The organism is Arthrobacter sp. UYEF20 (assembly GCF_040546335.1).
Taxonomy (GTDB): domain Bacteria; phylum Actinomycetota; class Actinomycetes; order Actinomycetales; family Micrococcaceae; genus Arthrobacter.
The window spans coordinates 54,058-105,610 of the sequence record NZ_JBEPNP010000016.1; the positions used below are offsets into that span (position 1 = coordinate 54,058).

Here is a 51,553-nt window from a genome sequence, read left to right on the forward strand (position 1 = left end):
CGGACCCGGCGGCCGGGGGTACCACCTTCGAGGCGCCAGCGGGGAGCCTGGTCTGGGACCTGAGGGAAATCAGGTGTTCGGTCAGTGCTGTTTCCGGGTGCCCGGGATGGGCAGCAACGTGTTCGCGAAGCTGATCCCTGACATGGGTTTGTTCCGGCGCGGGGTCTGTGAGCACTGTGTCGATAATGGCCGAGGCCTGGCGGCGTATCCCCGAAGTGTCACTGCGGCAAGGGCCGCCGGGTGCCGGGTCTGCGGGAGGTTGGCTTTCGGAGCATGCTGGCAAGGACGACGGGTCCATAGACATGGGCTATTCCTTTGTTCCCCGTTCCGGCTGAGCCCGGAACCGGCCCGCCTCTCCCGGAATCCAGGATCCCGGAGGGCGGAAGGCCGTGAACGGATGATACCACGGTACCGACACGTGTGACCTCCATCATCGTTAGGCCATGGAGCCAGCCTGTGCGCCCGACTTCCACGCCCGCTGGGCATGGATCCCGGCAGGGAAGATCCGCAGCGTCCCAGACTCAGAGTGGGACATCGAAGTGTACAGACGCTGCCTGGAGAACCTGCGCGGCGTCCGATGGGGCTCACGACTGCCCCGTCGGCGTCGCCGGCTTCATCACCGCGATTCGTAAGAGCCTTCTGCCGATCGTCACCGAGCTCACCGCCAGTCATCCTCACGTGCAGGTCATCGTGAAAGAGCACGAGCCGGACGAAGCCTCGTGCTGCTTGCCGCGGGCGAGGTCGACCTGCACCTACGGCTACAACCTGGCACCGGCCGAATCTGACGCAGCACGCCCAGTGCACATGCCCCGCGCCCGGGACCGCCGCTGGACATGGTCCCAAAATGCCCACTGCACGCCGCGACGACTGGACATGTCCCACGGGAGGCGGCAGCCCCAGGAGCCGCATGCCCAGTTTTCGGAGCCAGCGCTGGACATGTCCCCCGGTAGGCACAAGGCAATATCTGTGTTCATGTTGTTTTCCATTGACAAAGCAACACGATCAAAGATAAAGTCAATCAATTCCACTTCATGTGATGGCTATCACGGAAGCGGCCGGAGGACCTGCAACGAGCATCCGCACTACTGACGCAAGGGAGGGCCAGTGTTCGCCGAAGAACGCCAACAGCTGATTGCGGGGCTCGTCTCCGCCAGCGGCCGGGCCAGCGTCACGGGCCTTGCCGAGCGCTTCAGCATCACCACCGAGACCATCCGCCGGGACCTTGCCGCCCTTGAAGCAGCCGGCAGCGTGCGCCGGGTCCATGGCGGCGCTGTTTCCCCGGACCGCTTCAGCACCACCGAGGAAAGCATCCTGGAGCGGACCGTCCTGCGGCAGCCGGAAAAGACCCGCATCGCAGAGGCCGCCCTGGCGCTGATCCCCCAGGACCACTCCGGCAGCGTCCTGATCGACGCCGGTTCCAGCACGGAGGCCCTCGCGGAGCTGCTGGCCGCACGCGCAGCAGCCGGCGCCGCCCAGGGTTCCCACACGGAGCTTGTCGTCATCACCCACGCACTGCCCATCGCAGTGAAGCTGTCCGGGGAACCCGGCATCGCCCTCCACCTGCTCGGCGGGAGGATCCGCGGACTCACCCAGGCCGCCGTCGGCCAGTCCACGGTGGAAGCGGCACGCCGGATCCGGCCGGACATCGCCTTCATCGGGACCAACGGCATCCACGCAGCCTTCGGGCTGAGCACCCCCGATCCGGAGGAAGCCGCCGTCAAGGCTGCCTTCGTCCAATCAGCGGGCCGCATTGTGGTGCTGGCTGATTCCTCCAAGCTGGACGCGGAAACGCTTGTCCAGTTCGCCTCGCTGAAAGATCTGGACACCTTGATCACTGACACGAAACCAGGCCGGGCCCTGGCCGCCGCGCTTGCCGATGCCGGCGTGGAGGTGGTGGTCGCGTGATCGTCACCCTGACCGCCAACCCGAGCCTGGACCGCACCGTCGCCCTGCCGGGCCCCCTGCTCCGAGGGGAGGTCCAGCGGGCCATCTCCGTCCGGCAGGAATCCGGCGGCAAGGGAGTGAACGTCTCCCGCGCCCTGGTCGCGTCCGGGCTGAAGACCCTCGCCGTACTGCCCGGGTCCGAGGCCGATCCTGTCCTCGCCGGGCTGCGCGACGGCGACGTGCCCTTCGCGGCCCTCCCGATCGGAGAGCCGCTGCGCAGCAACGTGGCGCTGACCGAGCCCGGCGGCGTCACGACGAAAATCAACGAGCCCGGCCCGGTGCTGAGTGAGGACCAGCAGGAGGCGCTGATCGGGCTGCTCCTGGACCACTCCCGCGGCGCCAGCTGGGTGGTTTTGGCCGGCTCGCTCCCACCAGGAGTGCCCGCCGATTTCTACGCCACCGTCACCCGGCGGCTGCGGTCCATCCATGACGGGACCGATGCGCCGCGCATCGCCGTCGACTCCTCCGGCGAACCGCTCGCCGCCGCAATTTCCGGCGACGCCGCGGGGAAACCGGACCTGTTGAAACCCAATGCCGAGGAACTGGCGGAACTGGCTGCCGCAGCCGGGTTCGCCACCCACAAGACCGCCGAGGAACTCGAAGCGGACCCGGAGGCTGCCGCTGACGCCGCCGCCGCCGTCGTGCGTTCCGGTGTGGGCGCCGTGCTGGCGACCCTCGGCTCCAAGGGTGCGGTGCTGGTGACGGCCGACGGCGCGTGGCTCGCCACGCATCCGCCGGTCAAGGCTGTCAGCACCGTCGGCGCAGGCGATTCCTCGCTGGCCGGCTACCTGCTCGCCTCCAGCGAGGGCGCCGCCCCGGCCGATTGCCTCCGACAGGCGGTGGCCCATGGTGCCGCCGCCGCCTCCCTGCCGGGCTCCACAGTCCCGGCAGTCCACCAAACCACCCCCGATGCCGTAACCATCACGGCCCTCCGGAAGGATCGAAAGTGACTCAGCTCATTACCACCGACCTGGTCGAGCTCGACCAGAACCTGGGCAATTCGCCCGAGGACGTCATCCGGCACCTGGCCGGCAAGGTTGCAGCCAACGGACGCGCCACCGAGGTGGAAGGCCTCTTCGCCGACGCCTTCGCCCGGGAACAGAAGACCGCCACCGGTGTCCCCGGCGGCATCGCGATCCCGCACTGCCGCTCGACGGCGGTCACCGAGCCCACCCTGGCCATGGCACGGCTCTCCCAGCCGGTCGACTTCGGCGCCAAGGACGGCCCCGCGGACCTGGTCTTCTTCATCGCGGCACCCGAAGGCGCGGACCAGGAGCACCTCAAGCTCCTGTCCAAGCTGGCCCGCTCCCTGATCAAGAAGGACTTCACCGCGGCCTTGCGCGCAGCCGGCTCACCGGCGGAAGTCGTGGAGCTGGTCGAGGGCGCGCTGGCGGACAAGCCCGCACCCCACGCCGCCGCGGCTCCCGCCGAAGCGGCAGCACCCGCCGCCGCCGCGGCTGCCGGCGCTGCCGGGGAGACTGGCGTCCGGGGGCCGAGGCGCCTCGTTGCCGTCACGGCGTGCCCCACCGGCATCGCGCACACCTACATGGCGGCCGATTCGCTCGTGGCCGCGGCCAAAGAAGCCGGCGTGGACCTGCAGGTCGAGACCCAGGGTTCCTCGGGCGCCAAAGCGCTGGACCCGGCGGTGATTGCCGCCGCCGACGCCGTCATCTTCGCCGTCGACGTCGACGTCCGCGGCAAGGAACGCTTCGCCGGCATGCCGGTCATCAACGCCCCGGTGAAACGCGGCATCGACGAGCCGGGCAAAATGGTCCAAGAAGCCCTCGCGGCGGCGGACAACCCGAACGCCCGCCGGGTGCCGCACTTCGGTGCCGAGGAGCAGGCCGAGCACGAGGCCCAGGAAAAGGGCGAGCACATCGGCCAAAAGCTCAAGAAGGCCCTGCTCACCGGTGTCAGCTACATGATCCCCTTCGTGGCCGGCGGCGGTCTGCTGATCGCCCTCGGTTTCCTGATGGGCGGCTACCTGATCACCAAGTTCGCGGACACCATCGTGGTGGAAAACAGCATCTTCAACCTGCCCACCCAGTTCCCGGACAATGCCTGGGGCCCGCTCGGCGCCTACCTCGGCGCGGTGCTGTTCAAGATCGGCGCCCTCTCGCTCGGTTTCCTCGTGCCGGCATTGGCCGGTTACATCGCCTACGCGATCGCCGACCGCCCGGGCATCGCCCCCGGCTTCGTGGCCGGTGCGGTGGCCGGATTCATGGGTGCTGGCTTCCTCGGCGGCATCGTCGGCGGCCTGCTCGCCGGTTACATCGCGCACGTTATCGGCCAGATCCAGGTCGCCCGCTGGCTGCGCGGACTGATGCCGGTGGTGATCATCCCGCTGCTTGCGTCCCTCGTGGCGTCCGGCCTGATGTTCGTGATCCTGGGTGGACCCATCACGGCGATCACGGTTGGGCTCAACAGCTGGCTGTCAGGCCTCACCGGGGCCAGCGCCATCGCCCTCGGCGTGATCCTGGGCCTGATGATGTGCTTCGACCTCGGCGGACCCGTCAACAAGGTTGCCTACTCCTTCGCCGTCGCCGGCCTCGGCGCAGCGACCATGACCAACCAGGCGCCGTGGCAGATCATGGCAGCCGTGATGGCCGCGGGAATGGTCCCGCCGCTGGCCATGGCACTCGCCTCGACGGTGCTGAACAGGAAGCTCTTCAGCCTGGCGGAACAGGAAAACGGCAAGGCTGCCTGGCTGCTGGGTGCCTCCTTCATCTCCGAAGGCGCCATCCCCTTCGCCGCTGCGGATCCGCTGCGCGTCATCCCGGCCAGCATGCTCGGCGGCGCCGTGACAGGGGCCATCTCGATGGCGGCCGGGGTGGGGTCGAAGGCCCCGCACGGCGGCATCTTCGTCTTCTTCGCCATCGACAACTTCCTGATGTTCGTCGTCGCCATCCTGGCCGGCACCGTCGTCACTGCGCTGGCCGTGATCGGCCTCAAGCGCTGGGCAGTCAAGAAGACGATTGATACGGTGGAACCGGTTCCCGTAACCGTCTGACCCGGTCCAAGACGACTTTTCCCCAGCTGAATTTCCCGGCTGACCTTCCTTTTTTGATATTCAAGGAGCAGAAATGACCGAACGTAACGCCACCATTGGCAGCCGCGTAGGGCTGCACGCCCGCCCGGCTGCCATCTTTGCCGAGGCTGCAGGCGAGTTCGATCTCGAAATCACCATCGCCCGGCTGGGCGAACCGGAAGACGAAGCCATGGACGCAGCCAGCATCCTGTCGCTGATGAGCCTGGGTGCATCACACGGCGAAGTTGTGGTGCTGCGTGCCGAGGGCGACGGCGCCGACGCCGCCCTCGAGCGGCTCGTGCAGATCCTCGAGACGGATCACGACGCCGAATAGCACTCCCGTAGGGCTTCTGCGGGGCCCGAACAACCGTTAACGAACACAGGATCCCGGCCACCACCGTTGCGGTGTGGCCGGGATCCTGCGTTAACGGTTGTTCCGGGTTGCGGGCGGCTGCGGGCCGGCGTGTCAGGCGGCGTAGGGACCGAACCGGCCCCACGCGACGACGGCGGCCAGGACCAGCAGGACCAGGTTGACCGCGATCATCGGCGTTTCCTTGCGGCGTGCGTGGGTGATCGCCGCGCCGGCCATGATGGCCATGAGACCGATGGCAGCCAGAGGAACCAGTACGGGCAGAACGCCCAGGGCTGCGGGCAGGATCAGGCCTACCGCGGCCAGGACCTCCAGGAGGCCGATGGTCTTGATCATGCCGGGCGAGAAGTCGTCCGTCCAGCCCATCCCCGAGGCGGCGAGCTTCTCCTGCGGCTGGGCGAGCTTCATGGCGCCGGCGGCCAGGAAAGCAGCGGCGAGCACGCCGGCGAGGATCCAAAGGGCGATGTCCATGGTCATTCCAATCCATTGAGGGTTACTTCAATCTTGAAGTTAAACTTACATGCACTTAGTTCACGGTGCAAGTGATTTTGGATCGCCGAAAGTTAAACCGTGAAGTTGTCTGGGCTATGCTTGTGCCATGGAATCTTCTGGGGAGCCCCAGTGGCTGAACAGCGAGGAACGCCAGGCTTGGCTCACCCTCGCGGGGTTGATGATCCGGCTGCCCTCGGCCCTGGACGCGCAGCTGCAGCGCGACGCCGGGCTCAGCCACTTCGAATACCAGGTGCTCGCCGGCCTCTCGGAATCCCCCGAACGCACCCTCCGGATGAGCGAGCTGGCCAACTTCGCCGAATCCGCACTCCCCCGCCTGTCCCAGGTTGTTGGGCGCCTCGAGAAGCGCGGCTGGGTGCGCCGTGCCCCCGATCCCTCAGACGGCCGCATCACCCTGGCCACCCTCACCGCGGACGGTTGGAACAAGGTGGTCCAGACTGCCCCCGGCCATGTCGAAACCGTCCGCGCGCTCGTCTTCGACCCCCTCACCAAGGCACAAACACGTCAGCTGACCGACATCGGCCGGCGCATCATGCGCGCCATCGACCCGGACGACCGCTGCCTGCGCGATATCGGCTAGCGCACGCCCTGGGCGGGGCACGTCACCGCCGGCCCGTCCGGCGATGCGGCGCGAATGACGCCGCCGGAAATGTCGGTAAGCAACCTTAGTAAGTGCTTGTCACAGCACTCCCGCGCCGATAGTTTGGAATTCGCGGCACTACCACCCTGGGGCGCCGCAGATTGAGTACTCGTCCGGAGGAGGCAACCCGTGGCAAGCGTGCAGGAAAGCGTTGAAGTGGAAGACGACACTGCCCGCAGCGCCGGACACCAGCTGCCGAGGTAGCCATGCCCACGAAGAAGAATGCCCCGCGCGGCACCGAGAACCCCAGCATCAAGGACCCGGAACTTTACGAAGCGCTGCTGGAGGACGGGGCATCGCAGCAGAAGGCCGCCCGCATCTCCAACGCCGCCGCGAAGAGGGGCCGCTCCGCCGTGGGCCGGAAAGGCGGCCAGGCGGGCGATTACGAGGACTGGACGGTCCCCCAGCTGAAGGCACGGGCCAAGGAAATCGGGCTCACGGGCTACTCGGCGAAGAAGAAAAGCGAGCTCATTTCCGCGCTCAGGAACTCCTGATCCCGATGGCCGCGGGCCGCACGCCGGGCTCAGGCCTCCTTGCGCGTGCTCTTTGCGGCGGCCTTGGGAGCGGCTTTCGCCACGGTCCTCTTAGCAGTGGCCGTGGCAGCCGTTTTGGCAGGTGTCTTGGCAGCCGCCCCGGCCGCGGCCTTGGCCGGCGCCGACTTGGCGACGGACTTGGCCGGCGCGGACTTGGCGACGGACTTGGCGACCGGCTTGGCGACCGGCTTCGTGACCGGCTCGTCCGCCGCCTTGCCTGCGGCGCCAGCCGGGCCGCCACCGCGCTTCTTCTCGAGGCTCCGCCTGAGCGCCTCCATCAGGTCGATCACTTCGCCGCTGCCGGCCTCGGCCGCCGGGGCGCCGAAGGTTTCCTCGGTGTCCAGGGACTCCCCCTTTTCCAGCTTCGCCTCGATGAGCTGGCGCAGCTGCAGCTGGTAGTCATCAGTGAACTGTTCCGGCTCGAAGTCGGCGGCCATCGAGTCCACCAGCGCGGCGGACATCTCCCGCTCCTGGGCGGAAATCCGGATGGAGGTCTCCAGCGCCGGGAAGCTGGCCTCGCGCACTTCGTCCGCCCACAGCAGGGCCTGCAGCATCAGCACCTCGCCGCGGATCCGCAGCGCCCCCAGCCTGGTCTTGTCGCGCAGCGCAAACTGGACGATCGCCACCCGGTCCGTGTCCTCAAGCGCCTTGCGCAGCAGCACGTAGGCCTTGGGCGATTTGGAGTCGGGCTCCAGGTAGTAGCTCTTCTCGAACATGATGGGATCGAGCTGATCGGCCGGGACGAACTGCACGACGTCGATCTCGTGGCTGCTCTCGGCGGGGATAGCTTTGAGCTCCTCGCGGCTGAGCACCACCGTTCGGCCGTCGTCCTCATAGGCCTTGTCGATGTCCTCGTAGTCCACGATGATGCTGCAGATCTCGCAGCGGCGCTGGTAGCGGATCCGGCCGCCGTCGGCGTTATGGACCTGATGCAGGCTGATGTCGTGGTCCTCGGTGGCCGTGTAGGCCTTGACCGGCACGTTGACCAGCCCGAACGCTATCGCGCCTTTCCAGATGGCTCTCATGGATCAAGTGAACATCACAGCTGCACGGAGGTGAAGCCCCATGCCGGAAAGAGCACCGGCCAGCAGACGGGAACGTGTCCGCGTTGACGGCCGCGAGCTCGTGGTGACCAACCTGGACAAGGTCATGTATCCGGAGACCGGCACCACCAAGGCCGACGTCCTGGCCTACTACGCGGCCGTGGCGCCCGTGCTGATCCCGGCGGCAGCCAACCGGCCCGCCACCCGGAAGCGCTGGGTCCACGGTGTGGGAACCGCCGAGGCGCCCGGCGAAGTGTTCTTCCAGAAAAACCTGGACCATTCGACGCCGGGCTGGGTGCCGCGCGCCTCGATCAAACACAAGGAGCGGACCAACCAGTACCCGCTGGTGAACGATCCCGCCACCCTCGCCTGGCTGGCCCAGACCGCCGCGCTCGAGATCCACGTGCCGCAGTGGCGCGTGGACTCGCATGGAAACGCCATGGCGCCGGACCGGCTGGTATTGGACCTCGACCCGGGCGAGGACGCCGGACTGGCGGAGTGCGCGGAAGTCGCCAAGCTGGCCCGGACCATCCTGCAGGATGTCGGCCTGGACCCGGTGCCGGTAACCAGCGGCAGCAAGGGCATCCATGTCTACGCGTCCCTCGACGGGACGCAGAGTTCGGAGCAGATCTCGGAGTTCGCCCATGAGCTGGCGCGGTCGCTGGAGGCTGACCATCCGGAGCTGGCGGTCAGCGACATGAAGAAGTCGCTCCGCACCGGCAAGGTCCTGGTGGACTGGAGCCAGAACAGTGCCGCAAAGACCACCATCGTCCCCTACTCCCTGCGCGGCCGGCTCCGGCCCATGGTGGCGGCGCCCCGGACCTGGCGCGAGCTCAGCTCCCCGTCCCTGCACCAGCTGGATTACCAGGAGGTCATGACGCGGGTGAAGGCCGGCAAGGATCCCTTCGCCGCCGTTTCGGGCGGAAAGGGAGCCGGAGACGCCGATCCCCGGCTGGCGAACTACCGCACGAAGCGGGACTCGACGGCCACCCCGGAGCCCTTCACAGCGGAGCCCTTCACCGCGGTGCGGCGCCGCGCAGAGACCGACGGCACCCTCCGGGAGACGTTCGTCATCCAGGAACACCACGCCAGCCGGCTGCACTTCGACTTCCGGCTTGAGCGCGACGGCGTCCTGGTGTCCTGGGCGCTGCCCAAAGGCGTCCCCACGTCCAAGACGAAGAACCACCTCGCCGTCCAGACCGAGGACCACCCGATGGACTACGCGGACTTCGAAGGCACCATCCCCAAAGGCCAGTACGGCGCCGGGACGGTCAGCATCTGGGACCGCGGGTATTACGAATGCGAGAAGTGGATCGCGGGCAAGGAGGTCATCGCCACCCTGACCGGACAGGACGACGGCGGTCTCGGCGGCACCCGCAGATTCGCCCTCATCCACACTGGCCAGGCCGACGACCAGTGGCTCATCCATCTGATGGACCCCCTGGGCCCGAAGACGCACCCGGCACCGGCGTCGAAGGACCGCCCCGGAAACGGCACGGCGCGGGAAGCGGCAAAGGGGGAGGAAGCGCAGGCGCAGGAGGGACCGGAGCCAGGTGGTGCCCGGGCCGCCCAGCCCGCCGCGGACTTCACCCCGATGCTGGCGAGCCCGGGAACCACGGCGGACCTGCCGGACAAGGACTGGCAGTTCGAACTCAAGTGGGACGGCGTGCGGTCCCTGGTGGTGGCGGACGCGAAGCAGATCCGCCTGATCAGCCGCAATGGCAACGACGTATCCGCGACGTACCCCGAGCTTACCGGTAGGTCCTGCTGGCCGGAACGGGACTTCATCGCCGACGGCGAGATCATCGCCGTCGGGCCGTCCGGGCGTCCCGACTTCGGGCTGCTCCAGGGGCGGATGAAGCTGACCAAACCCTCCGACGTCGCGAGGGCCCAGCCGTCCACGCCGGTGCGGCTGATGCTGTTCGATCTGCTGTCCGACGGCGGCGAGGACCTCCGGCGTCTGCCGTTGGCGGAGCGCCGCGGCCGGTTGGAGAAGTTCTTTCGGCCCTCCGGCTGCCCGGTGGAGCTCTCCGCGGTGATCGACGGCGACGTCACCCACATCCTGGAAAGCGCCCGGGAGCTGGGGCTTGAGGGTGTGATGGCCAAACGCACGGACGGCCGGTACGTCGGCCAGCGCAGCCGGTCCTGGCTCAAGCTCAAGTTTGAACGCACCCAGGAAGTAGTCGTCGGCGGCTGGCGTCCGGGGAAGGGCGGGCGCAGCCAATCCGTGGGCTCGCTGCTGCTGGGCATCCCGGAGGGGCCGAAACTCCGGTACGTGGGGCGGGTGGGCAGCGGCTTCAGCACGCGGGAACTTGAGGAGCTGAGGCAGCAGCTGGATGCCCTGCCCCGGAAGACCTCGCCCTTTGACGAGGTGCCTGCTGTTGACGCCTCGGACGCCCACTGGGTGAGTGCCACCCTCGTCGGAGAAGTCACCTACGGCGAATGGACCGGCAGCGGCAAACTCCGCCACCCCGTCTGGCGCGGCTGGCGGCTGGACAAGAAACCGGCGGACGTGGCGGTGGAACAGGGTTGAATAGATGCAGGGTTGAACAGACGCCGGGTTGAACAGATGCAGGCCTGAACGGCCGCCGCAGTGTGCCCCACGCGCCCGGAAAGCTGCGGGAGCTAGCGGAAGTCGCTGACCTCCGCGGCGGTGGGGTACGCCGCCTGGGCGCCCTTGCGGGTGGCAGCCATGGCCGCGGACACCGAGGCGTAGCGGGCGGCGTCCACCAGGGAGTCGCCGGCGGCAAGGCGTGCGGCCACCCCGCCGGTGAAGGCGTCGCCGGCGCCGGTGCTGTCCACGGCGTCCACCCGGGTGGGCGCAATCCGCACCACCGGGGTGGCGGAGGTTGAGTCCAGCACTACGGATCCCTGCGAGCCCAGCGTCACCAGCACCTGGTCAAGGGAGTGCGCGGCAAACTGCGCCACGGCGAGTTCCCAATCGGCCTCCGGCGCCTCCGGGGCGGGCATCTCGAAGCCGCCCAGGAATTGCGAGGCCTCGTGGGCGTTGACCAGCAGCACATCCGTCAGCCGCGCCAGCGCCTGCGGAATCTGCGCATACGGCGAGAGGTTCAGCAGCACCCGGGCGCCGGCGTCGTGTCCGGCCTGTGCGGCCGCCTGCACCGTTGCCAGCGGCACCTCCAGACACAGCCCGACGACGGCGGCACCGTCGAAGGCGGCCGGGTCCAGGTGCGCCGGCGCCAGCGTTCCGTTGGCGCCGGCCGCGATGATGATCGAGTTCTCCCCGGCCGCGTCCACGGAAATCACCGCGACGCCGGTGGGCTGGGCCGTGTGCCGGACGCGTGAGACGTCCACGCCCGCCCCGGCCGTGGCGTCCAGCAGCATGGCGCCGTTCGCGTCTTTGCCCACCGCGCCGATCAGCGTGACGGCGCCGCCCAGCCGGACCGCGGCCACGGCCTGGTTGGCGCTCTTACCGCCGGGGTTCACGGCAAAGCCGCTGCCGTGCAGGGTTTCGCCCGGCAGCGGCAGCCGCTCGGTGTAGATGGTCAGGTCCGCGTTCAGCGAGCCCACCACCACAATGCGGCCGGCGTTTGGGGTGTTGGTGGGTGCCTCCATGGTCAGTGCGCAACCTCGGCCTCAACCGGCTTGGGTATCAGCAGCGAGGCGCCCAGGGCCAGCGCCGTGACCACCAGTGCCACGACGACGGTGGCCAGGTAGGAGCCCGCGCCGCCCATGGAGCCCGCGGCCACCAGCACGGCCGGCAGCACCAGGAAGCTCAGCCCGGCACCCAGGTTGAAGGCTCCCGCGTTCATGCCCGGCAGGAATCCGGGGTTGCCTTTGGGCGAGAGCACCACGCCCAGTCCGTTGAGCATGATGTTCGCGGTGCCGGCGTACATGATGCCCAGCAGCACGGTGCCGGTGATCATCAGCCCCAGGCTGTGCAGGCCGAGGAAGCCGATGATGGCCAGGGCCACCAGCGAGCCGATCAGGCCGATGCGTAGTACGCGGGTGTAGCCCAGCACGGGGGCCAGCCGGCCGCTGATGGGGCCAAACACCCAGCCCAGCAGGGCGTACGGGGTCAGGATCAGCAGCGACATCTCCGTGGCGCCGATGCCGAATCCGGGGTCCGCGGCCTGCACAAATGCGGGCACAATGCCGTTGATGACGGCAAAGATGCCGGTCATGGTCAGCGTGGTGGTCAGCAGCGGGGCCCAGGTGGCGCGCTGGCGCAGGTGCGCCACCTCCACCATGGGGTGCTTGGAACGCTTTTCCGTGTTCCAGAACAGCGCAAAGGCGGCGACGGCGACGGCGGCCAGGCCCACGGACCAGGCCAGCGTTCCGGCAGAGAAACCCGCCAGCAGGAAGGCGGCCTGGTTGAGCGCCGTCAGCAGGGCGCCCACGGCCACCACGATGAAGAACACGCCGGCCCAGTCCATTCTGGTGCCCTCGCCCGGCCTGCTTTCGCCGGCCAGCCAGACAATCAGGCCCGTGGCGACGACGGCCAGGGCCGCCATCAGCCAAAAGATGCTGCGGAAGCCGTAGTGCTCGGCAAAGTATCCGCCCACAAAGGAATCGACGCCGGCGATGCCGCCGTTGACGGCGGTGATGAGGCCCATCAGCACGCCGTACTTCTTGGGCTCGCTGACGGCCGAGTGCAGCATGATCAGGCAGAGCGGCACGGTGGGGCCGCTGACGCCCTGGACGATGCGGCCCACAAAGAGCCAGGCGATATCCGGCGCCAGGGCGGAAATCACCGAGCCCACGCCCATCAGGACCATCATGATGACCAGGATCTTCTTGCGGCCCACGATGTCGCTCAGGCGCGGCAGGAACAGCGAGAACAGCGCCGCTGCGGTGAAGAAGGAGGTCTGGGACAGCCCAATGACGGCCTGGTCCGTGTGCAGCTCCCTGCCCATGGTGACCAGGGCGGGGCTGAGCATGGAGGCGTTGAGCTGGAACGCCACGCAGGCGGCCAGCAGGGCCGTCATCAGTGCGACAATATTGGCGGTGCCGGACTTGGTGCCGGACTTGGTGTCGTCCAAGGGCGTGCTCACAGGTCAACCTCGCCGATGCGCACGAGGGCGTCCGTCACAAGGTTCCAGAACTTCGCATGGTCCAGGTCCACGGCCACCCAGGTGTGGCACTCCGCCGGCGGTTCGGTGCGGAAATCGGCCACGGTCATGCCGAGGGTGAGCGTGCCGGTGAGCTCGATGTCCACCGGCACCTTGCGGGTGGTCATGACGCTGGGGTCAATGACGTAGGCCACGGCGCAGGGATCGTGCACCGGCGGGTAGTCGAAGCCCTGGGCGTCCTTGTAGGTCTTGGTGAAGAACTCCATCAGTTCCATCACAAACTTGGCCGGCTTGGTGCCCACGGCCTCGATCTGCGCCACCACCTCGGGGGTGGCGAGCGCCTGGTGGGTCAGGTCCAGGCCCACCATGACCACGGGCCACTTCTCGTTGAAGACGATGTGCGCGGCCTCGGGTCGATCTTGTTGAACTCGGCCACGGCGCTCCAGTTGCCCACGTGGTAGCCGCCGCCCATCAGGACAACTTCCTGCACGCGCTCTACGATGCGCGGTTCCTTGCGGGCCGCCATGGCGATGTTGGTCAGTCCGGCCGTGGGGACCAGCGTCACCGCGCCAGGCTCGTGGGCCATGATCGTTTCAGTGATGAGGTCGACGGCGTGGCGCGGGTCCAGCTCGATGGTGGACTCCGGCAGGGCGGGCCCGTCCATGCCGGAATCACCGTGGATGTCCGGCGCCGTTTCGATGGTGCGCACCAGGGGGCGGCTGCAGCCGGCGGCGAACGGAACGCCGGTGATGCCGGCGATGGTACCCACGGCCAAGGCGTTCCGGGTCACCTTCTCCAGCGTCTGGTTGCCGACGACCGTGGTGACCGCCAGCAGTTCGATGTTCGCGTTGCCATGCGCCAGAAGGAGGGCGACGGCGTCATCGTGGCCGGGATCGCAGTCCAGGATGATCTTGCGCGGTTTTCCGGATGTGCCAGTCATGACCACTCCACGTCTTTGGAGCCTCTGCACGGAGGTATGCAGATCATTCTGACCGCCCCGCGACGTCGCCAACCTCTTCTTCGCGAAAGAGATCGGCGGCGTGCGCGCGGCCGATGGGCTCCGAATGCCGGCTGCGGTCAGCGACGCCGGACGCTCCTCAAGAGCCGGAACGGCGGCCGTTCAGGAGGAGTGCGGCGTGTCCGGCGGGGTGATCCGGTGGACCGCGTTCACCGCGGCCTCCTGGCCCGCCCTGCCCAGCTTCAGTTCGTGTTCCTTGGGATGGCGATGCTTGCCGCTGCCGTCCGGCCACTCGTGCCCCTCGGACGCGGGCGGTGGGACGCGGTGCACCGGTTCGGGGCCAGGAGCATCAGCGATGGACTCCGCCAAATGGCTCGCTACCTCCGGTTCGATCTCTTTTCCGTGGTGATGTTCCGCCATTGCTCTTCCTTTCCGCTGCGCAAATTAACCGCTGTGCACGCTAACGTCTGGGCACATTCACCATGTGCACTACCGCGGTGAAATGAAGTGTTCATCCATGGTAGGTCGGCACGGATGAGTTGTCTGTAGCGGCTACCAGCGGACCTTCTTTTCCGCCGGGCCCTGCTTTCCGCTGACGTGCGTGGGCTTGTGGCTGTGGCCGACGCTTTGTGAACCGGCTCCGCCGCGCGACTTGCTGGCCAGCATTTCCTTTTGAGCATCGGTCAGGCGGGATTTGATGCCCTTCCCCTCCTCCGCCGGCTTGGCATCCGCACCGGATTCGGGTGTGGTCTTGTTGCTTTTTTCGGTGTCTTTGCCGGTCATGGGCTGCTCTCCTCAGTGTGGCTTCTCATCTGCACTCCGCTGGATTCAACCCTAAGCGCATTCCGGACACCCTGGATACCCCTTTTTTCGGGTGCCAAGGCGTCCTCGCCGGCGCGTCCCGGCCGGCCCGGAAGGCGCCGATTCCGGGCAGAACCCGGCTCCGGACGCCGTCGCTGCAGAAAGTTTCGCTGCGGCCCCGCGCACGCCACCGCTTCCCAGCAATGGCGCGGTGAAACCGGGGAAAAAAATTCCGCCGATCGGCCCTGCAGGGGACGGAAACAGTGGATCATACTGCACCGAACTCGGAAAATCCATGGAAATCGCGTAAAATTGATAGCCTGCCCAGAGCGGGGCAGCTACAAGTCGCAAGCAAATGACCTCCATAGGAGTTGCCCAAATGCCCACAGACCGAAGCATGACCGACTCTTCAGCAGGCGTTTTGAACGCCAGCGGAACCAACCAAGTTGCACCCCAGGGTGCGAGAAAACCAAAGCTACTTCGCCGTCGACTCAAAGAGTCAGACGTAAACGTCGTGGACAAGCCGATGCTCAAGAAAGCCCTCGGCGGCACCATCGTCGGTAACACCATGGAATGGTACGACGTCGGCGTGTTCGGCTACCTGATCACCACCATGGGACCGGTGTTCCTGCCCGAGGCTGACAAGTCCGTGCAGACCCTGTTCCTGCTGGGAACCTTCGCCGCCACCTTCATTGCCCGCCCCCTGGGCGGTGTCCTCTTCGGCTGGCTCGGCGACAAGATCGGCCGCCAGAAGGTTCTCGCGACCACGCTGATGATCATGGCGGCCAGCACCTTCGCCGTCGGGCTCCTGCCCGGCTACGCCCAGATCGGCATCTGGGCAGCAGCGCTCCTGGTTGTCCTCAAGCTCGTCCAGGGCTTCTCCACCGGCGGCGAATACGCCGGTGCCACCACGTTCGTGAGTGAGTATGCCCCGGACAAACGCCGCGGCTTCTTCGCCAGCTTCCTGGACATGGGCAGCTACATCGGCTTCGCCATGGGTGCCGCCCTCGTCTCCGCGCTGCAGCTGACGCTGGGTCAGAGCACCATGGAGGAGTGGGGCTGGCGGATCCCGTTCCTGGTTGCAGGCCCGCTGGGCCTGATCGCTATCTACTTCCGGAACAAGATCGAGGAATCCCCCCAGTTCCAGGCGACCCTGGACGCCCAGGAGGAATCTTCCAAGGACGCCACGGCCGGGGATGCCGCCGCGGCCAAGGGCCCGGTGGGCATCGTGAAGGCCTACTGGCGTTCGCTCATCGTTGCCATGATCCTGGTGGCCGCAGCGAATACCGCCGGCTACGCCCTGACGTCCTACATGCCGACGTACCTCACCGAATCCAAGGGGTACGACCCCGTTCACGGCACGCTGCTGACGATCCCGGTGCTGGTCATCATGAGCCTCTGCATTCCGCTGACGGGCAAGCTGTCCGACCGGATCGGCCGCCGGCCCGTCCTCTGGATCGGCGCCATCAGCACCGTGGTGCTCGCGACCCCCGCGTTCCTGCTGATCGGCATCGGCGATATCTGGTCCACGCTGGCCGGGCTCTCGCTCATCGCTTTTCCGGTGACGTTCTACGTGGCGAATCTTGCCTCAGCCCTTCCGGCGCAGTTCCCCACCTCCAGCCGCTACGGGGCCATGGGCATTGCCTACAACTTCGCCGTGGCCATCTTCGGCGGAACCACGCCGTTCATCGTCGCCGCACTGATCGGCGCCACGGGCGACGACATGATGCCCGCCTACTACCTGATGGGGACCTCGCTGATCGGTGCCGTGGCCATCTACTTCCTGAAGGAATCGGCCCAGCGTCCACTGCCGGGCTCCATGCCCAGCGTGGACACGCAGGCCGAGGCCCGCGAGCTCGTTGCCACCCAGGACGAGAACCCGCTGATCGATCTGGAGCACATGGACATGCCGTTCGCTGCTCCGGCGGATGATTCGACGACGGCCCGCGAAACCGAAAAAGTTCCGGCCCCGGCCTGAGCTTGCCCCCTCTGGCAGCCCGGTCCGGATCATCCTGATCCGGACCGACTAGTTCAGACTTCATAGTTCAGCCCCGCCCGTTGAGGCCTGCCTTGCGTGCTTCACCCCTTGGGGAAGCACTTCAAGGCAGGCCTTAGGCGCGTCCGGAAGCAACCCGTGAGGCAGCCCGCGATAGGAAATGGAGGCACCCCGTGCAGTCCCTCAGACGGCACCTCCGGAGCCTGCACAGCCTGGCGCCGGCCAACAAGGACCATGTCTCAGCGGTGCGCGTGGCCGTCAGCGTGGCCGTCCCGTCCCTCGCGCTCCTCGTCGCGGGCCGCCCGGACCTCATCATCTACGCGGTATTCGGCGCCCTGACCGGCATGTACGGCCGGGCCGAGCCCCATCAGCTGCGGTTCAAGCACCAGGGCCAGGCCGCCTTCCTGCTGGTGGGCGGGCTGGCCGTCGGCGTCTTCCTCTCGATAAACCATGTCCAATCCTGGGTGCTCGTAGTCACCGAAGCATTGCTGGCCGCGGCAGGGTCCGTGTTCGCAGACAAGGTCGCCCTGAAGCCCAACGGCCCGTTCTTCGGTATTCTGGCCCTGGGCGCCTGCGCCTCCATTCCCACAACCGTCCACTGGCACACAGCGGTCCTGATCGGCGCGCTGTCCGCTCTCTTTTCCATGATGGTTGGCTTTGGCGGCTGGATGCGAGGCCGCGTCTGGGAGCGCGGCGCCGAACGCGATGTCCCGCCGCTGCTCGGGGCCCGACGCCGGGCAGCCCGGATTCATGCGGCCCGCTATCTCGCCGCGGTCGGGGCGGCCGGATCCATCGGGGTCCTCAGCGGAAGCGGGCACCCGCACTGGGCCATGGCCGCCGCGGCAGTGCCCCTGGCAGGGGCGGACATGCCCAGCAGCGTCTACCGCGGCCTGCACCGGATCGTCGGGACCCTGGTGGGACTCGTCGTGGTTTCCCTGGTGCTGTTTCCCTGGGCGCTCTCTCCCCTGCGTGCCTTCCCCGGCCACGAGACCGCTGTCCTGGCACTGCTCGTGATTGTCCTGCAGTTCACCACGGAGCTGTTCATGACCAGGCACTATGGGCTGGCCATGGTGTCCTTCACGCCAGTGATCCTGCTGATGACCCAGCTCGCAGCCCCCGCAGACCCCCGGATGCTGGTAACTGAACGCGCCGTCGAGACTCTGCTTGGCGCCGGCATCGGCATCCTCGTTGTTGTCCTGATACGCCGGCGGCGGTGAGACGCTACTTCGCCCGGCGCGGCGGCCCGGCCAGAAGCCGGGAGGGCAGGATCCTCGCGGCCGCGGCGAGCAGCTTGTAACGCCTGGTCGGGATCGAGACGGCCTTGCCTTTGTCGTTGTCGGCCAGGCCTTCGCGCGCCACGCGTTCCGCCTGCAGCCACATCCAGCGCGGAGCCACCGCCGTGTCCATGCCCATGCGGTCGTGGAACTCGGTGTGCGTGAAGCCGGGGCACACCGCCGTGACCTTCACGCCGCGCTTGGCATAGGCAAGGTTGGCGCCGCGGGAGAAGCTCAGCAGCCAGGCCTTCGCGGCGGAGTATGTTCCCCGGGGCAGGAATGCCGCCACACTGGCCACGTTGATGATCCTGCCGGACCTGCGCTCCAGCATTCCCTGCAGCGCGGCATGGCTGAGTTCCATGGCGGTTTCAACGTGCAGCTTGAGATGCCTCTTCTCGTCGGCAATATCGTTTTCCTCGAAGGAACGCAGCAAACCGATCCCCGCGTTGTTGACCAGGATCTCCACCGGCCGTGAAGGATCAGATAGCCGTGCGACGGCGGCGGCCACGCCGGCGTCGTCCGCCAGGTCGGCGGCCAGCACTTCGGCGCGGACACTGTAGCGCCGCTCCAGGTCCTCCGCCTTGGCCTGGAGCCTGGCGGCGTCGCGGGCAACCAGCACCACGTGGTGCCCCTGCTCGGCGAGCTGGCGGGCGAACTCCGCCCCGATGCCGGCGGTGGCGCCGGTGATCAGGGCAGTGGTGCCAGGGTGCTGCTCGGCGGTCGGCGTCATAGCGACAGCTTAGGCGAGCCACGGACGTGCACGGAACCTCGATCAGGCTCCCGGCGGGGGCTGCTCCGGCCAGTCGACGCACTGGTTGTAGGAGTCGTGTTTGCGGAGGTACCGGTACATGAACGGACAGTTCGGGATGATCCGTTTGCCGGACGCCACCACGTCATCCAAGGCGAAGTGGGCCAGCACTTTGCCGAGCCCCTGGCCCTGGAACTGTTCCGCTGTGTCGGTGCGGATGAAGTCGACATGGCCTGGTTCGTCGATGTAACGAATCTCGACTGCCAGCTTGCCGCCGACGTGTAGCTCGTAGCGGTGCAGGGCATCGTTTCGGGTGGTGGAGACGTCCGGGCGGAACGTGTCTTCAGTGGTTGCCGAGTTCTCCGTCATGGTTCGACATTGGCACTTAAACGCGGGCGTGGCAATGGCCCGTCCCATCCGTCAGCGGATGCCTCCCGGCCGTCGCGCGGCGGCGGGGCGGGAGCGCGCCGGGAGGGCCGACGTCGGACGATCTTCGAGTCTGCGGATGAGCACCAGCAGCATAACGACAACCAGCAGCACCAGCGGCACGTCGAGCAACTGTGCGATTAAGCAAATGCTTGAATATTCAACTTTTCAAGGGTATGTTGGTTGTAGCTTCAAGTACTGCATAGTCACTCGACAGAACAGAATCTGATGAAAAACCTCCTCGCCCGCATCTTTGGAAAGAAGACCCCCATGACGAACATCACCATCATCGGCAACGGAAACATGGCCCGGGGCATCGCCACCCGCGCCCTCGCGGCAAACCAGACCGTAGAGATCCTCGGCCAGGAAGCCGTTAAGGCCCAGGCCCTGGCCAACGAGCTGGGCGCAGGCGTCTCCTTCGGCACCACCGCCGACACCCCGCAGGGCAACATCGTGGTCCTGGCCGTCCCCTTCGATGCCGCCAAGTCCGTGGTCAGCGCCTACGGCGAAGCCCTGGCCGGAAAGACAATCGTGGACATCACCAACCCGGTGAACTTCGAAACCTTCGACTCACTGGTGGTGGAGGCAGGCACGTCCGCCGCCGAGGAAATCGCCAAGCTTGCCCCGGCCAGCGCAAACGTGGTCAAGGCCTTCAACACCACCTTCGCGGGCACCCTTGTCGCCGGCGAGTCCGGCGGCCAGCCGCTGGATGTCTTCATCGCCGGAGACGACGCCGACGCCACCAATGCAGTCAGCAGCTTCGTCAGCGACGCAGGCATGCGCCCCCTGGTGGTCGGACCGCTCAAGCGCGCCGGGGAACTCGAAGGCTTCCAGTTTGTCCTGATGACACTCCAGGCCAACCCCGAGTTCTCCGACTTCAACTGGGACACCGGACTCAAGGTCACCAACTAGATGCAACCCACCAACATCCCGCCTGTGGTGGCGACCGCCGGATCATCTGACCCGGCGCAGCCACTGGTGGTGCTGCTGCACGGCCGGGGCTCAAACGAACGTGAGATTATCGGCCTCGCCGACCAGTTGCCATCCGGTCCCGCCTATGCCGCGGTACGGGCGCCGATTGCCGAAGGCGGCGGCTATGCGTGGTTCGCCAACCGCGGCATTGGCCGCCCCGTCGCGGAGTCGCTAACCGATACCATGGCCTGGTTCCGGACCTGGCTTGACGCAGCGGCCCCCGCCGGCCGGCCGGTGGTGCTGGTCGGTTTCAGCGGGGGCGCGGCCTTCGCGGGCGGCCTGCTGCTTGCGGACCCGCACCGCTTTGCCGGCGCGGCGATTCTGTACGGCACCCTGCCGTTCGACGCCGGCGTGCCCGTCACGCCTGCCCGGTTGGCCGGTGTTCCGGTATTCGTCGCTCAGGGTGATCAGGACAGAGTTATCCCGCAGGAGCTGCTGCAGCGCACCTGGCAGTACCTGCTCGCGGAATCCGCTGCATCTGCCTACGGCCGCCGCGATCCCGGCGGGCACGGAATTACCGGCCAGACCCTGGCCGAGCTCGGCGGCTGGATCCACGAGCGGCTTGTTCCTCGCCCGGCCGGAGGCGAGTAGCCCCGCAAATGACCCTGACGAGGAATCGGAAAGGCGCACCCGAGTATTCACGGCTCCTGCCCGAGCTCCGGGAGAGCACCCTTCGGAAGCTGAGGGAGCCCGTCCCTGCCGAACCGGCTGACACCGCCGGGGAGGCTGCCGGGCCTACCGCGTGCCACTCGGAGTGGGCAACGATTCGGCGACGAATGTCTGGCGAGACTGTCCGCTCGGTGCTAACCCACTAATAATGTGGAAATGGCCGCCCCTTGCAGACACCCAGAATTCGATCGCGGCCGGCGATCTTCGGTGTTCATTGCGGTCAGCGCCATCCTGGTAGCTGGCGCTGCCTCCGGATGCGCTCCCTCCTCGGGGAGCGGAGAACCCCCTTGTTTCCCGCCCGCCTTTTCAGTGAACCCGTCCAGCGCTAAACCCGGCGACAAGGTGACGGTCACAGCGCCGGACGCTGACTGCAATCCCCGCTACGGCGGGAACGCCCGCATCCAAGTGACTGTCACCGATGCGACGAGCGTCGAGGTCGTCAACACCACGGCCCCGATGAATGACGCGGGCGGCTTCATTTACAGCTTTGAGGTCCCAGCTCAGACGGCCGCCGGCGACGCGGCTGTCACGGCCATCCCATACAACATCGACTGGTGCGATGACACGGGCAAGAACAACCGCGCCGATGGGGCAGCTGTCCCTCTGCATCGGGCATCGTGTGTCATGCCGATGAAGCCACTTAGCATCACCCGTTAAGCGCGGCCGGCAGGGCCGGGTTCGCCTCGTCCGGTTTCCGAGCCGGCACCGTCGAACGCGGTCGGCGCATACTCGCTCCACCGCCGGCGGCCAACCGGGTAGCGTTCGCTGTACCCGCCCGCCGCGGGCGTGAGCACCAGCGGCTGCATCCTGCAGCACCCCGCCGTGGACCATGACTCCTGGCTACCCGGTCAGCACAAATGTCGGGGACGCTGCCCCGCAACGCCGCGGCGTGACCCGCACCGCCTGCTGCACATCCCTTCCACCTCTGACCCGACGGCCCGGTTCCTCCGGCGCCGACTGCCGATCAGCCGCGTCCCCTCTGGGGCGAAACACTGCCGGTGGCCGCCGCCGTCAGGGAGCAGACCGGAGAGGCCGGGGCCGACGTCGGATTCCACCGCGCCGGCGTCGAGGCCGTGTTCAAGACGCTGCTTGGTGTGCTGCGCCCCGGCGGGCGCCTGCTGCTCCGCTCCGGGGGCACTTTGACGCGGTCCGGCGTCGAAATGGACGACGACGGACCGGCGTTTCGTGTCAAAGTGCCCCCGGACCGCGCTACCGGAGGCGCCGCGGGCGCTATTTGGCGAGGGGACCCGGACGCGGGCCGCCCGGGCTGTTCCGCGGATCGTCCACGCGCCCGACTTGGCCCGGCAGCGAATCCCCTTGCGAAAATACCCCCAAGGGGTATAATTGTCGGTGTTGTCAGTGAATTGGTATGTCCAGGCCGGTGCAGCACGCCCGCCGTCACAGCCGTTCAACCCCAGCGCCCATCACCTTCTTCTACAAGAAAATGGAAACTGACATGTGTGGATCTGAATCCCGGAAAGAATTACCGCTGGCCTCCACCGCGTCCGGCTGCAGTTGCTGCTCGACGCAGGTCCCGCAAGAATCCGTGACCACCGCCGGAGCCGCCGAATACGCCCTCGAGGGCCTCACCTGCGGACACTGCGTGGAAACGGTCCGGACGGCCGTCGCGGCAGTGGACGGCGTCAACGCCGCCTCCGTTGAGCTCGTGGCGGGCGGCCGTTCACGCCTGGTTGTTTCCGGATCCGCCGCTGACGCTGCGGTCCGTGACGCTGTCACCACCGCCGGGTACAGCCTAGTCTCCCGCTAGTCCGGTCCCGCCGGCTGCGGATGATCTCTTCGGCCGTCCGCAGCATCCTCAAGGAGGAACCATGGAAGACCACACCCCGCACAGCAACCACCGCGGGCACGCCCCGGTGTCCGAATCCGACCACGCCACCCACGGCCAGGCCATGCCCGCCGGGCGCGCGCAGTCGGCCCTCGATGATGAACACGCGGTCCACCAGCACGGCCAGCACGCCGGGCACAGCACGGCAATGTTCAAGAACAAGTTCTGGCTCAGCCTGCTGCTCTCGGTCCCGGTGGTCTACTTCAGCCCGATGGTTTCGCACCTGACCGGCTACCACATCCCGGTATTTCCGGGAGCGGCCTGGATCCCGCCGGTGCTGGGATCGGTGATCTTCTTCTACGGCGGCCAGCCTTTCCTCAAGGGCGGGCTGAGTGAACTGAAATCCCGCCAGCCGGGCATGATGCTGCTGATCTCCATGGCCATCACGGTCGCATTTGTCGCGTCCTGGATCACCACCCTGGGTATCGGCGGGTTCAACCTGGACTTCTGGTGGGAACTCGCCCTGCTGGTCGTCATCATGCTGCTGGGCCACTGGATCGAAATGCGGGCTCTGGGCTCGGCCCGCGGCGCCCTGGACGCTCTGGCCGAGCTGCTGCCGGACGAGGCCGAACGCGTCACCGCACACGGCACGGAAAAGGTCAGCCTCGCCGACCTGGCCGTGGATGACATCGTGCTGGTCCGCTCCGGCGCGCGCCTGCCGGCCGACGGCGAAATCACCGACGGGCAGGCCGAACTGGACGAGTCGATGATCACCGGCGAATCCAAAACCGTCGCCCGCGGACCCGGCGACAGGGTTGTCGCTGGAACCGTCGCCACCGACAGCGCGCTGCGGGTCAGGGTTGCCGCCGTCGGCCCGGACACCGCCCTGGCCGGCATCCAGCGCCTGGTCGCCGAGGCCCAGGCCTCCTCCTCCAGGGCCCAGGCCCTCGCCGACAAGGCGGCAGCCCTGCTGTTCTACTTCGCCCTGACCGCCGGCATCATCACCTTCATCGCCTGGGTGCTGCTGGGCCACCCGGACGAGGCCGTGATCCGCACCGTCACCGTGCTCGTCATCGCCTGCCCCCACGCCCTGGGGCTGGCGATTCCGCTGGTGATCGCCATCTCCACCGAACAGGCCGCCCGCGCCGGGGTCCTGATCAAGAACCGCATCGCCCTGGAACGCATGCGCACCATCGACGTCGTACTGTTCGACAAGACCGGCACGCTCACCAAGGGCCAGCCCGCACTGACCGGCGTCGCCTCCGCCGGCGAACTGACCGAGGACGAGCTGCTCGCCCTGGCCGCCGCCGTGGAGGCGGACAGCGAACATCCCTCCGCCCGCGCCATCGTCGCCGCGGCCCGGGAGCGCGGCCTGAGCGTTCCCGCCGCCGCCGGCTTCGCGTCGCTGACCGGCCGGGGAGTCGCCGCCGAGGTCGGCGGGTCCACCGTCGCCGTCGGCGGCCCGAACCTGATCGCCGCCGAAGGGCTGCAGATCCCGGCCGGACTGCAGGAGAAAACCCGTCCCTGGATCGACCGGGGCGCGTCCGTGCTCCACGTGGTCCGCGAGGGCCAGGTCATCGGCGCCGTCAGCGTGGAGGACGAGATCCGCCCCGAATCCCGGCAGGCCGTCGCCGCCCTGCAGAACCGCGGCATCAAAGTCGCCATGATCACCGGAGACGCGCAGCAGGTCGCCGACGCCGTCGCGGCGGAACTGAACATCGACGAGGTCTTCGCCCAGGTCCTGCCGCAGGACAAGGACAAAAAGGTCGGCGAACTGCAGGCCCGCGGCCTGAAGACCGCCATGGTGGGCGACGGCGTCAACGACTCCCCCGCGCTGGCCCGCGCGGACGTCGGCATCGCCATCGGCGCCGGCACCGACGTCGCCATGGAATCGGCCGGCGTCGTACTGGCCGGCAACGACCCGCGCGCCGTGCTCTCCATGGTGGACCTGTCCCGTGCCAGCTACCGCAAAATGATCCAGAACCTTCTCTGGGCCACCGGCTACAACATCATCGCCGTGCCCCTGGCCGCGGGCGTGCTGGCCTTCGCCGGTGTGGCAATCTCCCCAGCGGCAGCAGCGGTACTGATGTCCGTCTCCACCATCGTGGTGGCCCTGAACGCCCAGCTGCTGCGCCGGGTGAAACTCAACCCGGAGCAGGTTCGTTGACCCGCGAGTAGCTGCGCGCAGCCCCGGCGAGCCACCCATGCCGATAGCCTTGAAACAACCCGACCCGCAAAGAAGGAGGAACGTCATGACCGCAACACCAGTCGCCCGTGCGTCGGCGTTCCTTCGCCGTGCAGGATTGTTCGCCGCAGTCCTGGCCATCATCGCCGGGATCCTGGGCATGCACGTGATGACCGGAACCCACAGCGGGCATTCCCCGGCCACCGTCACGGCCACCACTACCGGGGCCCACGCGGGTGCCGCGGCAGCTGACGGCCACAACTTTCACCAGTTGTCCGGCACGCCAGGGGCCCACGCGGGCGCCGATAGTCCAGAAGCGGCCGGTTCACCGGCGCAGATGTGCTCCTGCTCCGACAGCGGCACCGGCATGCAGGCCATGACCATGTCCTGTACCCCGTCGGTGAAAACCGGCGCCCTGTCCGCCCCGTGCCCCGGCAGCACCGTCTTCGGCATCATCTCCCAGACAGGGGTGGCCGGCACGCTCCGCGGCGACTGGACTTTTCTTCCCCGGACTCCTTCACCGGGTGAGCTGTCCATCAGCAGGACGTAAAACAGGACACCGCCGGAGCGCCACGCTCCGGCGCACGTCCCGTCCTGATGCGCCCCACACCGGGCCGTCAGCCGCATCGCTGATGCACACCACTCCCCGCGGCGCCCTGCGCCCACCGATTCTTTTGAAGGACCTGATTTTCGATGAACAAGAAGTTTCTGACCCTTTCGACGACCGCCATCGCCGCAGCCATCGCCCTCGCCGGCTGCTCGACCGGATCCGGATCCGCCAGCACGTCCGCGCCCGGTGGTAGCTCCGCCAGCGCCGCCCCGACCGCCAGCGCCCCGGCTGCGGCCGCGGAACACAACGCCGCGGACACCATGTTCACCCGGATGATGATCCCGCACCACGCCCAGGCCGTGGAAATGAGCGACATGATGCTCAAGAAGCAGGGCATCCCGGCCGAGGTGACCGCCCTGGCGACCAAGATCAAGGCGGAGCAGGGCCCTGAGATTGAGAAGATGACCGGCTGGCTCACCAGCTGGAACGAACCCACAATGATGCCCTCCGGCCACAGCATGGGCGGCAGTATGGACGGCATGATGGGCGGGGAGGACCTGAAGAAGCTCGACGCCGCACAGGGCACCGACGCTGCGAGGCTCTTCCTAACCCAGATGATCGCCCACCACGAAGGCGCCGTGAAAATGGCCCAGACCGAAACCACCGGCGGAAGGAACCCGGACGCGGTCCAGCTCAGCAAGGACATCGTCACCTCCCAGCAAGCGGAAATCCAGGACATGAAGGACCTGCTCGCCACCCTCTGACCGGCGTCCTCCGGCACCGGCCCCTCACGGGCCGGTGCCGGACCCCCGCTTCCCTAACCCGCCTTGATCCCTGGAGTTCCCATGCCGTTCCCACCCAAGACCCTGTCACGCGCCGCAACCATGATGACCGGCGCCGCCACGCTCGTCCTGGCCCTTGTCTCCTGCACACCGGCCCCTGACCGGCCAGCGGACACGTCTTCACCCCGGCAGGCCGCCAGCGACCTGCCCAGCACGCACATCCACGGGCTGAGCGTCAGCGGCGACACCAGCCAGGTGCTCCTGGCCACCCACGACGGGCTATTCGACGTCACGAAGAAACCCGCCAGCAAAATCGGCGGCACCAATGACCTGATGGGCTTCACCGGCGGCAAAGACCACGGCGTCTTCTACGCCTCCGGCCACCCCGGAGCAGGCTCGGACCTGCCCAACCCGCTCGGGCTGATCAGATCCGTCGACGGAGGCAAAACCTGGGAACAGCTCTCCCGGCAAGGCGAATCCGACTTCCACGCCCTCACCACCACGAAATCCGGGATCGTCGCCTTCGACGGGACACTCCGCGCCACCCCGGACGGCAAGACCTGGAAAACAGTGGCTGCCGCCTTCGCCCCCGCGGCCCTGGCCGGGCACCCCGACAGCGACACCGTGCTGGCCACCACCCCCGAAGGGATCCGGCGCTCCACCGACGGCGGCAACACCTGGGAACCGGTGAAATCCGGTCCGGTGATTCAGTTCGCCACGTTCGCCAGCCCAGCAGAGGCCGCAGGGGTCGAACCCGACGGGACGGTCCACTACTCCGCCGACGCCGGAGCGACCTGGACCCGGAAGGGCCGGATCGACGGCGAAGTCCAGGCGATCGCCGCCGTGAAGGGCGCCGACGGACACCCGTGGATCTGGGCCGCCACCGCCGACGGGATCGTTGTTTCCACCGACGGCGGCACCACGTTCCGGCCTTCCGACGCCTCCTGACCCATGGACATCGGAGAATTCTTCGCCTCGATGGTGACCTCCGGCGCGCTGGTCATCGCCATCCCCCTGGCCATGACCGCCGGCCTGGTATCTTTCCTCTCACCCTGCGTCCTGCCCCTGGTACCGGGCTATCTGGGCTACGTCTCCGGGCTGACCGACCCGGCCCAGCCGCGCAACCGACGCCGCGTCCTGACCGGTGTCGGGCTGTTCGTGCTGGGTTTCGCGGCCGTGTTCACCCTCTACGGGGCCGCGTTCGGGGCCATCGGGTCCTGGCTGCTGCGCTGGCAGGATGCCCTGATGCGCGGCCTGGGCGTGATGGTGATCCTGATGGGGGCGGCCCTGCTCGGGATGGTGCCCTGGCTGCAGCAGACCCGAAAGATCACCCTCGGCCGCCGGACCGGCCTGGGCGGCGCACCCGTGCTGGGCGTCGTCTTCGGGCTCGGCTGGACCCCTGCATGGGTCCGACACTGAGCGCTGTGCTGTCCCTGAGCGTGACCACCGGCAGCGCCGGCCGCGGGGCACTGCTGGCCTTCGCCTACTGCCTGTGCCTGGGCATCCCGTTCGCCCTGGCGGCCATGGGCCTGGGCTGGGTCAGCTCGGCCCTGGCCTTCGTCCGCCGGCACATCCGGATCGTCAATATCGCGGGCGCCTCCATGCTCATCGTCCTCGGCGTCCTCATGGTCACTGGGGTCTGGGTCTCGTGGATCTACCGGCTGCAGAACCTCTCCGGGACCTTCCTCACGCCCATCTGATACCTGCCGTGCCTGCAGAACCACTGCGCTGGGGAACGATTTTCCCTGAACATCGAACTGAACTGCAGCCTCTTCGTGTGCTCAGGAGCCCCGGTCCGGGTTCCCCGGGCATGTCCCTGTTCAATCGCTTCCTGTTCTTCCTCCCGGGACTGTTTCCCGTGCCGGTCAAACTCATCTGCCCGGCCGGACCGGAGTGTCAGCCGAAGAAACAACAGGGGCAGACGGCGGCCCGCCCCCGGGTCTAGGGTGGCCGTGACGGCCGGCAACCGGCCCGGCCGCCCCATCGCCGGTGACAGGAGCTGCATCATGACCCACCACATCAGCGCAATGCTCGATGCCCATCCGAAAGGTCCGGCCGCGGCCGGGAAGGACAAACTGGCCGAATGCATTGCGGCGTGCCTTGAATGTGCCCAGGCCTGCACCGCGTGCGCCGATGCGTGCCTGGCAGAGGACGTGATCGCCGAGCTAACTGTGTGCATCCGGACCGATCTGGACTGCTCTGATGTCTGCGCCGCGACCGGACACATTCTCTCCCGTCAGACCGGCACCAACGCCGGGATCACCGGCCCGGTGCTCGAGGCCTGCCGGGCAGCCTGCGCCGCCTGCGCCGAGGAGTGCGGGCGGCACGCCGGCATGCACGAGCACTGCAGGATCTGCGCTGAAGCCTGCCGCCGGTGCGAAGCGGCCTGCGCAGCACTTCTCACGGCATCGGCCTGAGCCTACCCAGGGGCCGTCCCCGGTCTTCCTGGCCGCCGGAAACCGGCGTGCAGGACCTCACGCCCCGGACGGGCAGCCGCTTTAGCCGCTGTTCTCCGGGTGACGCTCCCCGTCACCGGGGCCGGGAAGGGCTGCAGCCGGTCATGGTGACCTTCACGAGCCCAAGGACGCGTCGTGGGACCCCAGCCCACCAGCTGCCCAGGCCAGGAGCAACCGGCAAGCTCCTCCGCGGCGACGGCGCTCCGGAAAACCCACCAGCCCGGAACGGTCCGACCAGAAATCCCGCCGGACCGCCAAGGCAGCAACGGAGGTCAGCCTCTGACGTTCGATCCTGAGGATTACAAGGGCTCAACTAGGCGTTGGGCTGTCCTGGTAGGTAATCAACACTATGGCGGAGGCAACGTACTGGACGGCCGGCGGGCGGCCGGATTGTGTATATGGGTTCGGGGCGGATGCCGGAACGGAAGTCACTGCGTGCGTCCCTGACTCGATGGACCACAGGCGGCTTCCTTCGTCTTCCAGCAGCGCCAAGGTGCCGGCGAGCGAGTCATCGAGCATCGTTTGGAGCTCCATCATCGCTTCAGCGATGGTGTAACAACCATCCGTGGCCACGACAAGCGATTGAGTTTTTGTCATTGCATTGGACCTTCCATGCGCCCAGGCGATATTGGCGTGGGCGTGTCTGAACTGTGGCGGGGCATTCAGGAAACTGAAGGGGAAGTCGGCGCATGCATCGAAGCGCGGTGGGAGGGGGCCAGGAGCTAGGCGCCGTCCCGCGGAATTATTGCCGCTTCCCGGGGTGTGAACCTCCAAGAGGAGCCTTTGCTACTCGGAGCGGCCCCCTCGACTTCCCGCGTGCCTTTACGTCCGGCTGATGGAAAGTTGAACGATCGATGGCGTTGGGAAGTGGCCGGCGCTGCTTAGGGCAGCCGCGGAACCGGGCGACCCGTGGACGTCATGGACTAGTCTGCCCGACGCGAACGCCTGCAGGCCCTGAAAAGCTGGGGCCACGACCCGGACCGAATCCCGGTCGCTGAGCCCCGGAACGCCGTGAGCGCAGCCATGAGGGCGGGTCAGAAGTGATTCAGCACCATCAAAGTGAGAAACGGCAGTGGCATGTGAGGGCGAACCGTTTCGTAGGCCCCCGGGGTCAGGCACTGGAGCGGCATGGCTGCTTGGCCCGGGCGGCTGGGCAGCGTGGACCGGGGCGTGGGCGTGCCCGTCATGGCTGGTTGCTTCGAAAGCGTGCGATCCGGCAAGACAGGTCGACGCGACGCCAGCAAGAAGAAGGACTAAAGCGAGCACGGCGGAGAAAATGTGCCCGGACACGCCGCCGCGACGCATCCCGGACTTGCCCGCATGCCAAGCCACATCCGCCCCCTCTGCTCGTGTGAAGCCAGCCTATCCGACTGAACGGGAACGGGTTGTTGGAAAATGGCGTCCCGCAGGAACTTGCCCCGCTCCCCCGTTCAACCTCCGGCAGGATCCCATGGCTGCTCTGGCTCCAACTGAGTCCTTCATCCCTTCACCGACCGTCAGCGCGTTCCATCTGAGACCGTTGACTATCCACTTTTACGCCCTGTGCATTCTTGCCGGAATCGCCTTAGCCCTCTGGCTCGGGTCATGGCGCTGGCAGCAGCGCGGCGGCGGCCCCGGTCAGGTGCTCGACATCTGCAGCTGGGCCATCCCCGCCGGAATCATCGGGGGCTGGATCTATCACGTCATTACCGACCCGGAGCTGCATTTCCTCCCCTGCCGGAACCCCTGGAAGGCCTTCGCCATCTGGACGGCGGTCTGGGCATCTGGGGCGCGATGGCCCTGGGATGCGTCGGCGCCTGGATCGGCTGCCGCAGGTGGGTGTGTCCTTCGTGGCATTCCTCGATGCAGTAGCCCCGGGCGTCCTGTTCGCCCAGGCTCTGGGCCGATGGGGAAACTGGTTCAACAATGAGCTCTACGGGGACGCGTGCACATTGCCGTGGAAGCTCCAGATCCACCAGTTGGACCCCGCCTCCGGGATAGCCGTGATGGACGCTTCCGGGGCGCCAATGGTGTTGGGCTTCTTCCAGCCGACGTTCGTCTACGAATCCTTCTGGTGTGTCATCGCCGGTTTCGCCATCCTCTTCGTGGACTCCCGCATCAGACTCGGCGCGGGAAGCGTGTTCGCCCTCTACATCGCCGGCTATCCGGCCGGACGCTTCGCTTTCGAGCTGATGCGCTCCGACGACGCCAACCTGATACTGGGCCTGCGCGTGAACGCCCGGGTCGCAGCCTTGGTATTTCTGGCGGGGGCGGGTGCCTTCATCGTGCTTTGCCGCCGCCCCGGTCCACGGCTCAGCCCAATGAACAGGAAGCCAGGGCCCGGGGGCACACCGCAAGGAATCTTCACGGCCCGGCTGACAGCTGGTACCGCCGTCGCCTGCGCGCCGGCGACAAACCAGACCTCGGGCCTGGTCAAGTCCTCAGACGGTGGTAAAACCTAGCTTCAAGCTGCTGCCGGACGCCAACCGTTCGGTCCTTGATCCGGGTCAGCTGCGCAAGGTGGGCCTAGATCTGGCGCTCGTGCCAAGCCAGGAGGATCGCAGCCATCAGGCGAGCTGCCGTCCTCATATACACAACCGCTCTCATCGAGAACGGTCCACAATCGGCATCTGGCCAGTGACCCATGCCTCACGCCGATGCCAGCTCCTCTTAGGAACAGCGCGGGGCCAAGCGCAGCCAGGATGGGCCGTTGGGCCTTAGAGATCTGTTAGGCCGATGCCTTCCAATGCAGCATCCCTCCGAACACGGCCACCATTTCCATGGCCGAGTCCGTGAGGAAAAAGTGGCCGTGTCCGGGTATCCCGGCCATGGTCAGGCCAGGCTGTGGACCGGCCGTCCCAGCTTCCGCAAGGGCCACATAATCGAGGGGCCGGGGTGAGCGGCGGTCAGCGGGCAACGGTGAGGACCGTTCCCACGTTGCGGATGTTTGCCCGCACGGCGTCCTCAATGGATCGGTTGAGGCCGGCCAGGTCTGCCATGGTCCAGGCAGGTTCCACGGGGGCGGTTACTTCAACGTTGAGGCGGTGGCCGCTCCACCGCAACCGGACGGTCGAGGCAGCAGGGGCTACCGGTGCGATGGCGGCTTCCGTGCGTTCCAGCAGGTCCGGGTCAACGCCGTCAAGGAGCCGGCGGCCGATGTCCCGGGCAGTCCCCCACAGCAGGACGAAAATTGCGACCGAGATCAGGATGCCGATAATGGGATCCGCCAGCGGGAAGCCAAGCCAGACGCCGATGACGCCCGCGACGACGGCCAGGGAAGTGAAACCGTCGGTCCTGGCGTGAACGCCGTCCGCCACCAGGGCGGCGGATCCGATCTCTTTGCCCACCCGGATCCGGTAGATCGCCACGATCTCGTTGCCGGCGAAACCGATCAGGCCAGCGGCAAGGACCCAACCGAGGTTACTCATCGGCTGCGGCTGGAACAGGCGGATGACCGATTCCACACCAGCCACCACCGCGGAGAGCGCCACCATGGCGACAATGAACAGTCCGGCCAGATCCTCGACCCGGCCGAAACCATACGTATAGGTCCGTGTTGCCGCCCGGCGGCTCAGAACGAACGCCACCCACAACGGAACAGCAGTCAGGGCATCGGAGAAGTTATGGATCGTGTCCGCCAGCAGGGCCACCGAGCCACTGAACAGGAAAACGACCAGCTGCAGCACAGAGGTGACAGCCAATACGACCAGGGAGATCTTCAGTGCCCGGATTCCCTTGACCGACGACTCCATCGCCTCATCCACCGAGTCCGCGGCATCATGGCTGTGGGGAACGAACAGACCGTAAAGGAAACCCTTCAGCCCGCCGGGGTGCTCATGCCCGTGCCCATGATCATGTCCGTGGCTGTGGTCGTGCCCGTGACTGTGCTCCTGCCCGGTCCCCGGCCGGTGATCATGCTCGTGCTCACGTTCGTCGTGGTCACCGGTCTGCCCGGCAGTGCCGTGGTCATGGGTGTGGCTGTCGGCCTGTTTCATGGGTTCTCAGTCTCCGCTGTCGAGTGGTGGTGGCGCGGGGTGCCGCCCAGGGAATGTTCGGCCTGGAAGATTGCATCGGTGACCAGCTGGCGGGCATGTTCGTTCTCCAGCCGGTAGAACACCCTGGTGCCCTCCTGGCGCGTGGACACCATCCGGGCCAGCCGCATCTTCGCAAGATGCTGCGACACTGCGGACTGGGGCTTTCCTACCGCCTCGGCAAGGTCATTGACGGACATTTCGCCCTCCCGCAGCGCCAGGATCAGGCGCACCCGGGTCGCGTCCGCGAGCATTGCAAAAATCTCCACCGCGAGCTCTACGTATCCGCTGTCAGCATTCCGTCCGCACGTCTTATCCGCATCCATACGAATATTATTGCATATGCATACTCAAGGGTTGTCTTCGGAGATACCGCCGGCCCGGACGACGTCACTCACGTGCCCAGCGGTTTTATTCGCCTATGACCTGCGCAAACCCCACCCGAGGGAAGATAATCCGCCCCGGATCCTCGAACTCGGCGTTACGGACCTTCACCCTGCGTCGAAACCCGCTCTCCGCGAGGCCCTTGTGTTTGGAACGTCTGCTCGATGATCTGATGGCCGCGGGCGCTACGAAGCTTGTGCTGGAAAGCGATGAATCTTTGGAACAGGCTGACCGCCGGATCATCGCACAGCACCTGAAGTCTCATAGTGGCGGTGAGACTTTGCCCACGAGGAACCACTTCTGTGGGTCAGTGGCGCCGTGGCGTGGTGCCATCAGAAAGGCGGGGACTGGATCCGCAAGGCCGCTCCACTGGTCCACTGGTCCACTGGTCCACTGGTCCGCTGGTCCAGGACATCGTCGACAGCGACCGTTAAATACCGCGGGCCCGGCTCGTCATACCATCCGGAAGACTGCCAGACCCACTTCTCAGGGCTACTGCCCTTTGCAACACCGATATTACTGCAAAGGAATGTCCCGGAATCACCCTTGTGAGCAACCCGATGCGACTGCGATTTACCGCCAAGGAGGGCTGAAGAGTACCGCGGGCGCTGCCCAAAAGGAGCGAGGCCAGGATCAAAGTCTGATCCTGGCCTCGCTCTCCGCCGGCTGCGGTTTACCGGCAGCGCCGGGCGTCAGCGGGACAGTGTGCGCAGGGCGTTCGCGGCGAAGTCCCGGGCGGCGGTGTCCCACTCGGCCAGCAGGGCCAGCAGGTTCTCGCCGTCGGCGCGGTGGGCGGCGGTCTGCTCTTCCAGCACGGCCAGCACGCCGGTGCGGAGCTCGGTGTTGAAGTTGACCTTGCCGACGTTCATGGCGGCAGCTTTGACCAGTTCCTCCGGCGGAATCCCGGAGGCGCCGTGCAGCACGAGCGGTACGCGGGTCCGCACGGCGATGTCCTGCAGCACGTCCCAGCGGAGCCGGGGCTCCCCCTGGTACTTCCCGTGCACGTTGCCCACGGCCACGGCCAGCAGCTGCGCGCCGGTCCGCGCCACGAAGTCCTCCACCTGCGCGGAGTCCGTGAGGCCGGCGGTGCCTGCTGCAGGTGCGCTGCCTGCAGCGTCGGCTTCGAAGGCGCGGTCCTCGTCCCCGGCGATGCCGCCGAGTTCGGCTTCGATCACGACGTGGGCACGCCCCTGTCCGTCGAGGGCAGTCCGGGCTGCCCGGACCAGCGCAATGTTTTCTTCGTACGGCAGCGACGATCCGTCCACCAGCACGGAGTCCGCCCCCGCGGCGACGGCGGCGGCAATCACGGTGAGGTCGGCGGCGTGGTCCAGCTGGACTGCGATCGGCACGCCGGCGCCGTCGGCGAGCCCGCGAAGGGCGGCGATCAGCCGCAGGCCGTTCGGCGTGGCCGCCGTCTTGGGCGCCACCAGCAGGATGGCGCCACGGCCGGCTTCCTCGGCCGCGGCCACCACGGCGAGGGCCGTGGTGAAGTCGTAGCAGGTGAAGGCCGGCACCGCGGAGCCCTGCTGGAGGGCGCCGCTAACCAGGGTGTCGAGTTGGGTACGCATCAGGCACTCAGGCAGTGCGCTTGGTGGGAGCGATGACCTTGATGACGGCGGAGTCGTCCGCGGCGGCGAGTCCCTGGGCCTGGCCGAGGAGGTAGAGCTGCTCGGCGGCGGCAGCCACGGGGGCGGCGAGGCCGGCGGCGCGGGTGGCCTTGCCGACGATCCCCATGTCCTTGACGAAGATGTCCAGGCGGCTGAGGACCTCGGCGCCGTTTTCCGTGTAGGCCTCCAGGATCCGGGGGCCGCGGTTGGAGAGCATGAACGAACCGGCGGCGCCGGCTTCCAGGGCGGCGAGGGTCTTGGCCTGGTCTAGGCCGAGGGCGTCCGCCAGGGCCATCGCCTCGGCCGCGGCGGCGATGTGGATGCCGCACAGCAGCTGGTTCACGGTCTTGAGGGCCTGGCCGTCGCCTGGCTTGTCGCCGACCACCGTCAGGGTGGAGGCGAGCAGCTCCAGGACCGGGCGTGCGGTTTCCAGGGCGGCCGGATCGGCGCCGACGACGATCAGCAGATCGCCTTCGCCGGCGCGCTTGGGTCCGCCGGAGAGCGGCGCGTCCACCAGGGCCACGCCGAATTCCGCGAGGCGGGCGACGGTGGCCGGAATGGCTTCGGTGCCCACGGTGCTGCCGAGGATCACGACGGCGCCCGGCTTCAGCACGGAGGCGACGCCGTTCTCGCCGAAGAGGACGTCGTCGAGCTGTTCGCCGTTGCGCACGGCGAGCAGCAGGGCGTCGGCGCCGTCGGCGGCTTCCCGGGCGGAGGTGAAGGTCCGGATGCCTGCCTCTTCGGCGAGCGTCAGCCGCGGCTCGGCGATGTCGAAGCCGTGGACGGTCAGCTGGGTGGCAAGGCGGGTGGCCATCGGCAGGCCCATGGCGCCAAGGCCGAGGACGGCGACTGTGTACTGTGCGGTCATGGTTTTCTCCGTTGAAGGCGTGTGTTGGCGATTAGAAGGTGTTGCTGAGTTTGCGGGTGACCTGGGCCAGGGACTCGTCGTCGCCGACGTTTCCGGCGAAGACGATGTACGGGATGCCCTTCGCGGGCCCGTCCACCGGTTCCCAGAGGCTCACGATGCCCGGCAGCATGGGCCCGCGGACGATCCCGTGCCGGATCTCCAGCCCGTGGGCCGCGACGTCCGAGGACGTGATGCCGCCCTTGGCGATGACGAACCGCGGCGGGAAGGCCTTGAGCGTGCGGTTCACGACGGCGACGACGGCGGCCGAGACGGTGCGCGCGATCCGCAGGCTTGCGGCGGCGTCGTCGGTCTTGATCAGCAGGCGGCTGGTGTGGACGATGACGTCGCCGCCGTGAAGGGCGTCGACGACCGTGTCAACGGTCTGGTCCAGGTAGCTGTCCGCGTTTTCGCCGAGCAGTTTCTCGACGTCGATTTCCATGATGCGGGCGGCGCCGTGCTGTTCGGTGAGGACCTTGAGCTGGCGGGTTGTGACGCCCACGTGGGAGCCGACGACGATCAGGCCGCCGGCCTCCGACGGGGTGTTGCCGGCGTAGGCTTCCTCGCCGCTGAGCTCGGAACGGATCTCCTGGCCGATCCGGGCGCGGACGAACGGCGGGCCGACGCGGTAGAGGAGCTTCTTGCCGCGGCGCTCGGCTTCCTCCAGGCCGAGGGCCAGCGCCCGGAGGTCGTTTTCGGTGACGATGTCCGCGACGATCGGGGTGGAGTCCGTGGCGGTCTCGATCGCGTCGGCGATGGCCTTGGCGGAGACGGCCGGGTCCGCGGGGACACCGTCCCGGGCGGCACCGGCGCGGATGATATTCAGGTCCAGGACAATCACCGAGTCCGCGGCGAAGCGGCCCTGGGACTTCTCCTCCACGTACTTGGCCATCTCGGAGTTGGCGAAGCCGAAGCTGGCGTCCTTGGCGAATTCCGTCTCGGCGACGGGGGTGAGCTTGCCGGCGTCGTCACCGGTGCCGCGCGTGTAGTGCACCCCGCCGATGGTGACGCGGCCGGCGTCGGGGAACGCGGGGACGATCACAACGCCGTCGGTTGCCTCGCCGCTGACCGCGGCGACCGTGGCGGCAATGACGTCCGGTTCCAGCGGGTAGTGGCCGCGCAGGGTGGAATCGCTGCGGCTGACGAAGCTCAGGCGCAGCCCGGAACCGGCACCGGCCGGCTCGGCCGCCGCCGCGAGGGCGTTCCGGACGACTTCCTCATTGCGGGCTGCCGCTTCGGCCGGATCCAGGCTGCGGGTGTTCGTGAGCACATAAACGGCGCGGGGGCGTTGGCCGTCGATCTCGTGGGCGAACGCCCAGGCGAAGTCGGCCGGCTCCCATCGGGTCAGCACGGGCAGGTTCGCGACGGACTGCGTACCGGTGGGGTCATCGTCAAGGACCACCAGGATCCGGGGAAAGTCCATGGCCGAGGCGGCCACGCTGTTGGCAACCAGCCCGGCGGGGATCTGTACCTCGGCCGGGTAGGCGGCAAGCACATCTGCTTCAAGGGGCATTTTGCACTCCATTGTGTGTAGATCTGCGGCAGGTCCGCAGTAGAGATATTTGTAAGATGTCTGACATCTTATGTCCCGGTGATAGTGTGTCATAAGGCACAAGGGCGCGCAAGTAGACTATGTCTTCGGGCAGGACGTCATCAAGCAGGACCGAGTCGCTGGACGGGGAATATTGGCTAGAAAATCGTTGGTCGGGGTGGTGGCGGACGAGCTGCTGGACCGGATCATTGCCGGCGAGTTTCCGCCGGGAACAAGTGTCCCCGGCGAGCTCGAGCTGAGCGCGAGGCACGACGTCAGCCGCATGACCGTGCGCGAGGCAATGAAGACCCTGGAGGCCCAGCGAATCCTCAGCGTGGAGCGGGGCCGGGGCACGTTCGTGAACCCGCTGAACCGCTGGGCGTCCCTGGAGGCCGTGCTGCGGGCAGCCTCGGAAGGGAAGAACGATGCTTCCGCGGCCGTCCAGTTGATCGAGCTCCGCCGGATGCTTGAAAGCGGTGCCTGCGAACTGGCCGCGGCCCGGATCGGGGACGCCGACCTCGAGCGTCTCTACGGGCACGTCGAGGCGATGCGGAGCGCCCACGGCAGCAACGACGTCGCGGCTTTTGTGGAGGCAGACCTGGCGTTCCACGACCTCATCCTCAAGGCCTCCGAGAACGTCTTTGCCGCAGTGCTGTTCGAACCCCTGCACCGGATTCTGGAGAAGCGCCGCACCGAAACCTCGAAGGTGCCGGATATCCAGGAGCATGCGATGTGGCACCATCAGCAGATCGCGGACGCCCTGGCTTCACGCGATCCGCACCGCGCCCGCGACGCCATGGACGCACACATGCAGCAGACGCTCGACGACCTCAAGAACTACGTCCTGAAGGAGCATTCGGCCTAGGGCGCGCCACGAACCTGCGGCTGCGCGCAGTGCGTGCTGGCGCGCTGCAGGCCGCGCTCAGGCCAGGGAGAGGAACAGTTTTTCCAGCTCAGCCCGGTCCAGGCTGGGGTCTTCCTGCTGCATGCACTGTTGCAGGCCCGTGGCGATGATGGAGAATCCGGCCTTGTCCAAGGCACTGGAGACGGCCGCCAACTGGGTCACCACGCTCTTGCAGTCGCGGCCCTCCTCGATCATCCGGGTGACGGCAGCAAGCTGGCCCTGGGCACGCCGAAGGCGGTTGATGACGGACTTCATGTCGGCGGGATCGAGTTCCATGGGCACCTCCGGGAGCAGTTGACTTCTTAGCCATCGTATACCCCGGGCAGTATTAGTTATACCCATGGGGGTATAACTGCATGGAACAATGCCGCGGCATACCCTCCCGCCCCCGGCGCGCAAGGGACCTTAGTACCTACCGGCGCCCGGAATATCGGCGTATTGCTGGGAATGTGAACGCCGCCCGTTTCTTCGATTCAGGCGCCGGCCGCCCCGACGCCACAGTCCACACCAAGGGCCACACCGCGGGTGCAGGGAGCGCAGGGCCTTGGAACCGGTACGTCGCCATGGGGGACTCGTTCACCGCGGGGATCGGGGACCCCGAGCCGCGCAGTCCCGGCGGCATGAGGGGCTGGGCGGACCGTATTGCTGAAGAGCTGAGCGAGGGACGGAGGGACTTCGCGTACGCGAACCTCGCCATCAGCGGGCTCGTGATGCGCCAGATCCTAGACCAGCAGCTTGGCCCGGCGATCGAACTGAAGCCCGACCTGGTCACCCTCTCGGCCGGCGGCAACGATCTCGTGTTCCACCGGAGCGATCCGGACCGGCTGGCAGCCACCCTCGACGCCGCTGTGGGCATGCTCAGCGCCACGGGGGCGACCATCGTTCTGTTCACCGGCCCGGACTGGGGGGACACTCCGTTGTTTGGCCATATCCGGGGAAAAGTGGCCGTGTTCAACGAGAACCTCCGGACCATCGCGGCGCGCCATAACGGCGTTATCGCCGATTTGTGGACGCTGCGGCAACTCTCGGATCCGCAGATGTGGGATCCGGACCGCCTGCACTTCTCGCCGATGGGCCACCACACCATCGCGGCAATGGTCCTGGAGACACTGAACGTGCCCCACAGCCTGCTGCCGCTGCAACCCAAGCCCCTGCCGGCCGGTGGCTGGCGGGAAAGCAAGGCAGGCGACGTCGCCTGGCTCACGAACTACCTGCTGCCCTGGATGGTGAGCCGGGTCCGGCAACGGGGCGACGGTGCGCCGCTGGCGGCCAAGCGTCCCCAGCCGGGTCCGGTCGCCGGGTCCGAAAGCGCCGCGCCCGCCCCCCTAGTCCAGCCGCGATCTGTCGGCTAACCTGCAGGAACGGCCCGCAGCCGGGCATCGAAGGCGATCACGAGGAGCGAAGTTGTCTAATCACACTTACAGCATTTCTGAAATTGTCGGAACCTCGAGTGAAGGCGTTGACGCGGCCGTCCGCAATGGGATCACGGAGGCCGCAAAGACCCTGCGCAACCTCGACTGGTTTGAAGTGAAGGAGATCCGCGGCCACCTCGAAAACGGCGAGGTTTCCGACTGGCAGGTGAGGATCAAGCTCGGGTTCCGGCTGGAGCGCTGACGTCCGCGGCCGGGGCGCCGTAGCTGGCCGGCAGCAGCGGCGACCGGCCGATCAGAGGGCCGGGCAGAGAAGGTCCGCACCAGAACATCACAAGGGTCCGGCCCTCCAGCGAAAGAGAGCACGATGTCCGAGATCCGGCCCGGCGGCACCGAAGCGGCCGCCGCGGAGCGCCCCATCATCCCCGAAGTGACGCTCAACAACGGGGTGACCATCCCCCAGTTGGGCTTCGGCGTGTTCCAGGTGCCGCCGGAGGAAACCCAGCGGATCGTCGAGGACGCGCTGGCCGCCGGCTACCGCCATATCGACACGGCCGCCGCCTACCGCAACGAGGCGGCGGTGGGGGCGGCGATTGCCGCCTCCGGAATCCCGCGCGAAGAACTCTTCGTCACCACCAAGCTTCGGAACGGCGAGCAGGGCAACGCGCGCGAGGCCTTCCAGAACAGCCGGAAGGCCCTGGGCCTCGAGGTCATCGACCTCTACCTCATCCACTGGCCGGCGCCCTCACAAGGCCTCTACACCCAAGCCTGGCAGGAAATGGAGCGGCTGTACGCCCAGCAGCAGGTCCGCGCGATCGGTGTTTCAAATTTCCTCAGCGCCCACCTGGACACACTCCTGGGAGCCGCGGAGGTGGTTCCCGCCGTGAACCAGATCGAAATCCACCCCACGTTCCAGCAGCAGGAACTCGCCGCCAGGAGCCGCTCGCTGGGGATCGCCGTCGAGGCCTACAGCCCGCTGGGGCAGGGTGCAGACCTGGCTGAAGATACTGTCACGGCACTGGCCGCCACGTATGGTGCCACGCCGGCTCAGATCGTTCTCGCCTGGCACCTCGGCTCCGGCACCATTGCCATCCCCAAGTCCTCAACGCCGGGCCGCATGCTGGAAAACCTCAAGGCAGCGGCCATCACCCTGACTCCCGCGGAGCTGGCCGCCGTCACAGCGCTGGAGACCGGTTCCCGGATCGGCTCAGACCCCGCCACGGCGTCGCACAGCCAGCTTTAGGACGTCCAGCAAGAGTACCCGCAAGAGAAAGCGAGTAAATCCATGCAGTACACCCGGCTGGGCCGCTCCGGCCTGAAAGTTTCCCGCCTCTGCCTGGGCACCATGAACTTCGGCCCCCAGACCGAGGAAGCGGACGCCCACTCGATCATGGATTCGGCTTTGGAATCCGGCATCAACTTCTTCGACACCGCCAACGTTTACGGCGGCAGCGGCCACCGGGGCTGGACGGAAGAGATCCTGGGCCGCTGGTTCGCCAAGGGCGGCGAGCGCCGCGAACGCACTGTGCTCGGCACCAAGCTCTACGGCACCATGACGGACCGGCCCAATGAGTCCAAGCTCTCCGCCCTGAACATCAGACGGGCCCTGGACGCGAGCCTGAAACGGCTGCAGACCGACCACATCGACCTCTACCAGTTCCACCACGTGGACCGGAAGACCCCGTGGGATGAGATCTGGCAGGCAATCGACGTCGCCGTCCAGCAGGGCAAGATCCTGTACTCGGGCAGCAGCAACTTCGCCGGCTGGCACATTGCCCAGGCGCAGGAGGCAGCCGCGCGACGGCACACGAACGGGCTGGTCAGCGAACAGTCCATCTACAACCTGCTGACCCGCAATGTGGAGCTGGAAGTCATTCCGGCCGCGCAGCAGTATGGGCTGGGCATCCTCCCCTGGTCGCCGCTGCACGGCGGCCTGCTCGGCGGCGTGCTGAAGAAGGAGCGCGACGGCGTCCGCCGCGCCGAGGGCCGCTCCCTCGAAACCCTCAAGACACACGAGAACCAGATCCGGCAGTACGAGGACTTCGCCGGTGAACTGGGGCACGAACCCGGGGACGTGGCCCTGGCCTGGCTGTTGCACCAGCCCGCCGTGACCGCACCGATCGTGGGTCCCCGCACCCGGGACCAGCTCGACGCCGCCATCCGCGCGCTCGATGTGACGCTCGACGCCGATGCGCTCAAGCGGCTCGACGAAATCTTCCCTGGCCACCGGACCGCCCCCGAGGACTATGCCTGGTGAGCCGGGGAATTTCCCCCACCCAGAATGGCCCTTTTTTACTAAGCATGATTAGTATTGATGCAGAAGGATGAAGCGCACCCGGCAACCCGGGTGCCTCCTCAATGAAAGAAGAAGGAACGATAAACATGGGTTTTTTCGCATTTCTGATTCTGGGTCTGATCGCCGGAGCAATCGCTAAGGCAATCCTGCCGGGCCGTCAGGGCGGCGGCATCTTCATGACGCTGCTGCTCGGCGTTGTCGGCGCACTTCTTGGCGGCTGGATTGGCGGACTGCTCTTCCACACGGGCATCAATGAGTTCTTCTCGCTGTCGACGTGGCTGCTGGCCATCGGCGGCGCGATCATCGTCCTGCTCGTTTATGGCATGATCACCAGGCGCTCGGCTCGCTAATAGCGGAGCCTGGCCGACAGCCGGCCCCGGGATTTATCCCGGGGCCGGCTTTTTGCCACACTACAAACTTTAAAGAGCAGGAGTACAGCATGAAAGCCAAACTTCTTTTTGGAACCGGAATGGCCGCGGGCTACGTCCTCGGGTCCCGGTCCGGCCGGGCAGCCTACGAAAAGCTCAAGTCCCGGGCTGCAACCCTCTGGGAGAGCAAGCCTGTCCAGGACAAGCTGACCGCCGCTGGCGAGGCAGTCAAGGAAAAGGCCCCCGAGGTGTCGGAACAGCTCACCGAGGCCGCGCGCCGCGCCGGAACCGTCATCGGTTCCGCCCTCCGCCGCGAGGGCAGCGCTCAGGGGGCTGCCAAGGGGGCTCCGGAAGGCAACATCCCGGCCCACAGCACGCATCCGGAAACAGTCATTCTCGGGACCTCCGCGGCCTTCGCGGCGCCCGATGTCGAGTCGGATCCGGCCCTGAACGACCAGACAGGCCAAGACTGGTCCGACGAGGGCGGAGCCACTGCCGCCGGACCGGCCACCAACGTTGATCCGGACAAGGCTTCCTAGCTACACCAGCCCACCGATGACCACCGTGGCGTCCAGTTCCTCGGAACTGGCCACCCGGGCGGTCAGCCCGTTGCGGAGGAACAAGTCCACCGTCTGCGGCGCCTGACGCCGGCTCGTCTCGATCAGCAGGTGCCCGCCCGGTCCTAGCCATTGCCGCGCCGCGGCGGCCACCCTCCGTTGAACATCAAGCCCGTCCGCACCGCCGTCGAGGGAGACCCGCGGCTCGTGCAGGCGGGCTTCCTGCGGCATGGTCCTGATCCCCGCAGTAGGCACATACGGCGCGTTGACCGCCAGCAGGTCCACCCGCCCGCGCAGCCCCGACGGCAGCGGACCGTACAGATCACCCTCGTGGACCTCCCCTCCGAGGGGGAGGATGTTCCGGCGGGCACAGCTGACCGCAGCCGGGTCGACGTCGGCAGCGTGCAGCTCCAAAGGCCACGCCAGTGCCGCGAGCGCGGTCCCGACGGCCCCCGAACCGCAGCACAGGTCGACGACGGCCGGAAGACCGGCGCCGTCGGACAACTGAAACGGTTGCCGGGATGCCTGCAGGAGCAGCACCCCCTGCCGCACGAGGAACTCGGTGCGGCGGCGGGGAATGAAAACGCCGGCATCCACGTCGATCCGCAGCCCGCAGAACTCCGCCCAGCCGAGGATGTGCTCGAGCGGCAGCCCCGAAACCCTCCGGTCCACGAGGGTTTCGAGTTGCCCCGTCGAGCCGGCGGCTGCGGCCAGCAGCATGGCCTCTTCTTCGGCGAAAACGCAGCCGGCCGCCCGGAGCCTCCCGACAACCGCAGGGTCGGCCACAGTAACTGCAGCGGGGTCGAGCGCAGGGCTCAGGCGGTGATTGGCGGGCTGGGACGCCGGGGATCCCGTCATGGCAACGCCCCTTTCCGCTCCTGGTGCTCGGAATTCCCATGCTACCGAACTGGCAGGATGACACCATTGCATTCGAGTAAGACGGCGGCATCACCGGATCCCATGCAGTCCCTTAAAGCGCGACGCCGGAACCCATCCCGGGTTCCGGCGTCGCGCTTTAAGCGGTGGCTCCTAGACTGCGGCTGCTTCGGCGGCCACGGTTTCCTCCTCTGCCATGGCCTTCCACTCGGCCACGCGGGCCTGGTGGAACGGGGACTTGCGGACCACGGCGTAGGCTCCGCCCAGGATGGCGAACCAGATCGGCGTGACCAGCAGTGCGGTGAAGGTGTCCGGCTGGGTGGTCAGGGCCCAGAGCAGGAACGCGAAGAACGCGAACACCACCCAGACCATGGGGATGCCGCCGGGCATCTTGAACGGTGAGGCCTTGTGCAGTTCGGGGCGGCGCTTCCGGAACACGAGGTAGCTGGCCAGGATGATGGACCAGACGAACATGAAGCAGACGGCGGACACGGTGGTGACCATGTCGAACGCGACGCCGACGTCCTTGCCCGCGTAGAGCAGGGCCACGCCGGCGAGCAGCAGCACGCAGGAGAGGAACAATGCGTTCTGCGGGACCTTGCGGCTGGAGAGGCGGCCGAAGAGCTTGGGGGCGTCGCCGTCGTTGGCGAGGCCGAACACCATCCGCGAGGTGGAATAGATGCCGGAGTTGGCCGAGGACATCGCGGAAGTCAGCACCACGAGGTTCACCACCATGGCCGCCATGCCGAGGCCGGCCAGCGAGAACATGCCGATGAACGGGCTGTGGCCGGCCTGGAACTCGGTCCACGGCGTGACGGACATCAGGATGATCAGGGCGCCCACGTAGAACAGCATCACGCGCAGCGGGATGGCGTTGATGGCGCGGGGCAGGTTGTGCTCCGGGTTCTTCGTTTCGGCCGCGGCGGTGCCCACGAGTTCAATGCCCACGAACGCGAAGACGGCGATCTGGAAGCCGGCCACGAAGCCCATGAATTCCTTGGGGAAGAAGCCGCCGTGGCTCCAGAGGTTCGTGAAGCTGGCGGTGCCGGCGTTGGACTGGAAGCCGGTGAAGATCATCACCAGGCCCACCACAATCAGGGCCACGATGGCCACGATCTTGATGAGCGCGAACCAGAACTCCGTCTCGCCGAATGCCTTCACGGTGGGAAGGTTCAGCAGGAGCAGGATGATGATGGTGGCCACGCCCGGGACCCAGAGCTGGATGCCCGGCCACAGCTCATTCGCGTAGCCGGCGATCGCGATCACGTCCGCCACACCGGTGACCACCCAGCAGAACCAGTAGGTCCAGCCGGTGAAGAAGCCGGCCCAGGGGCCCAGGAGGTCGCCGGCGAAGTCGCTGAAGGACTTGTAGTTCAGGTTGGACAGCAGCAACTGGCCCATGGCCCGCATCACGAAGAACAGCATGAAGCCGATGATCATGTACACGAAGATCACCGACGGGCCGGCCACCGAAATTGTCTTGCCGGAACCCATGAACAGGCCGGTGCCGATGGCGCCGCCGATGGCCAGGAGCTGGATGTGCCGGTTGCTCAGCGAGCGAGCAAGGTGCGGGGGTGATGAAGGCCTCGGGTGTGTTCCGTCGGCAGTAAGGGTCGAACGAACTTCCGTCATATGGATTCTTTCCTGTGTGCGGTGGAGTGCGGCGGAGTGCGCCAAAACGGGCGCCAAAAAAACACCGGTGCCGACGCGTGCAGCAGCGCCGGCGGGCCTCGAGTCACGCATAACTCAGCCGGATCCGGGAGTTTCGTCAGGGATTGTCTAGTCCGCTTCCATTGACCCAGGAGCGGCGATTCAGGGTGGTTGGCGTCGTTGCCAAGGTCACAGCGACAATTGTGAACACCGTCACTCGACAATGTCAAGAGGGTCCACCCGATAAAGATTGGCTGTTTTGTCTTGCGCGCAGCCGGCAAAGCAGCTATTGTTGTGAACCGCGTCACTTACGAGTGATGCGTGCTTATGATCTGCGGCGGGAGAGTCCTGCCGGTACATTCTGCAGGCGCCGTAGGAGCAAATCCTCCCCAGGAATCTCTCAGGCCCATGTACCGCCGCGGCAAGGCAACTCTGGAAAGCAGCACGGCTCCGGCCTTGCTCACCGACGGTGCAAGCGGCGCCCTGTAACAGCAGGGTCTGCGGAATCTCTCAGGTCCACGACAGAGCGGGGAGGAACCCGAATCATCGTGGCACCCTTGGTGCCACCTGAATTATGGAGTTCCTCATGACCGTCCAATCGTCCCCATCCACGTTTGCAGACCGGCATATCGGCGCTCGCCGCCAGGCCGACATCGACACCATGCTCAAGGCTGTCGGCTACGACAGCGTTGATGGCCTGGTGGACACTGCCGTTCCCGACTCGATCCGCCAGGAAACCGCCCTCAGCCTGGACAACGCGCTGAGCGAGGTGCAGGTTCTTGCCGAGCTGCGCCGCCTGGCGTCGAAGAACAAGACCGCCGTGCAGATGATCGGCCAGGGCTACTACGACACCGTCACGCCGCCGGTGATCCGCCGCAACATCCTCGAAGCTCCTGCCTGGTACACCGCTTACACCCCGTACCAGCCGGAAATCTCCCAGGGCCGCCTCGAGGCGCTGCTGAACTTCCAGACCATGGTCCAGGACCTCACCGCGCTGCCCGTGGCCAACGCTTCCCTGCTGGACGAAGCCACGGCCGTGGCCGAGGCTGTGCTGCTGATGCGCCGCGCCAACAAGAACAAATCCGCCGCCAAGGGCAAGACCGTCCTCGACGCCGACGTCCTGCCGCAGACCATCGCGATCGTGAAGGGCCGCGCCGAGGCGCTCGGCTTCGAGGTGGAGGTCGCGGACCTCTCCCAGGGCCTGCCCGACGGCGACATCAACGGCGTGGTGCTGCAGCAGCCGGGCGTTTCCGGCCGGGTTTGGGACCAGTCCGGCGTGATTGCCGCCGCCAAGGAACGCGGCGCGCTGGTCACCGTGGCAGCTGACCTGCTGGCCCTGACCCTGATCACCCCTCCGGGTGAGCAGGGCGCGGACATCGCCGTCGGCACCGCGCAGCGCCTCGGCGTGCCGCTGTTCTTCGGCGGCCCGCACGCGGCCTACATGGCCGTCCGTGAAGGCATGGAGCGCACCCTCCCGGGCCGCATCGTCGGCGTCTCCAAGGACAACACCGGCATCCCCGCCTACCGCCTGGCCCTGCAGACCCGCGAGCAGCACATCCGCCGCGAAAAGGCCACCTCCAACATCTGCACCGCGCAGGCACTGCTGGCCATCGTCTCCTCATTCTACGCCGTCTACCACGGCCCCGAAGGCCTGAAGGCGATCGCCGAGACCGTCCACGGCAACGCACGCACCCTCGCCACCGCGCTGAAGACGGCCGGCCGCGAACTCGTTTCCGAGTCGTTCTTCGACACGATCACCGTCCGGGTCCCGGGCAAGGCCAAGAAGGTCATCGCCGCGGCGGAAGCCCGCGGTATCAACCTGCGCGGCATCGACGCCGACACCGTGGGTGTCTCCATAGACGAGACCACGACGCCGGAGATCCTCTCCGCGGTTGCCGTCGCCTTTGGTGCCGGTCCGGTGAAGGCCGCTGCCGGATTCGAACTGCCCGCAGATGTGGTCCGTTCCTCCGATTTCCTGCAGCACCCGGTGTTCAACACGCACCGCTCCGAAACCCAGCTGCTGCGTTACATCCGCAAGCTGTCCGACCGCGACCTCGCACTGGACCGCACCATGATCCCGCTGGGCTCCTGCACCATGAAGCTGAACGCCACGGCCGAGATGGAGGCCATCTCCTGGCCGGAGTTCGCCTCCATCCACCCGTTCGCCCCGGACTCCCAGACCGAGGGCTGGCGTGAACTGATCGATGGCCTGGAAGCGGACCTCGCGGAGATCACCGGTTACGACCAGGTCTCCATCCAGCCGAACGCCGGTTCCCAGGGCGAGCTCGCCGGCCTGCTGGCCATCCGCGGCTACCACCACTCCCGCGGCGATCAGCACCGCGACATCTGCCTGATCCCGGCCTCGGCCCACGGCACCAACGCCGCCTCGGCCGTGCTGGCAGGCATGAAAGTGGTGGTGGTGGCCACGGCACCTGACGGCACCATCGACCACGCGGACCTCGCAGCGAAGATCGACACCCACAAGGATGCGCTGTCCTGCATCATGATCACCTACCCGTCCACGCACGGCGTGTACGACGCCGATGTGCGCGAGGTCTGCGACTCCGTGCACGCGGCAGGCGGCCAGGTCTACGTGGACGGCGCCAACCTCAACGCGCTGGTGGGCCTGGCCCGGCCCGGCAAGTTCGGCGGCGACGTGTCCCACCTGAACCTGCACAAGACCTTCTGCATCCCGCACGGCGGCGGCGGCCCGGGCGTCGGCCCGGTCGCTGCCAAGGCCCACCTGGCACCCTTCATGCCGGGCGATGCCAACAAGGCCTCGCACGAGGCCGGCGCTTCCGCGCCCGGGACCGGCGTGGCCATCTCCGCGTCACGCTTCGGCTCCGCCGGCGTCCTGCCGATCTCCTGGGCCTACGTGAAGCTCATGGGCGGCCAGGGCCTGACGGAGGCCACCAAGTCCGCGCTGCTGGCGGCGAACTACATCGCGAGCCGGTTGAACGAGTCCTTCCCGGTCCTGTACACCGGTGAAGGCGGACTCGTGGCGCACGAGTGCATCCTGGACCTGCGTGAACTGACCGCCCGCACCGGGGTCACCGCGGAAGACGTGGCCAAGCGCCTCATCGACTACGGCTTCCACGCCCCCACCCTCTCCTTCCCCGTGGCGGGAACGCTGATGGTGGAGCCCACCGAGTCCGAGGATCTCGCCGAGATCGACCGCTTCATCACGGCCATGATCACCATCCGCCAGGAGATCGAGCAGGTCGCCAACGGCGACTTCACCCTGGAGAACTCCCCGCTGCGCAACGCACCGCACACCGCGGCCGCCGTCGTGTCCTCCGCCTGGAACCGCGACTACCCGCGCGAGCAGGCAGCCTTCCCGGTCCATCACCTCAAGCAGGACAAGTACTTCCCGCCCGTGGGCCGCATCGACGGCGCAGCCGGTGACCGCAACCTGGTCTGCTCCTGCCCTCCCCTCGAAGCCTTCGAGGAAAGCACAGCAGCGTTCGAGGACAACACAGCAGCCTTCGAGAACTAAGGATTTACCCGATGACTGAGAACTACACCGCTCTCTACGAAGAGCACAAGAAACTCGGCGCCTCCTTCACCGACTTCGGTGGCTGGCAGATGCCCCTGAAGTACAGCTCCGAGCTAGCCGAACACCACGCGGTGCGCAACGCCGCCGGGCTGTTCGACCTCTCCCACATGGGCGAAGTCTGGGTCACCGGCCCCGAAGCCGGCGCGTTCCTGGACTACGCCCTGGTGGGCAAGCTCTCCGCAATTGCGGACGGCAAGGCCAAGTACTCTCTCATCTGCAACGCCGACGGCGGCATCATCGATGACCTCATCACCTACCGTTTTGGTGACGAGAAGTACCTGGTGGTCCCCAACGCGGGCAACGCACCCACCGTCGGTGCAGCTCTGGCAGAAAGGGCCGATTCCGGCAAAGAGGGTGGCTTCGACGTGACCGTCAAGAACGTCTCCGCGGAGATGTCCCTCGTCGCGGTCCAGGGCCCCAAGGCCGAGGCCATCCTGCTCAAGCTGACCGACGAGGCCCAGCACGCGCTGGTCACCGAGCTGAAGTACTACGCATTCAACGAGCTCACCGTGGCTGGCCATAACGCCGTCCTGGCGCGTACCGGTTACACCGGCGAAGACGGCTTCGAGCTCTTTGTAGCGAACGACGCCGCCGCCCCCCTGTGGGCATCGGTCGCCGAAGCCGGGGCTGAGTTCGGCATTGTCCCGTGCGGTCTCGCCTCACGCGATTCGCTCCGCCTCGAAGCCGGCATGCCGCTCTACGGTAATGAGCTGTCCCTCGAGCGCTCACCGTTCGACGCTGGCCTGGGTCCCGTGGTGGCACTCAAGAGCAAGGAAGGAAACTTCGTGGGCCGCGCCGCCCTGGAAGCAGCCAAGGAAGCCGGTTCCAAGCAGAAGCTGGTCGGCTTGAAGGGCCTGGGCCGCCGCGCCGGCCGCGGGCACTACCCGGTGCTCAAGGACGGTGCAGTGGTTGGCGAAGTCACCTCCGGCCAGCCGTCCCCTACCCTGGGCTACCCGGTGGCCATGGCGTACGTCGACGTCGAGCACGCCGAACCCGGCACCGCCCTGGACATCGATCTGCGCGGCAAGACCGAGCCCTTCGAAGTCGTCGCCCTGCCGTTTTACAAGCGCCAGAAGTAATTCTTCTCCCTTTCGACCCTAAGGAATTGATATGAGCAAGGTAGTTGCTGAACTGAAATACTCCGCCGAGCACGAATGGGTTGCCACCGACGGCGACGGCCCTTCCGTCATCGGCGTCTCCGCCGTGGCGGCCGACGCCCTGGGCGACATCGTGTATGTTGACCTGCCCGAGGTGGGCGCTGCGGTGACGGCTGGTGAGACGTGTGGTGAGATTGAGTCCACCAAGTCCGTTTCGGACCTGTATTCCCCGGTGACGGGCGAGGTCACGGAAGTCAACGACGCCGTCGTTGCTGACCCGGCCGTGGTCAACAGTGACCCCTATGGTGCGGGCTGGCTGTTCAAGGTCGCGGTGGAGTCCGAGGGCCCGCTGCTGTCGGCCGAGGAATACGCGGCCAAGAACGGTGGCGAACTGTGAGCGGCGCACCTGCGGGCACGGTAACGTTCGAGCAGGTCATTTCGCCGAGCCTGGACGCGGCCTTGTCCGATCTGGATCCGGAGATCGCGGCGCAGATCGATGCCGAGCTGACCCGCCAGCGCAACGGCCTGGAGATGATCGCCTCGGAGAACCACACCGCCGCGGCCGTGATGCAGGCGCAGGGTTCCGTGCTGACCAACAAGTATGCCGAGGGCTACCCGGGCAAGCGCTATTACGGCGGCTGCGAGCACGTGGACGTGATCGAGCAGCTGGCCATCGACCGGGTCAAGGCCCTGTTCGGCGCGGAGTACGCGAACGTGCAGCCGCACTCCGGCGCGCAGGCGAACGCCTCCGTGATGCACGCGCTGATCAAGCCCGGCGACACCATCATGGGCCTGAACCTGGCCCACGGCGGGCACCTGACCCACGGCATGAAGATCAACTTCTCCGGCAAGCTCTACAACGTGGTCCCCTACCAGGTCCGCGAAGACACCCACACCATTGACATGGCCGAGGTGGAGCGCCTGGCACTGGAGACCAAGCCGGCGCTGATCGTGGCCGGCTGGTCCGCGTACGCCCGGCAGCTGGACTTCGCCGAGTTCCGCCGGATCGCCGATCTGGTGGGCGCGTACCTGATGGTGGACATGGCGCACTTCGCCGGACTGGTCGCCGCGGGCCTGCACCCCTCCCCGGTCCCTTATGCCCACGTCACCACGTCCACGACGCACAAGACCCTCGCCGGTCCGCGCGGCGGGATCATCCTCTCCAACGATCCCGCGATCGCCAAGAAGATCAACTCGGCCGTGTTCCCGGGCCAGCAGGGCGGCCCGCTGGAGCACGTGATCGCCGGCAAGGCCGTGGCGTTCAAGATCGCCGCGTCCCCTGAGTTCAAGGAACGCCAGGAACGCGTCCTCGCCGGCGCCCGGATCCTCGCCGAACGCCTGGTCCAGGACGACGTCACCGCCAAGGGCATCAACGTGATCTCCGGCGGCACCGACGTGCACCTGGTCCTGGTGGACCTGCGGAACTGTGAGCTCAACGGGCAGCAGGCCGAGGACCGCCTCGCGGACATCGACATCACCGTCAACCGCAACGCCGTCCCGTTCGACTCGCGTCCGCCGATGGTCACCTCCGGGCTGCGGATCGGCACCCCGGCGCTGGCCACCCGCGGCTTCGGCGAGGCAGCCTTCGCGGAGGTTGCGGACATCATCGCCGAGGCACTGACCGCCGACGCCGGCGCGGACCTGTCCGGCCTGCGCACCCGGGTTCAGGCCCTCGCCGCCGCGCACCCGCTCTACCCCTCGGTTGCCAACCTCGCCTGAGGGACGTAATACAGAAGTAG

General features: G+C 67.1%; 47 protein-coding genes, 3 pseudogenes and 2 riboswitches (1 of these 52 cut by a window edge). Of the genes and pseudogenes, 32 read left to right on the top strand and 18 right to left on the bottom strand.

What is annotated here, in order from left to right:
- On the bottom strand, positions 1–175 hold the 5' end (the start) of the coding sequence (locus ABIB26_RS16995; protein WP_354245640.1) for an EAL domain-containing protein. The gene continues 824 nt to the left of window position 1, outside the view; only the first 175 of its 999 coding nucleotides appear in the window; the start codon lies at positions 173–175; its stop codon lies beyond the left edge, outside the window.
- A gap of 929 nt (positions 176–1,104) precedes the next feature.
- Here ABIB26_RS16995 and ABIB26_RS17000 point away from each other — a divergent pair.
- The 4 genes from ABIB26_RS17000 (at position 1,105) to ABIB26_RS17015 (ending at position 5,306) form a co-directional block, all read left to right on the top strand.
- The gene (locus ABIB26_RS17000; RefSeq protein WP_354245642.1) at positions 1,105–1,905 is read left to right on the top strand and encodes a DeoR/GlpR family DNA-binding transcription regulator; all 801 of its coding nucleotides are present in this window, start codon (positions 1,105–1,107) and stop codon (positions 1,903–1,905) included.
- Entirely contained in the window at positions 1,902–2,894 is a 993-nt protein-coding gene (locus ABIB26_RS17005; protein WP_354245645.1) for a 1-phosphofructokinase family hexose kinase, read from the top strand. The genes ABIB26_RS17000 and ABIB26_RS17005 overlap by 4 nt, the downstream gene beginning before the upstream one ends.
- Positions 2,891–4,954 (top strand): PTS fructose transporter subunit IIABC, encoded by a 2,064-nt coding sequence (locus ABIB26_RS17010; protein ID WP_354245648.1) that lies wholly within the window; start codon positions 2,891–2,893, stop codon positions 4,952–4,954. Before ABIB26_RS17005 ends, ABIB26_RS17010 begins: the two co-directional genes overlap by 4 nt.
- 73 nt (positions 4,955–5,027) lie before the next feature.
- Positions 5,028–5,306, top strand: a complete 279-nt coding sequence (locus ABIB26_RS17015) for an HPr family phosphocarrier protein (RefSeq protein ID WP_354245651.1) — start codon at positions 5,028–5,030, stop codon at positions 5,304–5,306.
- Positions 5,307–5,438: 132 nt separating this feature from the next.
- Here ABIB26_RS17015 and ABIB26_RS17020 read toward each other — a convergent pair whose 3' ends face one another.
- Positions 5,439–5,813, bottom strand: a complete 375-nt coding sequence (locus ABIB26_RS17020; protein ID WP_354245654.1) for a DoxX family protein — start codon at positions 5,811–5,813, stop codon at positions 5,439–5,441.
- 127 nt (positions 5,814–5,940) lie between these two features.
- Between ABIB26_RS17020 and ABIB26_RS17025 the strand changes: the two genes are divergently transcribed.
- Together ABIB26_RS17025 and ABIB26_RS17030 are read left to right on the top strand one after the other, a co-directional pair.
- The gene (locus tag ABIB26_RS17025) at positions 5,941–6,432 is read left to right on the top strand and encodes a MarR family winged helix-turn-helix transcriptional regulator (protein WP_354245657.1); all 492 of its coding nucleotides are present in this window, start codon (positions 5,941–5,943) and stop codon (positions 6,430–6,432) included.
- Positions 6,433–6,698: 266 nt separating this feature from the next.
- Complete coding sequence (locus ABIB26_RS17030) at positions 6,699–6,986, top strand: DUF7218 family protein (RefSeq protein ID WP_354245660.1); 288 nt, start codon at positions 6,699–6,701, stop codon at positions 6,984–6,986.
- A 29-nt stretch (positions 6,987–7,015) separates the two neighbouring features.
- On the opposite strand, the gene ku is transcribed toward ABIB26_RS17030, so the two are convergent.
- Complete coding sequence (ku, locus tag ABIB26_RS17035) at positions 7,016–8,050, bottom strand: non-homologous end joining protein Ku (protein WP_354245662.1); 1,035 nt, start codon at positions 8,048–8,050, stop codon at positions 7,016–7,018.
- Positions 8,051–8,090: 40 nt separating this feature from the next.
- Here ku and ABIB26_RS17040 point away from each other — a divergent pair, with 40 nt between their 5' ends.
- On the top strand, positions 8,091–10,601 hold the full coding sequence (locus tag ABIB26_RS17040; RefSeq protein WP_354245664.1) for an ATP-dependent DNA ligase: 2,511 nt from the start codon (positions 8,091–8,093) through the stop codon (positions 10,599–10,601).
- A 92-nt stretch (positions 10,602–10,693) separates the two neighbouring features.
- Here the strand turns inward: ABIB26_RS17040 and ABIB26_RS17045 are convergent, their stop codons facing one another.
- The 5 genes and pseudogenes from ABIB26_RS17045 to ABIB26_RS17065 all read right to left on the bottom strand — a co-directional run bounded on the left by ABIB26_RS17045 (position 10,694) and on the right by ABIB26_RS17065 (position 14,842).
- Positions 10,694–11,644: a ribokinase gene (locus ABIB26_RS17045; RefSeq protein WP_354245667.1), complete on the bottom strand. Its 951-nt coding sequence runs from the start codon at positions 11,642–11,644 to the stop codon at positions 10,694–10,696.
- A 2-nt stretch (positions 11,645–11,646) separates the two neighbouring features.
- Complete coding sequence (gene uriT / locus ABIB26_RS17050; RefSeq protein ID WP_502913695.1) at positions 11,647–13,083, bottom strand: uridine transporter UriT; 1,437 nt, start codon at positions 13,081–13,083, stop codon at positions 11,647–11,649.
- Positions 13,080–14,041 (bottom strand): annotated as a pseudogene (uriH, locus tag ABIB26_RS17055) (uridine-preferring nucleoside hydrolase UriH). The gene uriT and the pseudogene uriH overlap by 4 nt, the downstream one beginning before the upstream one ends.
- A gap of 180 nt (positions 14,042–14,221) precedes the next feature.
- A complete protein-coding gene (locus tag ABIB26_RS17060; RefSeq protein ID WP_354245670.1) occupies positions 14,222–14,479 on the bottom strand; it encodes a hypothetical protein in 258 nt (85 codons plus the stop codon).
- A gap of 132 nt (positions 14,480–14,611) precedes the next feature.
- Positions 14,612–14,842: a hypothetical protein gene (locus tag ABIB26_RS17065; protein WP_354245673.1), complete on the bottom strand. Its 231-nt coding sequence runs from the start codon at positions 14,840–14,842 to the stop codon at positions 14,612–14,614.
- A 397-nt stretch (positions 14,843–15,239) separates the two neighbouring features.
- Here ABIB26_RS17065 and ABIB26_RS17070 point away from each other — a divergent pair, with 397 nt between their 5' ends.
- Together ABIB26_RS17070 and ABIB26_RS17075 are read left to right on the top strand one after the other, a co-directional pair.
- The gene (locus tag ABIB26_RS17070) at positions 15,240–16,838 is read left to right on the top strand and encodes an MFS transporter (protein ID WP_354245675.1); all 1,599 of its coding nucleotides are present in this window, start codon (positions 15,240–15,242) and stop codon (positions 16,836–16,838) included.
- A gap of 191 nt (positions 16,839–17,029) precedes the next feature.
- Positions 17,030–18,073 (top strand): FUSC family protein, encoded by a 1,044-nt coding sequence (locus ABIB26_RS17075; protein ID WP_354245678.1) that lies wholly within the window; start codon positions 17,030–17,032, stop codon positions 18,071–18,073.
- 4 nt (positions 18,074–18,077) lie between these two features.
- On the opposite strand, the gene ABIB26_RS17080 is transcribed toward ABIB26_RS17075, so the two are convergent.
- On the bottom strand, positions 18,078–18,860 hold the full coding sequence (locus ABIB26_RS17080) for an SDR family NAD(P)-dependent oxidoreductase (protein ID WP_354245681.1): 783 nt from the start codon (positions 18,858–18,860) through the stop codon (positions 18,078–18,080).
- Positions 18,861–18,902: 42 nt separating this feature from the next.
- The gene (locus ABIB26_RS17085; protein ID WP_354245683.1) at positions 18,903–19,247 is read right to left on the bottom strand and encodes a GNAT family N-acetyltransferase; all 345 of its coding nucleotides are present in this window, start codon (positions 19,245–19,247) and stop codon (positions 18,903–18,905) included.
- 327 nt (positions 19,248–19,574) lie between these two features.
- Here ABIB26_RS17085 and ABIB26_RS17090 point away from each other — a divergent pair, with 327 nt between their 5' ends.
- From ABIB26_RS17090 to ABIB26_RS17145, 12 genes and pseudogenes are all read left to right on the top strand, one after another.
- Positions 19,575–20,216, top strand: a complete 642-nt coding sequence (locus tag ABIB26_RS17090) for an NADPH-dependent F420 reductase (protein ID WP_354245686.1) — start codon at positions 19,575–19,577, stop codon at positions 20,214–20,216.
- The gene (locus ABIB26_RS17095) at positions 20,217–20,867 is read left to right on the top strand and encodes an alpha/beta hydrolase (protein WP_354245689.1); all 651 of its coding nucleotides are present in this window, start codon (positions 20,217–20,219) and stop codon (positions 20,865–20,867) included. It abuts the gene before it with no gap.
- 387 nt (positions 20,868–21,254) lie between these two features.
- Entirely contained in the window at positions 21,255–21,602 is a 348-nt protein-coding gene (locus ABIB26_RS17100; RefSeq protein WP_354245691.1) for a hypothetical protein, read from the top strand.
- Positions 21,603–22,491: 889 nt separating this feature from the next.
- Entirely contained in the window at positions 22,492–22,713 is a 222-nt protein-coding gene (locus tag ABIB26_RS17105) for a heavy-metal-associated domain-containing protein (protein ID WP_354245694.1), read from the top strand.
- Between the two features lie 61 nt (positions 22,714–22,774).
- Entirely contained in the window at positions 22,775–24,898 is a 2,124-nt protein-coding gene (locus tag ABIB26_RS17110) for a copper-translocating P-type ATPase (RefSeq protein WP_354245696.1), read from the top strand.
- 85 nt (positions 24,899–24,983) lie between these two features.
- On the top strand, positions 24,984–25,466 hold the full coding sequence (locus ABIB26_RS17115) for a hypothetical protein (protein ID WP_354245699.1): 483 nt from the start codon (positions 24,984–24,986) through the stop codon (positions 25,464–25,466).
- Positions 25,467–25,609: 143 nt separating this feature from the next.
- A complete protein-coding gene (locus ABIB26_RS17120) occupies positions 25,610–26,230 on the top strand; it encodes a DUF305 domain-containing protein (protein ID WP_354245702.1) in 621 nt (206 codons plus the stop codon).
- 81 nt (positions 26,231–26,311) lie between these two features.
- Positions 26,312–27,196, top strand: a complete 885-nt coding sequence (locus tag ABIB26_RS17125) for a F510_1955 family glycosylhydrolase (protein ID WP_354245705.1) — start codon at positions 26,312–26,314, stop codon at positions 27,194–27,196.
- A gap of 3 nt (positions 27,197–27,199) precedes the next feature.
- A pseudogene (locus ABIB26_RS17130) lies at positions 27,200–27,948 on the top strand (cytochrome c biogenesis CcdA family protein).
- A 306-nt stretch (positions 27,949–28,254) separates the two neighbouring features.
- A complete protein-coding gene (locus tag ABIB26_RS17135; RefSeq protein ID WP_354245707.1) occupies positions 28,255–28,665 on the top strand; it encodes a four-helix bundle copper-binding protein in 411 nt (136 codons plus the stop codon).
- A gap of 1,489 nt (positions 28,666–30,154) precedes the next feature.
- Positions 30,155–30,394, top strand: a pseudogene (locus ABIB26_RS17140) (prolipoprotein diacylglyceryl transferase family protein); the annotation flags it as partial.
- Between the two features lie 94 nt (positions 30,395–30,488).
- Positions 30,489–31,145 carry a prolipoprotein diacylglyceryl transferase family protein gene (locus ABIB26_RS17145; RefSeq protein WP_354245710.1) on the top strand — a complete coding sequence of 219 codons (657 nt, stop codon included), beginning with the start codon at positions 30,489–30,491 and terminating at the stop codon, positions 31,143–31,145.
- A gap of 444 nt (positions 31,146–31,589) precedes the next feature.
- On the opposite strand, the gene ABIB26_RS17150 is transcribed toward ABIB26_RS17145, so the two are convergent.
- From ABIB26_RS17150 to ABIB26_RS17170, 5 genes are all read right to left on the bottom strand, one after another.
- Entirely contained in the window at positions 31,590–32,678 is a 1,089-nt protein-coding gene (locus tag ABIB26_RS17150; RefSeq protein ID WP_354245713.1) for a cation diffusion facilitator family transporter, read from the bottom strand.
- On the bottom strand, positions 32,675–33,040 hold the full coding sequence (locus ABIB26_RS17155; RefSeq protein WP_354245716.1) for an ArsR/SmtB family transcription factor: 366 nt from the start codon (positions 33,038–33,040) through the stop codon (positions 32,675–32,677). Before ABIB26_RS17155 ends, ABIB26_RS17150 begins: the two co-directional genes overlap by 4 nt.
- Before the next feature lie 750 nt (positions 33,041–33,790).
- Entirely contained in the window at positions 33,791–34,666 is an 876-nt protein-coding gene (locus ABIB26_RS17160; protein ID WP_354245718.1) for a class II fructose-bisphosphate aldolase, read from the bottom strand.
- A 7-nt stretch (positions 34,667–34,673) separates the two neighbouring features.
- A complete protein-coding gene (locus ABIB26_RS17165) occupies positions 34,674–35,573 on the bottom strand; it encodes an NAD(P)-dependent oxidoreductase (RefSeq protein WP_354245721.1) in 900 nt (299 codons plus the stop codon).
- Between the two features lie 31 nt (positions 35,574–35,604).
- Positions 35,605–37,122, bottom strand: a complete 1,518-nt coding sequence (locus ABIB26_RS17170) for a four-carbon acid sugar kinase family protein (RefSeq protein WP_354245723.1) — start codon at positions 37,120–37,122, stop codon at positions 35,605–35,607.
- 172 nt (positions 37,123–37,294) lie between these two features.
- On the opposite strand from ABIB26_RS17170, the gene ABIB26_RS17175 reads away from it, so the two are divergent.
- Positions 37,295–38,005: a FadR/GntR family transcriptional regulator gene (locus ABIB26_RS17175; RefSeq protein WP_354245724.1), complete on the top strand. Its 711-nt coding sequence runs from the start codon at positions 37,295–37,297 to the stop codon at positions 38,003–38,005.
- Between the two features lie 57 nt (positions 38,006–38,062).
- Here the strand turns inward: ABIB26_RS17175 and ABIB26_RS17180 are convergent, their stop codons facing one another.
- Positions 38,063–38,320: a metal-sensitive transcriptional regulator gene (locus ABIB26_RS17180; protein WP_354245727.1), complete on the bottom strand. Its 258-nt coding sequence runs from the start codon at positions 38,318–38,320 to the stop codon at positions 38,063–38,065.
- A 287-nt stretch (positions 38,321–38,607) separates the two neighbouring features.
- On the opposite strand from ABIB26_RS17180, the gene ABIB26_RS17185 reads away from it, so the two are divergent.
- The 6 genes from ABIB26_RS17185 to ABIB26_RS17210 all read left to right on the top strand — a co-directional run bounded on the left by ABIB26_RS17185 (position 38,608) and on the right by ABIB26_RS17210 (position 42,617).
- Positions 38,608–39,396 carry an SGNH/GDSL hydrolase family protein gene (locus ABIB26_RS17185; protein ID WP_354245762.1) on the top strand — a complete coding sequence of 263 codons (789 nt, stop codon included), beginning with the start codon at positions 38,608–38,610 and terminating at the stop codon, positions 39,394–39,396.
- A 52-nt stretch (positions 39,397–39,448) separates the two neighbouring features.
- Positions 39,449–39,658, top strand: coding sequence for a dodecin (locus tag ABIB26_RS17190; protein WP_354245730.1), 210 nt, complete (start codon positions 39,449–39,451; stop codon positions 39,656–39,658).
- Between the two features lie 123 nt (positions 39,659–39,781).
- On the top strand, positions 39,782–40,657 hold the full coding sequence (locus tag ABIB26_RS17195) for an aldo/keto reductase (RefSeq protein WP_502913696.1): 876 nt from the start codon (positions 39,782–39,784) through the stop codon (positions 40,655–40,657).
- A gap of 42 nt (positions 40,658–40,699) precedes the next feature.
- Complete coding sequence (locus ABIB26_RS17200; protein ID WP_354245733.1) at positions 40,700–41,671, top strand: aldo/keto reductase; 972 nt, start codon at positions 40,700–40,702, stop codon at positions 41,669–41,671.
- A gap of 125 nt (positions 41,672–41,796) precedes the next feature.
- Complete coding sequence (locus tag ABIB26_RS17205) at positions 41,797–42,060, top strand: GlsB/YeaQ/YmgE family stress response membrane protein (RefSeq protein ID WP_354245735.1); 264 nt, start codon at positions 41,797–41,799, stop codon at positions 42,058–42,060.
- A gap of 89 nt (positions 42,061–42,149) precedes the next feature.
- Positions 42,150–42,617, top strand: coding sequence for a hypothetical protein (locus tag ABIB26_RS17210; protein WP_354245737.1), 468 nt, complete (start codon positions 42,150–42,152; stop codon positions 42,615–42,617).
- On the opposite strand, the gene ABIB26_RS17215 is transcribed toward ABIB26_RS17210, so the two are convergent.
- A complete protein-coding gene (locus tag ABIB26_RS17215) occupies positions 42,618–43,493 on the bottom strand; it encodes a putative protein N(5)-glutamine methyltransferase (protein WP_354245739.1) in 876 nt (291 codons plus the stop codon). It lies immediately after the preceding gene.
- Positions 43,494–43,664: 171 nt separating this feature from the next.
- Entirely contained in the window at positions 43,665–45,143 is a 1,479-nt protein-coding gene (locus ABIB26_RS17220; protein WP_354245741.1) for an amino acid permease, read from the bottom strand.
- 346 nt (positions 45,144–45,489) lie between these two features.
- Positions 45,490–45,587, top strand: a riboswitch (glycine riboswitch).
- A 1-nt stretch (position 45,588) separates the two neighbouring features.
- Positions 45,589–45,696: riboswitch (glycine riboswitch) on the top strand.
- A gap of 51 nt (positions 45,697–45,747) precedes the next feature.
- Between ABIB26_RS17220 and gcvP the strand changes: the two genes are divergently transcribed.
- Genes gcvP through glyA form a run of 4 tightly spaced genes read left to right on the top strand, consistent with a single transcriptional unit; the run spans position 45,748 to position 51,533 of the window.
- On the top strand, positions 45,748–48,657 hold the full coding sequence (gene gcvP, locus ABIB26_RS17225) for an aminomethyl-transferring glycine dehydrogenase (protein ID WP_354245744.1): 2,910 nt from the start codon (positions 45,748–45,750) through the stop codon (positions 48,655–48,657).
- Positions 48,658–48,668: 11 nt separating this feature from the next.
- Entirely contained in the window at positions 48,669–49,796 is a 1,128-nt protein-coding gene (gene gcvT / locus ABIB26_RS17230) for a glycine cleavage system aminomethyltransferase GcvT (RefSeq protein ID WP_354245747.1), read from the top strand.
- A 31-nt stretch (positions 49,797–49,827) separates the two neighbouring features.
- Positions 49,828–50,211, top strand: a complete 384-nt coding sequence (gcvH, locus tag ABIB26_RS17235; protein WP_354245750.1) for a glycine cleavage system protein GcvH — start codon at positions 49,828–49,830, stop codon at positions 50,209–50,211.
- On the top strand, positions 50,208–51,533 hold the full coding sequence (gene glyA / locus ABIB26_RS17240) for a serine hydroxymethyltransferase (RefSeq protein WP_354245752.1): 1,326 nt from the start codon (positions 50,208–50,210) through the stop codon (positions 51,531–51,533). Before gcvH ends, glyA begins: the two co-directional genes overlap by 4 nt.
- Positions 51,534–51,553 lie beyond the last annotated feature (20 nt).

Excerpts from the sequence above, each read along its gene's own strand:
- ABIB26_RS17015 (WP_354245651.1), top strand. The coding sequence starts at position 5,028 with ATGACCGAACGTAACGCCACCATTGGCAGCCGCGTAGGGCTGCACGCC.
- ABIB26_RS17020 (WP_354245654.1), bottom strand. The coding sequence starts at position 5,813 with ATGGACATCGCCCTTTGGATCCTCGCCGGCGTGCTCGCCGCTGCTTTC.
- ABIB26_RS17025 (WP_354245657.1), top strand. The coding sequence starts at position 5,941 with ATGGAATCTTCTGGGGAGCCCCAGTGGCTGAACAGCGAGGAACGCCAG.
- ABIB26_RS17030 (WP_354245660.1), top strand. The coding sequence starts at position 6,699 with ATGCCCACGAAGAAGAATGCCCCGCGCGGCACCGAGAACCCCAGCATC.
- ku (WP_354245662.1), bottom strand. The coding sequence starts at position 8,050 with ATGAGAGCCATCTGGAAAGGCGCGATAGCGTTCGGGCTGGTCAACGTG.
- ABIB26_RS17040 (WP_354245664.1), top strand. The coding sequence starts at position 8,091 with ATGCCGGAAAGAGCACCGGCCAGCAGACGGGAACGTGTCCGCGTTGAC.
- ABIB26_RS17045 (WP_354245667.1), bottom strand. The coding sequence starts at position 11,644 with ATGGAGGCACCCACCAACACCCCAAACGCCGGCCGCATTGTGGTGGTG.
- ABIB26_RS17060 (WP_354245670.1), bottom strand. The coding sequence starts at position 14,479 with ATGGCGGAACATCACCACGGAAAAGAGATCGAACCGGAGGTAGCGAGC.
- ABIB26_RS17065 (WP_354245673.1), bottom strand. The coding sequence starts at position 14,842 with ATGACCGGCAAAGACACCGAAAAAAGCAACAAGACCACACCCGAATCC.
- ABIB26_RS17070 (WP_354245675.1), top strand. The coding sequence starts at position 15,240 with ATGCCCACAGACCGAAGCATGACCGACTCTTCAGCAGGCGTTTTGAAC.
- ABIB26_RS17080 (WP_354245681.1), bottom strand. The coding sequence starts at position 18,860 with ATGACGCCGACCGCCGAGCAGCACCCTGGCACCACTGCCCTGATCACC.
- ABIB26_RS17085 (WP_354245683.1), bottom strand. The coding sequence starts at position 19,247 with ATGACGGAGAACTCGGCAACCACTGAAGACACGTTCCGCCCGGACGTC.
- ABIB26_RS17090 (WP_354245686.1), top strand. The coding sequence starts at position 19,575 with ATGACGAACATCACCATCATCGGCAACGGAAACATGGCCCGGGGCATC.
- ABIB26_RS17095 (WP_354245689.1), top strand. The coding sequence starts at position 20,217 with ATGCAACCCACCAACATCCCGCCTGTGGTGGCGACCGCCGGATCATCT.
- ABIB26_RS17110 (WP_354245696.1), top strand. The coding sequence starts at position 22,775 with ATGGAAGACCACACCCCGCACAGCAACCACCGCGGGCACGCCCCGGTG.
- ABIB26_RS17115 (WP_354245699.1), top strand. The coding sequence starts at position 24,984 with ATGACCGCAACACCAGTCGCCCGTGCGTCGGCGTTCCTTCGCCGTGCA.
- ABIB26_RS17120 (WP_354245702.1), top strand. The coding sequence starts at position 25,610 with ATGAACAAGAAGTTTCTGACCCTTTCGACGACCGCCATCGCCGCAGCC.
- ABIB26_RS17125 (WP_354245705.1), top strand. The coding sequence starts at position 26,312 with ATGCCGTTCCCACCCAAGACCCTGTCACGCGCCGCAACCATGATGACC.
- ABIB26_RS17135 (WP_354245707.1), top strand. The coding sequence starts at position 28,255 with ATGACCCACCACATCAGCGCAATGCTCGATGCCCATCCGAAAGGTCCG.
- ABIB26_RS17145 (WP_354245710.1), top strand. The coding sequence starts at position 30,489 with ATGCGTCGGCGCCTGGATCGGCTGCCGCAGGTGGGTGTGTCCTTCGTG.
- ABIB26_RS17150 (WP_354245713.1), bottom strand. The coding sequence starts at position 32,678 with ATGAAACAGGCCGACAGCCACACCCATGACCACGGCACTGCCGGGCAG.
- ABIB26_RS17155 (WP_354245716.1), bottom strand. The coding sequence starts at position 33,040 with ATGGATGCGGATAAGACGTGCGGACGGAATGCTGACAGCGGATACGTA.
- ABIB26_RS17160 (WP_354245718.1), bottom strand. The coding sequence starts at position 34,666 with ATGCGTACCCAACTCGACACCCTGGTTAGCGGCGCCCTCCAGCAGGGC.
- ABIB26_RS17165 (WP_354245721.1), bottom strand. The coding sequence starts at position 35,573 with ATGACCGCACAGTACACAGTCGCCGTCCTCGGCCTTGGCGCCATGGGC.
- ABIB26_RS17170 (WP_354245723.1), bottom strand. The coding sequence starts at position 37,122 with ATGCCCCTTGAAGCAGATGTGCTTGCCGCCTACCCGGCCGAGGTACAG.
- ABIB26_RS17180 (WP_354245727.1), bottom strand. The coding sequence starts at position 38,320 with ATGGAACTCGATCCCGCCGACATGAAGTCCGTCATCAACCGCCTTCGG.
- ABIB26_RS17185 (WP_354245762.1), top strand. The coding sequence starts at position 38,608 with ATGGGGGACTCGTTCACCGCGGGGATCGGGGACCCCGAGCCGCGCAGT.
- ABIB26_RS17195 (WP_502913696.1), top strand. The coding sequence starts at position 39,782 with ATGTCCGAGATCCGGCCCGGCGGCACCGAAGCGGCCGCCGCGGAGCGC.
- ABIB26_RS17200 (WP_354245733.1), top strand. The coding sequence starts at position 40,700 with ATGCAGTACACCCGGCTGGGCCGCTCCGGCCTGAAAGTTTCCCGCCTC.
- ABIB26_RS17205 (WP_354245735.1), top strand. The coding sequence starts at position 41,797 with ATGGGTTTTTTCGCATTTCTGATTCTGGGTCTGATCGCCGGAGCAATC.
- ABIB26_RS17210 (WP_354245737.1), top strand. The coding sequence starts at position 42,150 with ATGAAAGCCAAACTTCTTTTTGGAACCGGAATGGCCGCGGGCTACGTC.
- ABIB26_RS17215 (WP_354245739.1), bottom strand. The coding sequence starts at position 43,493 with ATGACGGGATCCCCGGCGTCCCAGCCCGCCAATCACCGCCTGAGCCCT.
- ABIB26_RS17220 (WP_354245741.1), bottom strand. The coding sequence starts at position 45,143 with ATGACGGAAGTTCGTTCGACCCTTACTGCCGACGGAACACACCCGAGG.
- gcvP (WP_354245744.1), top strand. The coding sequence starts at position 45,748 with ATGACCGTCCAATCGTCCCCATCCACGTTTGCAGACCGGCATATCGGC.
- gcvT (WP_354245747.1), top strand. The coding sequence starts at position 48,669 with ATGACTGAGAACTACACCGCTCTCTACGAAGAGCACAAGAAACTCGGC.
- gcvH (WP_354245750.1), top strand. The coding sequence starts at position 49,828 with ATGAGCAAGGTAGTTGCTGAACTGAAATACTCCGCCGAGCACGAATGG.